This window comes from Nocardia citri (assembly GCF_054065835.1).
The window spans coordinates 57672-114759 of record NZ_JBSUQM010000002.1 but is presented as its reverse complement, the minus strand read 5'-3'; the positions used below and the strand labels follow the sequence as shown (position 1 = coordinate 114759).

The window sequence follows — 57088 nt, the reverse complement described above, 5'->3', positions numbered from 1 at the left end:
GACGTTGTTGTCCACCTCCCACGTACCGCCATCAAGTTCGAAAGATCCTGCGGTGACGACCCGATCGATGCGCAGGGCCCCACTCACAACACCACCACCGAGCGCAAAACATTGCCGGAATGCATAGTGTGGAAAGCCTTTTCGACATCGTCCAGGGCAATACGCTCGGTGACGAACTTGTCCAGCGGCAGTCGGCCCTGCACGTGCAAGTCGACAAGCGTGGGGAAGTCGCGCGAAGGCAGACAGTCGCCGTACCACGACGACTTGAGGGCACCACCGCGGGAGAAGAAGTCGATCAAGGGCATCTCCAGCACCATATCGGGGGTCGGCACGCCGACCAGAACCACGGTGCCGGCCAGATCGCGGGCGTAGAACGCCTGCTTCCATGTCTCGGGCCGCCCGACGGCATCGATGACGACGTCGGCACCGAAACCTCCGGTTATTTCCTGCACGGCCGCAACGGGGTCGGCGTCGGTCGCATTGACGGTGTGCGTCGCGCCGAGGTCGCGCGCCCACTGCAGCTTCCGTTCGTCGCGGTCGATGCCGATGATCGTGCGGGCGCCGGCCAGCCGCGCACCGACGATCGCGGCATCTCCGACACCACCGCAGCCGATGACCGCGACGGTATCGTCACGGCCGACGTTGCCGGTGTTCACCGCCGCACCCAGGCCCGCCATAACGCCGCAACCGAGCAGGCCGGCCACCGCCGGATCTACCGAAGGATCAACGAGTGTGCACTGACCTTCGTGCACCAGCGTCTTGTCGGCGAAGGCACCGATTCCCAGTGCGGGGGTCAGCTCGGTGCCATCCTCGAGCGTCATCCGCTGGGAGGCATTGTAAGTATCGAAGCAGTACTGTGGTCGTCCCCTGCGGCAGGCTCGGCAGCTACCGCATACCGCCCGCCAATTGAGCACGACAAAATCACCGACCGCGACAGAGTCGACACCCGGGCCGACACTCTCGACGATCCCAGCGGCCTCATGTCCGAGCAGGAACGGGAACTCGTCGTTGATCCCGCCCTCGCGATAGGTGAGGTCGGTATGGCACACCCCGCACGCCGCCACATCGACCACTACCTCACCGGGCCCGGGATCAGGAATCACGATCGTTGTGACCTCGACTGGCGCGTGCTGTGCCCGTGCGACAACACCCCGTACCTTCTGTGGCATACCCACACTTCCTTTGTGAACCGATCGCGATAGCGCAGGCCAAATGCCTGCACCGTGCGACGGTACTGACCGCCACCCCAGGACGGGATCTATCCTTTGGAACAGAGCTACCTACCCGAACGGGTAGGTAGCAGGGTGAGCGTGCCACTGATCCTCGATCAACTGACATGCACGCCACCTACGGCGGAACGAGGTATGGAGTGTAGCTATGGCAGATACCAGCATTCAGACACTCGAGGCCGCTCGCGCGGTAATGACCGGACCACTGCCGGACATCGCGCGGCGACTCTCCCGCACCGTTATCGACTGGTGTCCGCACATCGCGTTGATCATCTACACCCGGGAATGCACCGGCCGCCCTCGGAAAGTGGCGGGCCGTGCGGAAATCATCGAACGCGCCACCCTGAACGAGCTGGACGAGATCAAGAACGCAGTCGAGCTCGGAGATCGTTTCACTGGCACCGTCACCCTTGCTGGCACCGAGCGCCGAGTGTGGGCAGTTCGCGACACCAGCGACACCCTCCTGCTCCTCGTCATGGGCGACGGAATGATCGACGGCGAACGAGCCGATCGCCTGTCCGCACTCTTCGGGATTGTCGCGACGTCGATACGGCAGCAAGTAGCCCAAGCCAGCCCCGACTACCTGGCCGAATCCCGTGCGGCATCGATGGAACGAGCCCGTACGCTGGCCGAATTGACCGCGACCCACGAAGCTACATTGCACGCCATCCTCGGTGCGCTGCGCTCCAAACACCTCGACGATGCCCGCGCGCGCGCCACCGCAGCCGAAACGGCCTCTTCGGCGCTCGTCGGTCTGCGTGCGGTCGGCGAGAGCTATCGTGCACTGGCCGAGGAGGATATGTCGGCAGCATTCACCAGGCTGCGCGAGGAGATCGGACCGATGCTGCGCGATCGGGATGTCGAGCTGCTATATGTCGGGCCGCTAACGAACAGATCACCATTACCAGGTGAGATCGCCCACGCGGCCCGCGCGATTGTGCGGACCATCGTGCTCGCGTTCGCTGCCCAACCGGCGCTGAAACGTCTACGGGTCGCCTGGAATCGCGACCCGAGCGGTCTGTTGATAGATGTGCGTGATCAGGAATCGGCGCCATTGGACCGCGATGCCCTCTCCCGCCGACTCGCCGGCCGAATCGGCGCCCTGCACGGCTCTTTGCTTATCGAAGGGCTGTCCGGCTGGGGCAACCGTGTCGCGGTGACCCTTCCGCTCGATCCGCCGGCGGCACGCCCCACCGAGAATCCCGTGGCTCGATTGAACCGACGAGAACTCGAAGTGCTGCAACATCTGTCGGCCGGCAAACGGAACAAGACCATCGCCGACGAACTAGGAGTTACCGAGAACACAGTGAAATTCCATGTGACCAAGGTGCTCAAGAAACTCGACGCCGCAACCCGAGGCGAGGCAGCCGCGATCGGTCGCCGCGCCGGAATCGGCGCCGGCACTCAATAGCCTCTGGCACAACGGAACTCGGCAGCCAGTGCATCTCGCTTCTCATGCGCCGAGAAGCCGGCGTCGGGCCACGAACCCCCGCCGATAACGGCGCCGTTCGCGTCCTAGACGCGCAGCAGGATGTACGCTGCGGCTCCCGAGCCGATGACGGCGCCGCCGTAGCAGGCCAGGATGATCAACGCACTGAACTGCTGGAGCCGCAAGCCATGCTGCAGTGTGTACCGGAAGCGGTGTGCCCAATGGAACAGCGCCACCACACAGAGTCCGAAAAGGACCAGCCGGGTGACAGGATGACGCAATACCGAGACCAGGTATGCGTAGTCCGGCGCGGGAATCCAGTCCAACGGGAAGGCCAGGCCGAACAGGAACAGCAGCACCGGTATCAGCAGCGCAGCGGCCATCCCGCCGATGCCGAACAGCAACCACGCGAACGGTTCCAGGGACCTCTTGTTCGTCGTCATCACAGCACCACCAACAACACGATCGCCGTCAGCAGACCCCACAGCAGGTAGTGCAGCCCGACGATCACGACCGGTGCGACGCGCCGGTTCCGTACCCGCACCACCATCGCCTTGGGCGCGAGGCTGAACCAGGTGACCGTGTGCAGCAGCACGAACAGCAGGGCGATCGTGTTCAGAGCGACCACCCATCCACTTGCACTCCAGCTCAGAAACCGCTGGTACTCCTCGTTCCCGGAACTGACCGCATGGACCAGAAGCAGAAGAAATACCACGAACCAGGCGACGAACACGCTGCTGAGTTCGCGCAGGACGAAGAGCAGGTACGAGCGACGTCGCGCCCACCAGAACGTGGAGACCGGCCTGCGGTACAACCGGGGTGTCGTGGTCATCGTGCCCGCCAAGGCATGAGGAACTCGCGCAGCGATCGCGTGGCTGCGGTCAACTTGTAGCGTTGGATCGCGCCCGCCGGGTCGACCCCCTTGGGGCAGGCGGTGGTGCACTCGCCGACGAAGGTACAGGACCAAACGCCCTCGGCGGAGGCAAGAACGTCACGCCGGTCGGCAGCTCCCTGATCGCGCGAGTCGAGGTTGTAGCGTTGGGCCAGCGCGATCGCCGCCGGACCGATGAACTCGGGCTCGAGCGCGAAGACGGGACAGGCCGAGTAGCAGAGCATGCAGTTTATACACATGCTGTATTTCTTGTACTCGTCCATTTCGGACGTCGTTTGCAGGTACTCGCCGTCATCGAGCGGCCGCTGTTCCGCCCTGATCAGCCATGGCTTGACCGCGGTCAGCTTGTCCATGAAGTCGCTGATCTCTACGACGAGATCCCGGACTACCGGGAAGTTGCGCAATGGCTCGACCCGTACCGGCCCCGGCGCGTAGTCGGTCAGGAATGTGGCGCAGCTCAATTGTGGCTCGCCGTTGACGGTCATGCCACAGCTACCGCAGATGCCCATCCGGCATGACCAGCGGTACGAAACGGTTCCATCGAGGTAGTCCTTGATGTAATTGAGGCCGTCGAGCACCGTCCATTCCTTGTGCAGCGGAACCTCGTACAACTGCAGCACCGGTTCGTCGTGTAGATCCGGTCGGTAGCGCGCGACCTGCAGGGCTATCCGATCCACCATTCGCCATCACCTCCCGTATACGCGTTCGCCCGGAGGCCAGCGAGTAATCGTCACCGGGAGGTACGAGACGCGGCCCGAACCGTCCGGCTGTCGATGGACCACCGAGTGGGCCAGGAATCGCTGGTCGTTCCTGGCAGGGAAATCGGTCCGTTGGTGTGCACCCCGGGACTCCTCCCGTGCCAGCGCACAGGCGACGACGCATTCGGCCACATCGAGCATGCAGGACAGTTCCAGCATCGCCACCAGTTCGGTATTGAATGCCCGGCTGCGGTCATCGAGGCGAGCGCGGCCGAACCGATCGCGAAGCTCGCGCACCTTGTCGGCCCCCTCGGCAAGGGATCCGCCGTCCCGGTAGATCCCGGCACTGGTCTCCAGCGTCTCTTGCATCTCGGTACGGATGTGGGCGATGCGCTCGGATCCCTCGGCATGTCGGGTGAGGCCTCGTTCCAGCCGGTCCTGTTCGGCGCGGCCGCGTGCCAGGGCCGCCGATGTCGGGCGGGACGTGGTCGAACTCGCGTACTCGGCGGCCGCACGACCGGCTCGCGCACCGAAGACCAGCAGCTCGGGCAGGGAGTTCGAACCGAGCCGGTTGGCTCCGTTGATACTGACGCAGGCGACCTCTCCGACGGCGTACAGGCCTTCCAACGGGGTCGCGCCGTGGACGTCGGTATGGATGCCGCCCATCATGTAGTGGACGACGGGGCGTACCGGGATCAGTTCCCGGACCGGGTCGATGTTCTGGTACTTCGAGCACAGCTCGCGCACGAACGGCAGTTTCGTGTCGATGAGATTCGCACCGAGGTGGCGTAGGTCGAGGTGGACGACATGTCCGTACGGTGTACCGACGGTCCGGCCTCTACGGAGTTCGTGCACGAAGGCCTGCGACAGCCGGTCGCGTGGCCCGAGTTCCATGCTCCGCATCACCGGCACCGGTGACGGCGTGCCGAGATCGTAATCCTGCAGGTAGCGGTAACCGTCCTTGTTGAGCAGCCAGCCGCCCTCCGCGCGCGCTGCCTCGGTGATCAAGATGCCCGTGAACGGAAGGCCGGTCGGGTGGTATTGGACGAACTCCATATCTTTCAGCGGCGCGCCTGCCCGGTAGGCCAAGGCCATGCCGTCACCGGTGTTGATATTGGCGTTGGTGGTGAACGGATACACCCGGCCGCAGCCACCGGTGCACACGATGACAGCGCTGGCGAGAATGGTTTCGACGCGTCCGGTGGCCAGTTCGATGGCTACGATGCCGCACACCTTGCCGTCCTCGACGAGCAATGTGGTGGCGAACCACTCGTCGTATCTGACGATGTCGCGATACGACAGTGCGGTCTGGAACAGTGTGTGCAGCATATGGAAACCGGTCTTGTCGGCTGCGAACCAGGTGCGGTTGTTCGTCATGCCGCCGAATGCCCGTACCGCGATGTGCCCGTCCGATCGGCGGCTCCATGGACAGCCCCAATGTTCCAGCTGGAGCAGCTCCCGCGGCGCTTCCTCGACGAAGGCCTCGACGGCATCTTGGTCGCAGAGCCAATCGCTGCCGGAGACAGTGTCGTATGCGTGCTCGTCGAGACTGTCGCCGGAACCGGCGACAGCGGCGGCGCCACCCTCGGCGGAGACGGTGTGGCTGCGCATCGGATAGACCTTGGAAACGATCGCGATACTCAACCGCGGGTTGTGTTCGGCTATGGCGATGCCCGCACGCAGACCTGCGCCGCCCCCGCCGACGATCACGACATCGTGAGATGCGGTCATGATGGCACCACCGTTGTGCGTCAGGCCTCGAAGTCGGCGCTGTGCTCGTTCATCAGGACCTTGCCGTTGTGGCGAACCGTTTCGATTCGAACACTGCCATCGTGATATTCGTGCCGAATCTTGCGGCAGCCACAGTCATAACGCAGATCATCGATAACCAGGCCCGCTTCGTCGTCTTCGCGATGACGGGCCCCGCCCCTCAGTTTCCCGCATGGGGCGCGTTCTATGCTGAACTGCTCAGTGATGCTGAGCATGTCCACCTCCCGGCGAACCGGTGGCACACCTTACTTATCGGTGTAAAAACACAAGCATACATCCTCTACACCCCGATGAATCTGCCGATCGCGGTGTCGAGGATGCGCTCGTTTTTCCACGATGTGCCCGGAGAAATTCTCGAGGCCGGGAGCCTCGACGGGGCCGGCCTGCGGCAGCGGGGTCCATTGCGAGGAGGTTCTGCCGCTGATCTTCCCGGAATCGTCGCGACGACGCTGATCTGTCTGATCTGACTCTGTTCGCCAGATCCGGGACATCGAGCGACCGGATGGGCGTGCTCATAGGTGGCTCTTATTATCGTGAGTGGGGATTGGGCGTGAGATTGCCAGGGCCCGAATAACTTTCGGTCGGAGCTTGCGCCTGCCGCATCGCCTGGCCGATGCGACCACACCCCGGGCGGGCAGGACGACGTCGCCGATGACCGGGTTCGTGTCCAGGCTACGCGGTTCAGCACCGCACGTGATCGCCACACTCGCCGCCTGCCGACCGGGATCGCGCTGGCCACCGCCACAGCCAGCGGACGGCTGACCCCGCTGGGTGTTCTCGATGCCGACCCGATGCTGGGCGCGCGGTCGGCTAGCTGCTTCTGATCGCTTGTCCGAAAAGGGCATCCGGCTGGACCGCAAAGCCCCACCTGCCGATGAGCGTGATCGGCGCGGCGATTACCGCGGAATCCCTCTTGACAGGTCCTCTTGCCATTCCACTGTTTGGTGATAGTTTTTCTGCATGGTCGGCTAGATTTAATACTCCCTGTCGTATCGAGGAGATATCGTGTCAAGGGCCGGAAATGTCACCGCCGCAAGGGTTTGCGGGGGAATTCTTGGTACTCTCGCGTGTCTGGTCGGGGTGAGCACCGCGTACGCCGATGATGGATCCGGCCCACTGCTGGTCGGCGATACCGCGTATTTCGCTATGGGCAGTTGGAACTGCTCGATCGGTCCGGACGGCACAGTGGGCTGCGACCTCGCAGTCCCGGCTCCGGCCATGAATGTGCTGTATGCCGGAATGCAGGTGTCGGTGCCGAATGTGCCGGCCATCATCATCGACTCGACCATGTGGCCGGCACATCCTCAATGGAACTCCAACAGCAGTCACACTGTGCCAGGCGGAAATCCGCCGCTGCCTCGCATCGCACCCGCGAGTTACCGCGACCCACAGTATTCGATCACATATGCCGGAACGAATTGCCAAATCACCTATCGAGGTGCGGCAGTGTGCACATCGATGGGGCACGGGTTCAGCCAATGGGGACCGGTGCCGCAAGGCTACTGATCCCCACGAATCACTGGCTACCGATACCAGATACCGGAATCCCAATCACCGTAGTCCCACACGTTGAAATCGTAGCGACCATGCGCACCCCCGAACAGATAACCCCACCATCCGGCCGAGGTGTCGCAGATCTGGTCGTCGTGGTTGCACACCGTCAGCACCGGGAAGTCGCCGAACCAGTCGTCGACACCGGCCAGTGGATAACCGACGATCCCACTCCCGGGAGATGATGACAGGCCACCCCAACCAGGCCCGGGGGCTCGCTTGGGATCCGACAGGAGAATAGCGTTGGCATTTCCGACATCCTGGTGGGCGGTGACCCAAGCATGGACGATGCCCGCGCCCTCGCTGTGCCCGATCAATCTGATGTGGTCGTCCGGACATTCGCTGCGATGCAGCCAGAACAAGCGGTCGAGTTCGTTCAGTCCCGACATCGGGTCGAGCGAATTATAGCCGACAGGTTGATCCACATAGGGGATGAACGCCGACGAGGTGTTATCGCCGAGACCGCCCATACCGATGGCCCAGTCGCCAATGCAGTTGTCGGCGTGAGCCTTCGGCCCCATCTGGCTTGCGGAGGAAAGGAGGATGGCCAACAGTAATGCGGCGAAGAGCGCCGTTGCTCTACGCATGGTCGTACTTCTTCATTTATTGTGCCTCCGGGTCCAGCCCGGCTTGTGTCGGGAGTACCCAGAAGTTGCTCGCGTTCTTGCTTTCTGGCGAAATAGTTACACAGGCCATCGATATTTTGGCCGTAACGCAATGTCGGAGGCCATAATACGCAAGAGGATCGGCCTGCCCGACCAATACACTTCCCGTTACCCGAGCTTCCGTGGTCGAACGTTGCGGAGCATGGCTGCGGGGAATGGTTGTCGCGGTGGAGTTTTGGGACGATGTATAGGCCAGGCGACCGACCGCCCGACGGTTGCCCTACTCTTCCCGGTGCCTCGGCTGCCTAGGGCAGGGTCGCGGCGGTCATAAAGCCCCACAGGCGATCCCGCAGGTCCTGCCCGATGGCTCCGGTCGGCCACACATGGGTTTGGCCGTTCTCGATCCGATTCTGCACGACTGTGCCGTTGCGGCAGGGCCGGAAGTCGTTGGAGGTGCCGTAGGAATCGCTCGAAACAGCCGGGGCGGCGGGGCAGCCGTCGCGGTACACCCAGGCGGCCGAGTTCGCCTGATCGACTACCGGATCGGAGATCGGATCGATCTGGCCTCCGAAGATGCCGACCGAGATCGGCCGAGCCGGATTGCAGGGCGACCCGGTGCTCGGATATCGCAGGGTGGGGTTGGGGAGGGTGGGATCGGCGCCTTCCCAGGAGGTGACGTCGGCGAAGACATCCGAGGCATCACATGCCAGCCGCTGCGACATGAGGCCGCCATCGGACCAGCCACTGCTGTATACGCGAGTGGTGTCGATGCACCAGGTCGCTTCGATGTCGGCGACGACCTGGCGCAGGAACGTGACGTCGATCGAATCCTGCTGGAACTCCCAATCGTTGCCGACCAGACCGTTACCGGGGTTCAGCACCTGGTTGTTGGCGTTCCCCTGCGGGTAGGCGACGATGAACCCGTGCGTGGCCGCGTACGGAGTCCATCCGGATACCTGCTCGAAATCCTTTGCGTTGCTGGCATTTCCATGCTCGGCGACCAAGAGCGGCACCGAGGTTCCGGTCAATCCGACAGGAACGTTGAGCCGATAGATCCTGGTGCCGATGGCGCGGACGATGGTGCCGTTGGTCGGTGACAACGTGCACTGCGCGGAGACCGGCCGCACGGCCATCCGACCGTGGTGTCCACCAACCGAATCCCTGATCGAATCGGCTGCGGTGAGGACGGCGATCGCGGCGATGGCCGCGACGAGACAAATTGTCAAAGCACGCATAGCTTTTTCCGACAACAGAGGAAACAGCAGGTCACCGTGACGTATTGCGTCCTGTGCCGATATCGGCGAACGCTTATCGCGGGGTTCACTGGTGGCCTTGCGGAATCGACTGTCGGTGTTTTCCTTGTCTGTGATGTGCGGTTTCGCCGGCCGTGGAGGCTCCACGCGGTGACGGGTTCAGGGTGGTGCGCCACGGCCGCGGCGCCGTTCGGGATCAGGGCGTCTAGGTGACCGAGTCGAGCGAGGAGAACACGACCACATTGGATAGGTAACTCCTGGCGGTCTGGTCGAACTCGCCGCCGCAAGTGACGACCTGCAAGGTCGCTCCGCCGCGGGCACCGAATACGGTCTGATCGGGGAACTGGGTTTTCAGGTACATCCGTACGTCGGTGACCTTGAAATGCGCGGTCTTCCCGTCGGCGCGGGTCACGTCGATCATGTCGCCCGGCTTGACTTTCTTCAGATCGAAGAACACCCCGGCACCCTTGTAGGAGTCGACGTGGCCGAGGATGACCGCCGAGCCCTGCTCACCCGGCGCAGGCCCCTGCTGATACCAGCCGGCCTGCTGGAAATCCGCCGGCACCTGCACCGAGCCGTCGGAATTGAGGCCCACCGCGATCAGCGACCCCGAGGCGTTGATCGAAGCGATCTTGAACGACACCGGAGTCGACCGGCCCATCGGCGCCGCGGTCTTCACACCCGTGGTCGGCGCGGCCGCAACGCTCGCACTCACGGTCGAGCGGGTGCCAGCAGACGATCCGCAGCCCGCGACCAGCGCCGCGGTGACCGCCACTACGGCGACGAAAACGCCGAGCATCCTCCGGCGGGAGGTCAGCATGGGCACAGCCTGTATGCCTGAGGTGGTCACTGCCTGCTCACTCCGGCCATGCCACCGGCACCGGTTTCGGGCGCGCCTTTGGGAATCACGTATCCGCCGGGCGGGACCAGGTCGGTGACTGCCGGGCCACCTGGGATTCCAGTGGTCGCGCCCACGGGAATGGCCATGCCGTACACCGTGTCCGGGCCGGCCGCACCCGCTCCAGCAGAGGCCAAGTCGACACCACCCAGCCCGCCAGCTTGTACACCGGCACCGGTGTTCCCGTTGCCACCGGCTTGCCCGCCCGCGCCGAGATTACCGTTCCCGCCGGCCTGCACACCGCCTCCGGCGTTCGCACCGACCTGTACCCCGCTATCGAGGTTTCCATTGCCGCCGACCTGGGCATCGCCACCGGCGTTCGTGCCAGCCTGCACACCGCCTCCGGCGTTGCCGTTCCCCCCCGCTTGCCCGCCCGCGCCGAGGTTCCCCGTGCCGCCGGTTTGTACGTCACCGCCGCTGGTGCCGCCGACCTGGACGCCGCCACCGGAATTCCCGCTGCCACCGGCCTGTGCGTCACCACCAACGTTCCCACCGACTTGCGCGCCGCCTCCGGCGTTGCCGGTGCCACCGGCTTGCACACCGCCACCGAGGTTCCCGTTGCCCCCGGCCTGTGCGTCACCGCCGCCGTTGCCGCCGACCTGCACGCCGCCACCGGAGTTCCCGCTGCCACCGACCTGCAGGCCACCTCCGGCATTGCCTCCCGGTGTTGTGCTGGCGCTCGGCGCAACAGATCCACCGACGTTGCCGCCGAGCCCGCCCCCGCCCTGCACATCGGCACCCGTCCCGGCACCCCCACCAACACCGACTCCCCCACCGACACCGACTCCCCCACCCACACCGAGATTTCCGGTGCCCCCGCCCCCGCCGCCCGCGCCGACGGTCGCCGAGGCGCCACCCCCGCCGCCGATCTGTCCGCCGGCGTCGGCTCCGAGATCGATGCCCGGGGCGGGAGTCGTTGTCGTCGTGGGGTCCGCAGCGGCCGACGATGCGCACACAGCGACCGCGGCTGCGACGACCACCGCGACCGAGAAAGTCCTTGCCGACATTGTTCAGTTCTCTTCCAGCAGTTGTTATTCGACAACCAATGCGTCGGATGTATCGAGCCTTGTGTTACGGAAAATTACCCAAAGACCTAGAAGCGGTCGCCAATTCTGTCACAACCTGCGCTCAAGCCACATGCCGAGCCGCCAACTGAATCGTAACCAGGAGTGTTTGAGACCGAACGTTTGAACAAGACCCTAAACCGATTAGGGGCTTTCGCGAAATCCACCAGCTCCGCTGATAGCGGAAAATCGGCGGTAAGGACGTCAGTGAAATTGCTCACGCCTTCAACGGATTTCGAAGCACGCCACATGTCCGCTTTGTACTGACCGGACTCTCGGGACCCTGACGGTGCGCGACATCGATCGCCTCCCGATAAGCGTCGATCTCGTCCCGGGGCCCAGGATCGCCGCCGCCTGATACTGCGTGGTGGCACGGGCCCCCCTTCCGCGAATGCACCATGAGCGCGCCGGATTCGACTCAGCTCTGCGAAAGGCCGTAGCCGACACGGGGTCATCACCGCATCGGCCACGGCACCTGCGGAATTCCGGCGGTATCTGTGCGCGCAGAAATGCGCGGGCACACCGATATCGAGTGCGATGCGCGAAATCTGTCAGTGGTAGCGGAGGTCCCGGTAGACATCGAGGATGCCGCGGATGGACGGCGTCACGAGTAGGTCGCCGTCCAGCGGCGCCCATACGTAACCGGCGTGGGCGGACAGGACAACTGGACCGGTGGTTTCGACTTCCACGGCGAAATGCAAGCGCCGCACCGGCTTTCCAGCCGGCGACAGGTAGTCGAAGTCGCCGATATGACGGCCGATATCGATCACGGTCAGCCCGGTCTCTTCGCGGACCCCGCGAATCAGGGCGGCGGCAACCGATTCGCCCGGTTCCACGGTTGCGCCCGGAAGCTTGCGGGTCAGCGGGAGCGGCCCGGTGCTGTGGGCTTCCAACAGCAATACTTCCCCACCCCAGTCGATGATCGCACCGACTCGCAGACCGACTCCGTCGCGCTCACCGCGCGGAAGCACCTCATCGAAGATCGATACCGACATCGGCGTACTCACCAACCTTCGGCCGGGCGGACACGCCGCATTCGTAGGAAAGCCATCCCAATATTAGCGTGACAGGCCTGCCGCACGGCAGTAGGTACCAGAGGTGCGTTCGCGCAATTGTTTTCGCACGGTTGTCCTGCCGAGAAAGCGAACCGTCGCCGCCACTGTTCGACGCGCCGGTCTCGCGCATTGAGCGCGTCGGTTTCGTCCTGAATTTGCATGCAGCTGACCAGCATCGACGTGATCAGCGGTGGCGGGCTACCGCCCGGATTCGACATCGGATGGTCGCCGGAGGATCTCCGGGCGGCGGGGACGTTCTCGTCGACCCGATGCTCGCGGTGCCCGGATCCGATGCGCGCCTCGAGTGGGCGCGGCACACCTGCCGCTTGTCAGTAGCTCGATATTGTCTGCTTCTGTATCGTCTTGTCTGCACTGGCCGCCGGGTGGCGGATATTTTCGACGCGAACGGCGGTGCGACGGATAGTGCCGGGAGGGTTCGGATCGGTCGTTTGGGTCCACGAAGTGTTGTCGCGCAACGGTAGCTCGGAATGAACGACGGAGAGGGGCGTAGGTGGCAACAGCTGCGCAATTGCGAGCAGTGCTGGCGGTATTGCAGGCCGACGCGCAGGACACCGCTTCCGGCCGGTCGGCCGAGCCGCCCGTCGAGCGCGCCGAGCTAGCAGGTCGGCTACACGGTTTGATCAGTAGTGAGCTGCGGGACCTGGTCGTCCAGGCCCCGCAGGGGCAGACCATGGGGCACTGGTCGATGGCCGCGACCGCGGAGCAGGACGCCGTAGGCGATATGTCGGCGCAGGCGCAGTTCGACGCGCGGTGGCTGCGTCACCACATCGCCACCCTCGCCTCTCGCCATGCCCCCACTCCGGTGCCCGCGCTGTTGGCTGCGGCAGTTCAGGCCGTCGACGCCGCCACTACTTTGCTCGCGCTGGCCCGCGATCCCCGCGGCGAGGGCAGTCAGGCCGCATGGCAGGCGGTAATCAATGATCTCGCGATCGCATTCCATCTGGTCAACGACGAACACGACGCCGTCACCCAACCGATCCGCTGAACGGGGCCGATCTCGTGACTGTCACCGGTTCCGGTCGCCGCCATCGACGGTCCGGAACCGGTGAAGACGTCAGTCGCCTTCCGAGGTATCGGTGTATCGCTGCAGATACAGTTGCTCGCCGAGCTTCTCGATCAGGTCGAGTTCGGTCTCGAGGTAGTCGACGTGCTCTTCCTCATCCTCGAGAATCGACTCGAAGATGCGTGCGGAGCTGACATCACCGCGCGAGCGCATCAACTCGATGCCACCGCGCAACCGGTCCACCGCCTCCATCTCGATCTTCAGATCGGCCCGCAATTGTTCGGGGACGGTCTGACCGATGCGCAGCGGGTTGAGCTTCTGATAGTTGGGCAGCCCCTCCAGGAAGAGGATGCGATCGGTGAGTACTTCCGCATGCTTCATCTCATCGAAGGACTCGTGGCGGGTGTGTTCGGCAAGCTTGGTGAAACCCCAGTTCTCCTGCATTTTGGCGTGCAGGAAGTACTGATTGATGGCCGTGAGTTCGGCTGTCAGCTGCTCGTTCAGCAGCGAGATGATCTCCTTGTCGCCTTCCATGGCTGCGATCGTGTCACAGCTCACAATCGGCGAACCGGTAAGGACGACCTATCGTGTCGGGTTACGCCGCGGGCGTCGCGACCTGCTCAACGGGTGCCGCGCAGGCTCGGCCGACCTCCTCGGAAAGGCGGCGGGTGCAGCTGCCGCAGCCAGGCTTCCAACCGCACGCCTTTTTGACCTGCGCGGTCGAGCTGGCGCCTGCGGCGACACAGCTATGCACGTCCGATTCGGAGACGGCGTTGCAGATACAGACGTACACGGATGCCTCATTGTGCGAGCGGGATACTTCACGAGGTTAGCCTCATCTAAAGAGGTAAGCCTCCCCTAATGTATAGCACCCTCATGCCGATACCTGTCAATAGCCAGTCGGGTATTCGCGAATCGGGGCCATCGGGTCACCGCCAACCTGATGAGTCGGATTCGATCAAAGGGATCCCAGCGTTCGATGCACCCCGCCCTCGACGGTTCCGGCGCCGCACGCGGCTGAGTACGTCGGTTACCTCCGGTTCGGCAACTGGTTCACCCACCGCACGCGGGCAGGTATCCGCGGTCGAGCCGCACGGTTGTGGTCGAGGTATCGCGGACCAGAGGTCGCGGACCCGCCGTCATCGACGCCGTTATCGACGTGCCCGTCAAGGTGTGCGATCGCTACGGTGAAAGCTTGTCCGCGCTAAAGGTTTTCGCGACATGTCGGCTCGAGGCGTTTTGCCGCGTTGTTCGATCCGGTTCATCCTCAGTTGGTTGTTGTAGCCGGGCGCCGGTGTCAGGCTGACTGATGTGTCTACGTCCGAGCGGACGAGCCGGGCCGGGTATGCCGAGTTGACTCCGCACTACCGACTCCTCGACATCGTGCACAGCACGGCGCTTGCCCGCGCCGAGCGACGGCTGTGCCGCGAGTTCACGATCTTGTTCGATGCCAATACGATTCACCGTTATCTCCACAATTCCTATGCGCAGATCGGGCGGCAGGCGCCGGTCAAGCTGTATCTGCCACTGCTGGCCGAGCGCTTCGCCCGACAGCAACTGCACGCTCGCGCCAAGGTGGAGGGCCGCATCGAGCACGCCGTCCCGGTGGTGCTGTTCCTGTGCTCGTTCAACGCCGGGCGTTCGCAGATGGCACTGGGCTTCTTCGAGCACTACGCACAGGGTCGGGCGCTGGCCTGGTCCGGCGGATCGGAGCCGAGCGCAGCGCTGAATGCGGCGGCCGTCACAGCCATGGCCGAGGTGGGCATCGATATCTCCCACGAATTCCCCAAATCCTGGACCGACGAGATCCTGCTGGCCGCCGACATCATCATCACCATGGGATGTGGCGACGAGTGCCCGCTGGTACCCGGCGTTCGAAACGAAGAATGGATCGTGGACGACCCGGCCGGACTCCCACTCGCCGAGGTCCGTCCGATCCGCGACGACCTCCACCGCCGCGTACTCGACCTACTCGCCAGCCTCGACCTCGCCACCACCACCTGATCCTCGGCGCACCCGACCGCCACCCGCAGACCAAACCCGTCGAGCCGTAACCCAATACGGTACTGGTGGCAGCGGTCTCGATGGACGGCCTATGCGGTGTCTACCGAACCGGATACACCAGGCCACCGGCCACGATGGTCGCCGCGACGAGCTCGGCATCGATCTTGGTGGGTCCCAGTGTGAAACGTGCGGTGATGACACCCCCTGGGCGCGCACGTCCATACGACCGGAACCGAATACCTCCGCCTCACGAATCAACATGGCGCACAACTCGTTTCGCGCACAATCAGGCCACGCCACCGAGTAGCGGTAGCTGCGGAGGCAGCACCCGTTTCGAACGACCGTAATGCGGGCACTCGACGACCGAAACCGCACCATCGGCGACCACTCGATGCGGTCCATGCGGCAGTGTGGGGGCGGCGGCGAAGGCGGCGGAGGTGGCCCGCATGGACAGATCGATCAGCTGTCCCCACCGTTATGTGCATCCGTATGCGCCGCCGCGTCCGCGGCGTCGTCTGTGACACCCTGAACGCCGAGATCGGGGTTGCTGACCTCGGCGAGGTCCGGGTCTTGGGACCCGAGACCCGCCGCGCGGGTCGCCGCCGCGCCTGCCAGCAACGACAGCGCTACCACGTAGAGCAACCGAACGCCCAGAACAAATGGTTGAAATGCCAAGGGCATCAAGGGAATCAATGACAAGGAAATCACCGCGACCAGTCCGGCCGCCAGCCAGAATCGCCTCGGCGCGCGTTGGACGGCCCGCGGCGCACCATGCCAGGTGCGGAGCAGTCCTCGACGGCCGATGAGGTAGAACAAGCCGACCGCGAGAGCCCCTCCGCACAGGGTCGACGTCTGCTGCAACAGGTACCACCAGGGCCTGCCGAACAGACCCGGCTGCAGCAGCGTGGGAAATCTAGCCACGCCCCAGCCGTGCCCGCCGGCCGGATCGTGGGTGAACCCGTCCCAGAAGATATGAGTGAACGCACCGATCAGAATCGAGTACACCGTGACATGCCATCGATGCCGCACGGCACCGAGCACGCCATAGGCGGGCAGATCGAACGCCCCCAGCCGCGGCAAGTGCGCGGCAACCTGCGCGGCGCCGCGGCGGATCGCCACTGTTCCCACGATCCCCATGGGAAGACACCACCACATCAGCGCCGAGAGCGCGTGCGTTTCCGGCATCGAAAACAAACCCGCCACCGGATAGCCGGCATCCGGGACCGCCGAGCCGACCACCAATGCGACGCCATCCAGGTAACGAGGCCATCGGATTTTCAGCGGGAGCACGGCCAACGCATGCGACGGAAAGGTGAGCGGCACAGCCAAGAGTATCCACGACGTCGTTTCTGGGCTCGTTCAGCGATACGTCGGCGATTCCCATCGAGCGCCCCGTTGTACCCCGTGGCCGAAACGGTCATTCCCGCACAGGTTCTCGGCGAGAGGTTACGCCGGTCCGCGCAATGGCCGAGAACCGGTGAGCGGACGGGAAGGTTGGACAACACCAGATTCCGTCCGTCCCCGTCGTCGCTGATCCTGGCGTCGACCGCAGTGACGGCGGCGCGGGCCGTTATTTCCGGTTGCAATCATGTTCGGCGCAGTCTCGTGAGCCGTCGACCGGGTAGTGAACAAGCCCCACAGCGCACCTGCGATTCGGCACCCGATGGCCCCCGCCGCGGGGACTTTCGCCCCTGCTGAGGTCCGGGGCACGAGGTGTCCCATGGACGGGTAGGAGGTAAGACGATGGGTTCGCGCGAATCCCACATGACCCAAACTGATCTGTTCACGTGGAGCATGGAACAGGACCCGACCCTGCGCTCGACGATCATCTCGGTGCTGGTCCTGGACCGCGAGCCGGAGTGGAATCACTTCTGGCACATGATAGATCGAGGAACTCGGGTAGTGCCGAAGTTCCGGCACCGACTGGTCCCCGTGCCCCTCGGCCTGGCACCGCCCCGGTGGACACCCGATGACGATTTCGATCTGGCCTGGCATGTGCACCGGATCCGCGCTCCGGCGCCGGCAGACCTGTCTACGGTGCTGGAATTCGCACGCACCGAAGCGATGACCGCCTTGGACCCGGCACGACCACTGTGGCGCGTCACCGTTATGGGCGGACTCGACGGTGATAAGGGCGCTTTGATCTTCACCGTGCACCACAGTCTGACCGACGGCATCGGTGGCATCCAGATCGCCGGTGAGATCCTCGATTTCGTGCGCGAAGCCGCGCCCCGCCCGCCGCCCGGCGACATGACGCCCACGGTCCGCCGCGGATTCGGCGACATCGCGGCATGGAACTGGTCCGTCGGCGCCGAACTCGTACGCGCCGGGATCTCGACGGCGTGGCCCGCCGCCCGGCGAACCGTGACCAGCCCGATCCGCACTGTCCGCGACGGCATCGCGATGGCGAACTCACTGGTCCGGTTCGTCCGGCCGATCACGAGCACATTGTCGCCGGTGATGACCGAACGCAGCCTCGGCCGCCAATTGTCGGTGCTCGAGGTACCGGCAGACGCACTTCACCATGCCGCGCACACCGTCGGTTGCACGATGAACGACGCCTTCCTGGCCGCGATGCTGATCGGACTCCGCGGTTATCACGACAAGCACGGCGCAAAGGTCGAGTACTTGCGGGTGACCGTGCCCATCAGCCTGCGCACCGACCACGATGCCATCGGCGGCAACCGCATCACGTTGGCGCGATTCGCGCTGCCGCTCGATATCGCGGACACCGCGAACCTCCTGCGAACACTCGACGCGCTGGTCACGAGTTGGCGGCGCGAACCAGCGATAGCGCTGTCCAGTGCCGTCGCCGCCGCCTTCAACCGCCTACCCGTCGGCCTGCTCACTCCCATGCTCAAACATGTCGACTTCATCGCCTCCGATGTCCCCGGCTCCCCGATTCCTCTCTACGTCTCCGGCGCCGAAGTCGAACGCATCTACGCCTTCGGCCCCACCACCGGCACCGCCCTGAACGCCACCCTGATCTCCCACGTCGGAACGTGCTACCTCGGCATCAACGCCGACACCGCCGCCATCCCCGACCTGCCCCTCCTGACCGATTGCCTCCGAACAGGTTTTGACACCGTTCTTAACCTCACCGCGAATCCACCGAGCTGAGGTCGCCGCGGTTCGGCCCATGGCCGCGCCGCGACCATCCGGTGCTGCCCACCGGCGAGTCCGGGCTCGGTCAGGTGCCCTTCGACTGCAATTCTCGAAGCCATCCGGATGCTGATTGGCTGGGCGGTAGCCGGGTATACGCTGAACGGTGGCCATTCGCAATATGGCCTATCCCACTCATCGGAGTGTCGTCGCTCGACCGACCCGGAGCCGTATCGGTGCAGCGGCAGTCGAGCAAGCAAGGAGTAAGCCATGAAAGGTGGCACAAGAATTGCAATAGGGGTGGGCATCGGTTACCTGCTGGGACGCACGCGCAAGATGCGCTTCGCGTTGTCGCTGGCGGGTGCGGCGATGGCGAAGCGGAACACCGGAATGCCCGCCGAACTGCTGGAGCGCGGGACTTCGTTGCTCAAATCGTCGCCGGAGCTGACACAGCTCACCGACACCGTGCGCGGCGAGTTGCTGGGTGCGGTCCGGTCGGCCGCGGTGACCGCCACGAGCAACCGTCTCGATGCGCTCAACGACCGGCTGCAGCAGGGCTCGACGCTCGTCGCCGACAGGGACGAGCGTGAAACGGATTCGTTCGAAGACGAAGACGAAGACGAAACCCGCCGGGACGCCGAGGAAGCGTCCACCGACGAGGACGAGGATCTCGCGGGCGAAGACGATTCCGGAACAGACCGCGCCGACGAGCACAGGAAGCGGCCCGCCGCGCGTGCGCGTGCCGGCAGCCCGAGAGCCACGCGCACGCGGAAGACGAGCTCCCGGACCTCGGAGCGTAGGGCCGGGTCCGCCGATCGTAAGTCGGCCTCAACCGTCCGACGCCGTACCCGCGCCGATGCCGACGAAGCGCCCGTGCGCCGCACGAGGAGATGAGGTCGATGTCGAAGACCAACGGAGTCGCCGCCCACACCATCGGCCGGGTCACCGAAACCGCGAGCCGTGCCGGGGAGGCCGCACGGAAAACAGCCAAAACACCTACCCCGACGGGCTTACTGCAGCAGTCCGTGCAGAACCTCGCCGGGACCCTGACCGAACGCGCGGTAGCCGGGCTGTCGAACCGGGTATCGAAAACCGCTGATCGGTTGAACGAGTACGCCGACGGTGGCGGCGGGAATCTGCTGGCGGCGGTGACCGGTGTGGAGAAGCTGGCCGGCGGAGCCTCGCCGTTCAAAGCGGTCTTCAGCGGAGGTATGAGCAAGCTCGGGAACACGGTCCGGGAAAATTTGCAGACGGTCAAGGAGTCACTGACCGGCGGAAAGGGCAAAGGTGGCGCAAAGAAGCTGAAGCTGACCAATATCGTCGAGCACATCGATGTGGGTGTGCCGATCGATTTGGCCTATGACCAGTGGACCCAGTTCGCGGACTTTCCGAAATTCACGAAGAAGCTCGAGCAGGTCGAGCAGGTCTCCGACGAGAAGCTCAGCTGGACCGGCAAAGTGTTCTGGTCGAGACGTACCTGGGAGTCCACGATCATCGAGCAGGTGCCGTTCGAGAGGATCGTGTGGCGCTCCAAAGGCGCCAAGGGCTATATCGACGGTGCCGTCACCTTCCACGAGATCACACCGGACCTCACCCGCATCCTTGTGGTGCTCGCATACCACCCGCAAGGAGTGTTCGAAAAGACCGCCAATCTATGGCGCGCGGCAGGTCGCCGGTGCCGGCTGGAACTCAAGCACTTCCAGCGCCATGTCATGACGGAGTCGGTGCTGCACAGCGACGACATCGTGGGCTGGCACGGCGAGATCCACGACAGCGAGGTCGTCGAAGACGACGAGACCGCACGGCGCGAGGAACAAGCGCACACCGAAGACGAACGCGCCGATGAAGAAGAGGAAGAGGAAGAAACAGACGAGGCCGAGGAAGGCGAGGGCGAGACGGACGAGGAGGAGGAAGAAGAACCAGAACCGCCGCGCCGCCCAACGGCCGCCCGCAAGAGCTCAGTGACCCGCCGGTCACGGGTGAGCCAAGGAGCAAGCAGATGACAATCGAACCCGCAGGAGGCACAGGCGGTGGCGCAACCGGCACGCTGGCTCGGCCGAACTCGTCCAGCCTGGCTGATGTCGTAGACACCATTCTCGATAAAGGCCTGGTCATCGACGCGTTCGCCCGAGTGTCGCTGGTCGGCATCGAACTGGTGACCATCGACGCGCGCGTCGTGGTGGCCAGTGTCGACACATATCTACGTTTCGCCGAAGCGGTCAACCGGCTCGAAATCTCGAGCAGCGAACCGAAGGGCCTGACCGATATCGTCGGCGACGTCACCGAGGGCGCGGCGAAGCACAAGACGAAGGGCGCACTGGAGGCGGCTGGCGAGAAGGTCACCGACTTCCTCGGCGATGTGCAGGAGAAGCGTCAGAAAGTGCACCGGCCATCCAGGCGCGAGGAGCAGTGATGGCTCCCGAATCAACAGCCGTGTATGTCTACGGCATTGTGCCCGCCGACGTCGAGCCCCAGTCACACGCCACCGGTGTCGGCGATCCACCAGGTGAAGTCGCGGTGGTCCGGCACGGCGAGATCGCCGCGCTGGTCAGCCCGCTCGAGTCCGACCGGCCATTGGGCACGCCCGAGGACCTCACCGCCCATGAGAAACTGCTCGACGGGTCGGCCACCGTCAGTCCGGTGTTGCCGCTGCGGTTCGGAGCGGTCATGACCGACGCGGATGCGGTGGAGAACGAACTACTCGAGGCGAACGAGGAGGAATTCCGCGCGGCCCTGGTGGCACTCGAGGGCCGGGTCCAGTTCGTGATCCGAGGGCGCTACGTCGAAGACGCGATTTTGCGGGAACTGCTCGACGAGAATGCCGAAGCCGCCCGACTGAGAGACGAGATCCGGGGCAAATCGGAGGACGCCACCCGCAATGCGCGAATCGCGCTGGGCGAGATGATCAATCAAGCCATCGAGGCGAAGCGAGCCGAGGACACCAGCAAGGTGGTTTCCGAACTCGAGAAACTCGAAGCAATGGTCAACCAGCGCGAACCCAGCCATGAAGAGGACGCGGTACACCTCGCTGTGCTGGTCGAATCGGCCCGGCAAAAGGAGCTGGAGGAATTGTTGCGCGAGCTCATGGCGGACTGGGACGGCCGGGTCGAGCTGTACCTGCTCGGACCGATGGCGGCCTACGACTTCGTCACGAAGCGGGCCCCCGAGGAGTGAGATATGGGTCTGCTTTCATCGATATTTTCGTTCCCCATCGCGCCGGTTCGCGGCGTGATCTGGGTGGGCGAACTGATCCAAGACCAGGTCGAACAGCAGCTACGCGATCCCGCGAGACTGCGGCGCGAACTCGAGGAGATCGACCGCGCCGCAGCGACCGGTGACTTGTCCGCAGAACAGGCCCAGCAAGCGCAGCAAGCAATCCTGGATCGCATGACCGGTCCGAGGTAGGCCCAATCGACCGGAAGGAGTGACCCACGTGGCCCGCGACACCATTTCCGACGATTCCGACAACGCTCATTCGGCCTCGAATGCACAACCGGCCCTGACCGCAGCCCAAGCCGCCGCGGTGGCGGTCGAACGCCTCGCGGAACTGACTTCGAACGAGGTTCAGGGCGTCACGAGCGTGGAACCGACGGAGGATGGTTGGCTCGTGGAGATCGAGGTGCTCGAGGATCGCCGTATCCCCTCATCGGCGGACATCCTGGCGCTCTACGAGGTGGAGATCGATCTCGACGAGAATCTGCTGGCCTACCGCAGAATCAAACGCTACAACCGTGGCACTATCGACATCGGATCGAGGAATCAGCGATGACGGTGGTGGGAGGCGAGTCGTACGCGCCGCAGCCCTACGGGGGCGGGCACCATTCCACCAACCTCGCCGACATTCTGGAGCGAGTCCTCGACAAGGGTTTGGTGATCGCGGGCGACATCCAAGTGAATCTCCTCGACATCGAACTGCTCACCATCAAACTGCGGTTGGTGATCGCATCCTTGGAGACGGCCAAAGCAGTGGGCATCGACTGGTGGGAGACCGACCCCTGGCTCAACAGCAAGGCCCACGCACTGGAGCGGCAGGATTCGGACCTCGAACTCGAGAACCGGGAACTGCGAGACCGCATCGCCCAACTGGAGGCGGCAAACGAACGCCGTCAACCCATCGAACGCGGCCGTGAGCGGAAACAAGAAAGATCGTGACCGGTGGTCTCGCAGTTTGGCTGTACGTCGTGGCGCCTCGCCACGACGGCGAGGCGGAACTGACCGAGCTGACCGGAGTCGCGGGCGAGCCGGTGCGGACGGTCGTCTCGGGTGACCTGACGGCGGTCGTCGGCTCGGTGCCGCTGGATGTTTTCGGGGAGCAACCGCTGCACCGGAATTTCGAGGATCTGGACTGGCTGGAGGCGACGGCGCGGGCACACGACGCGGTCGTGTCGTCCATGGTGCGCAGAGGTCCGGCCGTCCCGCTCCGGCTGGCCACCGTCTTCCACGATGACGACCGGGTACGTGCGCTGCTCGATGAGCGGCGCGCGGACTTCGACGCGGCGCTGGAGCTGGTGGCCGGGCGTACCGAGTGGGGTGTACGAGCCTATGGCGATCGCGCCGCGCTGACCGCCGCCGTGGCCGAGGCCAGAGCCGCTGACAAGGGCAGCATGTCACCAGGGGCCGAGTACCTGGCCCGGCGTCGCGCGCAACTGTCGGCGCAGGAGACCGTAGAACGCGACGCGGCAGAGTGCGCCGAGAAGATTCACGCGTGTCTGGTGCACCATGCCGCGGCGGGACGACGTCAGCCACTGACCGACCCGGCGGTCAGCGGCCGCCGGGACTGGATGGTGCTGAACGGGACATACCTCGTGGACGACGACCGCACCGACGACTTCACCGCGACCGTCACGACGCTCGGCGCCGATTTTCCGGGCATCCGGCTCGAACTCACCGGCCCCTGGCCGCCGTATTCGTTCGCGGGTGTCCAACGAGGGCCGACATGATTCGGGCCGACCACACCGTCGACACTGATCGCCGCGTCGCGCTGGTCGACCTACTGGACCGGGTGCTGGCCGGTGGCGTGGTCATTTCCGGAGATATCAAACTCGCCATCGCCGATGTCGACCTGGTTCAGATCTCGTTACGAGCCCTCATCTCCTCGATCAGCACCCTGTACGCGCCGGTCGAGTCCGCGATGTCCGATGTGCTGGAACCAGCCGATGACTGAATTCGGCGGCATTCCACCGCGAATCGACACCGATCCGGAATCCGTCGAGCGCGGGCTGGTCACCCTCGTCCTCACCTTGGTGGAGTTACTGCGGCAACTGATGGAGCGACAAGCGCTACGCCGCGTAGACGCGGGCGACCTCTCCGACGCCCAGGTCGAACGCATCGGCACCACCCTGATGCTGCTCGAACAACGCATGGAAGAACTACGCGACCACTTCGGACTGACTCCGGAAGACCTCAATATCGATCTCGGCCCCCTCGGCCCGCTCCTCCCGCCGACTGATCGCACACTCGAGTGACCCGCAGTAGCGTGAACCAGCGCCATGCGCGTTCTCACTACTGCAGGCGGCTGGCTCCGGCGTGGACGGCGATCGAGCCGGTGGTGGCGGCGCGGTCGGCGAAGGCGTGGTCGAGTGGTTCTCGGGTGACCAGGAATCGGTAGTAGATCGGTGCGGTGACCGGTCCCATAAGTTCACGAACGTCGTTATCGGACGGTAATTCCGAGTGATCGACTACGGCCTCCACGCGGATTCGCTGAGATCGGCTCGCTCGGTGTGCTGCACCCGCGCCAGTGTGTGCTGAACGCGTGCGCCGGGTTCGTGGTGAAAACAGCTGTGGCGATCTCGGGCCCGAGTTCACGTTCGATGTATCCCGATAACATCAGCGGCGGCGCACTCGACGGTCCGTCACCGCGCTGTCGTCGGTTCGGACACATGGTTGCGATGAATTGGCCACAGCGCTGAACGCGGCAGCCACACCGCCAGATAGTCACCGGAATCCGCAGCGACAATGAGATTCCCGCGCCAGGGCGATCGGCGATGCGCCGAATCCCCTGTGAAGCAAAGCATTTCGAACCACGTGGTGTGAAGTACGATGACTCGGGCGGCTCCCGGTAGCACGCGGCCGCTTCGAAACTTGTACCAGATCAACCGAGGTGGCGGATATGGGTCTGAGTGGTAAGCGGTTCCTGGATGTGGCCGGAAGCAGGGACACGGCGGTGACGGTGCTGGCATCGATCACCGCGTTGTACTACCTGATCGTCGCGGTCACCAACTGCATCGACACCGATACCAACCGGCGCGGTGTGCAAGCAGTGCTCTCGATGCAAGCCACGATCCACCACTCCGGTACCGACTGGCGGGCCATCACCAACAGTACGGTCATCCTTATCGCCTACATCCTCATCGTGACCTGGGAATATCTGACCGGCTTCGTGCTGCTCGCCGGAGCAACAACCGGCTGGTGGGCACTGATCGGCCGCAACTCCGCCAGAACCGCGGTGGCCGCGAAATTGTCCAGTCTCGGCTGGACCATGGCCGTGCTGCTGTTCGCGGGCGGCTTCCTCACCATCGGCGGCGAATGGTTCCGTATGTGGGCGAACAAACAAGTGAACGCCTCATCAGCGGCGCTACAGAACTTCCTCCTCGCCGCGGTCGGCCTCATCCTGGTACACATGTCCGGCCGCTCCGAAACCCGAGAGCAGTCATAGCAGAAGACGTTTCGTTCCGGTCCAGTTCGGACAGCGGCACGGTTCAGCCGACTGTCCAGGGCTGCGTTGCGACGCAGTGCTCACAGCTGGCATAGCCTTCAGATCATGTCCATATGTTCGGATGAATGAGCCGCTGATCCGACTCGACAAATCGGCCGTTTCGTCAGGTCAGCGACTCAGCACCGTGGCATCGAAGAAATGCCGCGATGCCCGGTACAGATGCCTGCCCATTTCGATCGGACGCCCGGAATCATCGAAGGCGACCCGCTGCATGGTGAGCAACGGCGCGTTGGTGCGCTCGTGCAGCAGTTGCGCCTCGGCCCGGGTGGCACCGCGCGCACCGATCCGTTGCCGTGCCAGCGCGATGTGAATTCCCTTGGCCCGCAGGCATTCATAGAATCCGTACAGTTCGAGCTGATCGGGTGCGGGCGCGAACTCGGCGGGCACATAATTGGTCATGAGGGCCACCGGCTCACTCCCGGCCCGGCGCAACCTGCGGAAGGTCACGAAGCGGGCATCGTCGGATACGCCGAATTCCTTGGCGATATCGGGATCCGGAGCACCGAGCTGATAGTCGAGCAATTCGGTGGTCGGTTTTTGACCCGCGGTGAGCAGATCGTCGCACAGACTGATCAATTCGACCGGGCGATGCACCTGATTCTGGACAACCTGGGTGCCCACCCCGCGCCTGCGCAGCAACAGCCCCTTGTCGACCAGCGCTTGGATGGCCTGCCGTGTGGTCGGCCGCGACAGATTGAGCCGTTTAGCCAGGTCGAGCTCGTTCTCGAGGCGATCCCCCGGCGCAAGCCGACCTTCCAGGATCGCGTTCTCGATGCCTTGCGCCAGTTGGAAATACAGCGGGACCGGGCTCGTGCGGTCGATCGCGACATCCAGTGGCGCTGGCATCGTAGGCTCCTCGGGGCGAGCTGGCGCAGGTGAGCACCGTTTCGTCCACTGTAAATCACTTCTAACAACCAATATATTCTTACGTCATTATGTCCTTACAAATTCTTGACAAGCGGCTATGCCGGGGCGCACAGTCTGGATACGCGGCAATGCTCGTCCCCCAGGACGCATCTGGAGTCAGCCTGTGAATGCTCAATTCGAGGTTGTGTCGACCGGTCGGGTCGGCGTCGACATCTACCCGCTCCAATCCGGAGTGGGGCTGGAAGATGTCGACACCTTCGGCAAGTTCCTCGGCGGCAGCGCGGCCAATGTCGCCGTCGCGGCTGCGCGACTGGGCCGGCGCACCGCACTGTGGTCCGGCGTCGGCGCCGACCCCTTCGGCCGGTACGTGCGGCGCGAACTGGTCCGGCTCGGCGTATCGGATGCCCTTGTCCAGACCAGTGATCGGCTGCCGACACCGGTCACCTTTTGCGAGATCTTCCCGCCGGACGATTTCCCGCTGTACTTCTACCGCCAACCCAGCGCACCGGACCTGCAGATAACCGGCGGCCAAGTGGATCCCGACACGATCCGCGGCGCGGGTGTCTACTGGTCGACGGTCACCGGCTTATCCCGAGAACCTTCTCGCGCAGCGCATTTCGATGCCTGGTCGATCCGGGAACGGCGACCGCTGACGGTTTTGGATCTGGACTACCGGCCGATGTTCTGGGCCGATGAGCGCCAGGCCCGCGCACAGGTACGCGAGGCACTGCGCCAGGTGACGGTGGCGGTCGGCAATCGCGAGGAGTGCCGCATCGCAGTCGATGAGACCGATCCGCAGCGCGCCGCCGATGCGCTGTTGGATCTGGGTGTCGAACTGGCCATCGTCAAACGGGGGCCGCAGGGCGTGCTCGGCAAGACCCGCCACGAATCGGTCGTGGTGCCACCGGCCATCGTCGATGTGGTCAACGGCCTCGGCGCGGGTGATGCCTTCGGGGGCAGCCTGTGTCATGGCTTGCTGGCCGGATGGGATCTGGAGACCATCCTGTGCCGCGCCAATGCCGCCGGGGCCATTGTGGCCGGGCGGCTCGAATGCTCCACCGCCATGCCGACCAGCGACGAAATCGACGATCTTGTCGCGCTGTCTCTGACCGGAAAGGACCTGAAATGAAGGTAGCGTCGCGCGGCGATTCGTTGACCGGCGGGCCCGAAGCCACACTGGCACCGCCGACCGTCGGGGTGCGTTCCTATGCACTGTGGGCTAAAGCCCTTGCGCTGCCCGGTATTCAGGGCTTGGTCGTGCGTCGTGCGCTGCGGTATCCGCCGGATGACAATGTCGCGGACGCGGTCGATACCGCCGTATCGCTGGTGCGGTGATCGCGATGCACAGCAAGCATTACCTGCCCGCCGGTCGCACCTACCGCGCGCCGTACACGGTGGCACTCACCCAGGAGGCGGCCGGATGGGATCACACCAGCCTGCACGTCGTCGATCTCGCGCCGGGACAGTCGCATCGCATGCACAGCCGATCCGATGAGATCGTGGTGGTGCCGCTATCCGGTGCGTGCACCGTGGCCAGTGCTGGCGAGTCCTACGAATTGGTCGGGCGTAACAGCGTTTTCGACGGTCCGACCGATTTCGCCTACGTCGGACGGGACAGCTCCTACACCGTAACCAGTACCGGCGGTGGTCGATTCGCGCTCGGTGGCGCCGTCGCCCAGCGGCAGTTGCCGTTCCGGTATGTGTCCGCCGCCGACGTGGCGGTCGAGTTGCGCGGTGCGGGCAACTGCAGCCGCCAGGTGCACAATTTCGCGACTGCGGATACCTTCGAGGCCGATTCGATCATCGCCTGCGAGGTGATCACGCCCGGCGGCAACTGGTCGTCGTATCCGGCGCACAAACACGATGAGCTCTCCGATACCGAGACCCCGCTCGAGGAGATCTACTACTTCGAATTCGCCCGTGGCGCCGACGATTCGCCGGGCTTCGGCTACCACCGTGTGTACGGAACCCCCGAGCGCCCGATCGATGTGCTCGAGGAGGTCCGCCACGGCGACCTGGTGCTGGTGCCGCACGGCTACCACGGACCGTCCATCGCCGCGCCCGGCCATCACATGTACTACCTGAACATCATGGCCGGTCCGGGACCGGAGCGGGCCTGGCGGATCACTGACGATCCGGCCCACACGTCGCTGCGCGCCACCTGGGCGGATATGCCGATCGATCCGCGACTTCCCATGAACGCGAGGCAAACTCGGCGGTGAGTCCGATCGACCACACCACCAATGGTCGCACCCCGAATACCGAAAAGACGGCGCGGCTCGAGGTATCTCAGGCCGTGGCGCGGTTCCTCGCGAACCAGTACATCGAACGCGACGGCATGACAACATGATCGGGCGTCCAACCCCTCGCCGCGCGAATCGGTCCGATCGATAGCAAATCGTCGGCGGTCACCCTGCAAATCTGCCTCGACGGTCCAGTAATTCGTCACGTCACCATGACGGCCACCGAACTCGACGCCGCCCTCGCACGACTCGAGAAGCACGGCACCTGGCCGAAGTCGTGCTGACAGCGGTATACCAGTGCTGGTGAGCGACGAATTGGTGACCGGTGAGTTGGCCGTTGACGGACTCGTGCGCAGTTTGGCCGTGCGTCCGCCGCTCGAACGGAATGCGCCGTTGGTATTGGTACTGCACGGGAATCACTCGGGCAGCACCAGGACCTACACCCGTCCGATCATGTACGACTGGACCAGTTTCGCCGCCCATGCCGACGAATGGGGCATTGCCCTCGCCTATCCCAATGGCCACAGTGGTTGCTGGGCCGATGGGCGCGGTGTCACAACCGCCGACGAGGCCGGGGTGGACGATGTGTCGTTTCTGCACGCGGTGATCGATTGGTGCGCCGACTGGTTCGGCACGGCAACGGATCGGACCCTCGTCGTCGGTATGTCCAATGGCGCGTTCATGTCTCACCGATTCGCACTGGCAGCCGCCGACCGAGTACCGGTATTCGCTGCGGTCGCGGGCGGCTTGCCCGCGCCGTTGCTCGATATCCGCCCCACTCATGCGGTCTCGGCAATGCTCATCAATGGCGACGCGGACCCGATCCAGCCGATCACCGGCGGCCACTCCCGCCACCACGACCCCAACGGCGAACCTCGCGGCCGCACATTGGGATTGGACGAAACCGCTCGGCACTGGCGGACACTCAACCGCTGCACCGACGACGGAGGCACGATCACCACCGAGCAGTCGAGCCGCCACACCATGACCGGCGGCGTCGGTGGCACCCAGGTCACCGCATGGACAGCATTCGGCGGCGGCCATACCTGGCCGGGCACACCGATCCCCGCGGAATGGGCCGACTCCCCCGCCACGGCCGTAACCATGGAATTCGATGCCGCGGAACAGATCTACCACTTCGCCCACCCCCTCCTCACCCCCGCACAAGCCCGCAAGCTCTGAATCCCCGGCGCCACGCTTCGCCGCCGGCGGGCCCGAACGCGACCACACCACACAGAGGTGAAGTTGCAGGTGAAGACCCGCTCGCCCCAGCCCTCGAGCTACCCGGCGGCGCGACGGCGCTGCAGGGCCATCGGCGTACCGGGGGCCGGGCACGCACCGAGGTTATTCGATGCGTTCGTGTTCTGGGTGTGGGGTGACGGGGGTGACGAGGTAGCGGCGGCCGAGGATTGTCTGGGGCCGGTACCGGATGGCGGGGTCGGAGATGACGAGGCGGTCGCGTGGGCTGGCGATGAGGGTGATGGGGCTTGATTTCGGGGTCTGCATGTGCCTCTCCGAGGTCGGGGTTATTCGCCGAGATGGGTGATGGGGCCGAATTGGCTTTCGTAGTTGCTCATGCTGTCGTTGAGGGTTTGCATGAGCCGGAAGATCAGCGCGGGTGGGAACTTCACTCGGGAGGTGACCTGCACTGGTTGTCGCATCATCGGTTGGCCGGTCTCGGTGACCGCACCGGGTTCGGTGGGCAGGTAGACCAGGCAATCGAGGGTGAAGTCGGTGCGGTTGTACCAGCAGGTGAACCCGTTGGCGTACACGCCGGCGCTGACCGCGTCCGGCACGACGACCTCGACATGGACATCGGATTCGTCCGCGGGCGGAACGTGGTCGCTCACAACGAACCTCCGGTGTTTCGGGGCCAGCGGACCGGCCACACCGGAAACCCGGTGTGACCGACCGCTGCTGTGTTCATTGTGTCAATCTCGCGTGGTCAGCGGCCCTGTTGGAAGCGGGCTTGCTGACGGATCTGGTGCAGTTGCATCTCCCACTGACCGGTGTGGTCCTGTGCCCGGTTGGCTTGGTCCTCGGCTTGCTGGGCCAGTTGGGTGGCCTGGTCGGCCTGGTCCTGGGCACTGCTGGCCCGTTGCTGGGACTGGTTGGCCTCGCCTTGGGCCTGCTGGGCCTGGCTTTGGGCTCGGTCGGCCTCGCTGTGGGCTTGCTGGGCCTGGCTGGTGGCCAGGATGGCCTGCTGGCGGGCCTGTTGTGCCTGCTGGTTGGCCTGGTTGGCGTCCTGCTGTGCCTGCTGGGCCTGATGCTGTACCTGCCGCGCCTGCGCCTGGGCCTGGCGTGCCAGACCGGATGCCTGCATCGCGTATTGGCGGGCGTTCTGCGCCTCCTGACGGGCCTCGTCCAGACGCATCCGCAGTAACTCCACCTCCGACTGCACGTCGATGTCCTCGCGTCGGGATTCCGACCGCGTACCGCTGACGTCCTGTGCTGCCATGTTTCGAGCTCCCTTCCAACGATGTGTGGATCGAAGACATTGAGGGTGTTGCTGGAAGAACTCGCGTGACCGATGCCATTCTCCACGAAGCACCACCGGCCGTCAGCAACTTTGCCGCAATCAATCGGAAATGTTGGCGAAACACACCGTAGGCGGGGATCGAGCGGGCCTTCCATGGCGCGCTCATGCCGGGACAGAGCAGCAGGGCAACAGACCGCAATTTCCCGGTTAGCTGCGGTGCACGCACCGGCTTTGGTGCGTGAAGGGCAGGCAACGCGCAATATGACAGAAATCTAGCGAGCGTCACATTCATGTAATACCGTGACGTCGAGGGTCACTGGAGAAAGGGGGCCGCCGATGAACGCCCATCGCGACGCGCTCGAACGCGATATCGTCACCGATTTCAGCTCTCGGATGAGCTACGGCGCGTACCTGGACCTCGATACCTTGCTGAGCGCGCAGCATCCGGTCAGCCGACCGGAGCAGCACGATGAGCTGCTGTTCATCATTCAGCACCAGACCACGGAGCTGTGGCTGAAGCTGGTACTGCACGAATTACACGCCGCGCGTACAGCTTTCGATGCCGACGACGCCGGCATCGCACTCAAATGCATTGCGCGGGTGAAACACATCCAGAAGACGCTGACCGAGCAGTGGTCCGTGCTCGCGACGCTGACGCCCACCGAATACGCGCAGTTCCGTGATTTTCTGGGGAACTCGTCCGGGTTCCAGTCCTATCAGTACCGTGCCATCGAATTCATCCTCGGCAATAAGAACGCGGCCGTACTTCGAGTGTTCGAATCCGATCCCACGGCGCACGAACTGCTGGCCACGCTCATGCGGAAGCCGACCCTTTATGACGCATTCTGGCATCACCTTGCCCGCACCGGGCTCGCCGTGCCGCGCTCGACGCTGGCACGGGATGTCACCGAGGCCCACACGCTCGACCCCGAATTGCTCGCCCTGGTGCAGTCGATTTACGAAGCGCCGGAAGAACATTGGTCGGTATACGAGACATTCGAGGAGTTGGTCGACCTGGAAGAGAATTTCCAGCTGTGGCGGTTCCGGCATCTGCGCACGGTGCTGCGCGTCATCGGGAGACGAAGCGGGACAGGCGGATCCAGCGGTGCCGGCTTCCTGCAACGCGCACTCGAGCACACCTACTTCCCAGAGCTGTTCGCCGCCCGCACCTGGACCGGACACTGACGCCGAATTGCGATCGGAGCCGAACGCCTGCTCGACGCGCAACCCCAACGACGATCCGACTCATCTACAGGAATGCCCGTCACGCGATGACCACTGACCAGCAGCCCGCGCTCACAGGTGCAGTGCTCGGCGGCTTCGATGCGCCCCCCGGCAGCGCGACCGCCCTCGCCCACACGAACCTCGACCTCGACCTCGACCTCGACCTCGACCTCGACCTCGACCTCGAAGGGCTACCCGATACGCGGTGACCACTGACCAACAGCCGCTCGCAGCCGCGGTGCTCGATGACTTCGATGCCCGGCCCGGCAGCGCGACCTCGCTTACCCGTACGGTGCTCGGCGCGTACATCCGCGACGTCGGCGGGTGGATCGCGGTTGCCGATTTCACCGCACTGCTCGCTGTGCTCGGCATTGCGGCACCGAGCACGCGCACCGCGATCACGCGACTGAAGAGCAAAGGCGTCCTGTACGCCGAAAGTCGTGGCGGCCGCGCGGGTTACACACTGACCGCCGCCGCCTGCACCATGTTCGCCCGTGGCGACCCGCGAATCTTCGGATTCCGCCAGATGGCCTCGGGTGATGCGTGGCGGCTGCTGTCGTACGGCATCCCCGAGTCCGAACGCGCCGCGCGACACCAACTCCGGCGACGACTGTCCGCCATCGGCTGCGGCACCGTCGCGGCGGGTCTGTGGATCTATCCGGAGTACCTCGCGGCCGAAGTCGCCGCCATCGTCACGGCCCTGGACCTCGACAACTATGTCACCTCGTTTCGCGCCACCGACCTCACCGTCCCCGGCACCCTCCGCCAGGCCGCCGCGCAATGGTGGGACCTCGCCGACCTTGCGGCCGAACACCGAACCTTTCACGAAAAGCACCGCGGAATCCTCGACCTCGACAGCGGCGACCGAAATGCTTTCGCACACTTCACCCTGATGCTCGATGACTGGCGGATCATCCCCTACATAGATCCTGGACTGCCCGACGACATGCTGCCCGCCGACTGGCCCGGCCCCGCCAGCGTGCACCTTTTCGCTGAGGCCCGACAGCGGTATCTACAACCGAGTCGCCAGTGGGTGCGAACCTTTATCGATGCCCGCAGGGTTGAGTAGAACATCTGGTCGGCACCCGAATCCGAGCGCTGACCGCCGCCACAAACCACTACATCAACTCGGTCGGATCGACAGCCTTCGCTCGCTGCGGCAGGAACAGCACGACGCGATGACACCGCCGCAATCGCCGTGCAGACCCACAGCATCGCGCCGATACTGTCCACCCTTCGACTTCGTCCAGCAGGACATGTACGGCCTCATCGCCCGCTGGCGCGAACACCGGCGAAAGGCACAACCACACTGGGGCTAGGCTGCTTGCGGTAGGTGACAACACCGAACGGAGAGGGCTGATATATGGCGTCCGCAACAGCATCCGCACAGATCGGGGTTACCGGCCTGGCGGTCATGGGTAGCAATATCGCCCGGAACTTCGCCAAGCACGGCTACACGGTGGCACTGCACAACCGCAGCATCGCCAAGACCGACGCGCTGCTCGCCGAACACGGTGGCGACGGCAACTTCGTGCGCACCGAGACGATCGAGGAGTTCGTCGCGGCGCTGGAGAAGCCACGCCGGGTGTTGATCATGGTCAAGGCGGGTGATCCGACCGACGCCGTCATCGCCGAACTCGCCGACGCGATGGAACCCGGCGACATCATCATCGACGGCGGCAACGCGCTCTACACCGACACCATCCGCCGCGAGGCCGCCATGAAGGCGCGCGGGCTGAACTTCGTCGGCGCGGGCATCTCCGGTGGTGAGGAGGGCGCGCTCAACGGTCCGGCGATCATGCCGGGCGGCCCCAAGCAGTCCTACGAATCCCTCGGCCCGCTGCTGGAATCCATTGCCGCGCAGGTCGACGGCACACCGTGCTGTACCCATATCGGCCCCGACGGCTCCGGGCACTTCGTCAAGATGGTGCACAACGGCATCGAATACGCCGATATGCAGCTGATCGGCGAGGCCTATCACTTGTTCCGCGATGCGCTGGGCCTGGACGCCAAGCAGATCGCCGATGTGTTCACGCAGTGGAACTCCGGCGATCTGGAGAGCTACCTGGTCGAGATCACCGCCGAGGTGCTCAACCAGGTCGACGCCAAGACGGGGCAGCCGCTGGTGGATGTCATCGTCGACGCGGCCGAGCAGAAGGGCACCGGTCGCTGGACCGTGAAGTCCGCACTCGATCTGGGTATCCCGGTCACCGGTATCGCCGAGGCCGTCTTCGCGAGGGCGCTGTCGGGTTCGCGCGCGCAGCGCAAGGCCGCGGTCGGTCTCGCCGCCGGCAAGCTCGGCGACAAGCCCACCGACATCGCACAATTCACCGAGGACATCCGCCAGGCGCTCTACGCGTCGAAGATCGTCGCCTACGCCCAGGGCTTCGACCAGATCGCCGCGGGCAGTGCCGAATACAACTGGAACCTGCGTCCCGGCGACCTCGCCACCATCTGGCGCGGCGGTTGCATCATCCGGGCCAGGTTCCTGAACCGGATCAAAGAGGCCTACGACCAGAACCCCGAACTGCCGAGCCTGATCCTCGCGCCGTACTTCCGTGAGGCGATCGAGACGGCCATCGACAGTTGGCGTCGGGTGGTCGCCACCGCCACCCTGCTCGGCATCCCGGTGCCCGCCTTCGCATCCTCGCTCTCGTATTACGACGCCCTGCGCGCCGAGCGGCTTCCTGCCGCCCTCACCCAGGGCCAGCGTGATTTCTTCGGCGCACATACCTACGAGCGCATCGACGCACCGGGCAAGTACCACACGCTGTGGAGTGGCGATCGCAGCGAGGTTTCGGCGGACTGATTCGAGCTCCTTCCCAGCGCTGGGAAGGATCGACAATGGGGCACCGGGCTCGCCGGTGCCCCATTGCTCGTATAAGGAGGACTGTTTGGCGGACCAACCACGCGAACCAGCCGCCGAGCAGCAGCTCGCCGATGCGCTGAAAGCGCTCGGACCGACGGGCTGGCAGCGAGCGGACGCGGTATTCGCGGTCACGGTGGTGGGGGAAGTCGGGCAGCTCGCGTACTCCGTCGGCGACCAGGTGGTTCCGCTATCGCCCCCGGAGTCGGTCCTGACGCTGGTCCGGGAAATGCGCGCACTCGCGGCCCGATCCAACGGCGGACCGTGGTGGCGGATGCTGGTCGTACTGGCCGAATCCGGCGCGATCGATATCGATTACGACTACGGCGTGCAGCCGTTCCCGCCCGGTCAGCTGTTCGCGCCGGAGGTGTATCGCGCCGACCTCGCGGCATACCCGCGTGCCGAGGTACCGGTGTGGTTGGGCGCCTATATCGGGCACGGCGACCGCCAAAGGCGCACACCGCAACAGGCCGCCGCCCAGGCGCGCGCCGATCGCTCCGGTCAGGTGTGGGCGACGCTGGCGGAATACGAATTCCCACCGTTCCCACAGATGTGGGCGCGCTGGGCGACGATCGCCGCGGCATTCGTGGCCGCCCGATCCGAGCACGGTCCACGGATGGAGCCGTGGACCGGCGTGTTCGAGGGCTCGGCATTGCACGGGTCGACGCTGCACGCGCTCCCGGCCGGACGGGCCGTGCTTTCGGGCGGGGTGTGGAATGCCCCCACGCTGGACGCGGTCTACAACGGCGGTGAGCCGATGCCGAATCTCTATGCGGGCGCACCGGATTGGGTAGCCGATCCGGTGCTCGACCCGCGCGCCGCATCGGGTCTGCTGTCGTTCTGCTATTGGTGGGAAGCCGGGCGCTGGTATCGCGGGGCGTCGCCGTCGGCGGAGGATTGTGCCGTGGCGGTGCCCGGTGTGTGGACCCGCGAAACCGTGCTGGGTATCGTCGCCGAACTGCTCGGTTCAGAGCCGAATCCTGGTGCACGGGAAGCTATTCCCGCACTGCTGGCGGCGGCCGAGAGCGGCCGGGTCACGCGCCGCGAGCTCGTGACTGTATTCGGCGAAGACGGCCGGTTCGATATCGACGGTGCTCTCTACCAGTACTCGCTGGCCGGATTGGCGCCGCCGACGCCTGAGCCCATGCACGCCGCGGAGGCGATCTCTCGGGTACGCGATTACATCACCGGGCGCGTCCTGGACACCACGGGATATCCGCTGGAGCAGTTGGTCGCCGATCGATTCAGCGTGGGTTGGATGGTGCATGTACCGGTGCCCGCCGGGATGGTCGCGACCGATCGGGCCATCTTCTATCTCGGCGACGACGGCGTGTTGGAGCAATCGTCGTCGTCCATCGATCCGCCGGTCTACACCGCGGACTTCGAACGGCGATATACCGAGCGCCACGGCTGACACCCGAAGGATGAGGTAAGTCATGGACCGTTGGGAACGAGAAGGGCTGCGCTCGGCCAACTTCGGGATACGCAATCAGGTCGACCACATCCTCGATGCGCTGGCCGAGCAGCGCGCGCAGCTGGCCGAGGTTCGGCGGCAGCTCGACGCCGCACGGTATTCCGCCACCTCACCCGACGGTCTGGTGGAAGTGACGGTCGACACCGCTGGCATACTTGCCGACGTGCGGTTCACGGCGGCCGCCATGCGCAGTACCACCGAACAGCTCGGCCGGTCCGTTACCGAGGCCGGGCGTGCGGCGGCTCGGCGCGCGCAAGAGCAGACCAGGCAGATGCTGGCCCCGGTCGCCGCAGCCGCCGACGCGATACCCGACCTGCCAGATCTGATACCGGGCGCACCGAGCCTGCGCGAAGCCGAGCGGCACGACGGATAACCCGCCCCTATTCCCAGATATGGGAAGAAGATTCGGTGGAAGTAGGATACTTCGCCAGGCAATAGCCTTCTCGGTTTCGCTGGTGAGGGTTGAAGGGTTACCGGGCATGGGCCAATCGCTGCATATCGATCCGGATCGCGTGCATGCCCTGATCACCCGGCTTGCCGATGTCGCCGAATCCGCACAGCGAGATCTCACCGAACTGAAAAGCACCCTCGCCCGCGAGGGCAAGCCCTGGGGTGACGACGAGCCAGGGAAAATGGTCGGCGATTCCTATGAGCCACAGGCGAAAAAGGGGCTGGAGGGATACCACAACCTGGTCGAGAATCTACGTGGGTTGAGTAAGGGCATCGCCGATGCCGCCGATGCGTTCCGCGACCAGGACCAGCAGGGCGGCCAGCAGATCCGCACCATCGGTGATACCCCGATCGACTCGAACCGGCCGGTGTACTCCGGGACGAACCCGGTGTGGCCGAGCGCTCAGACGCAGCCGACCGACAGCAGGTCGGACACCGACAATCAAACCGGAACACAAAACCCATCGGATGGCACCGCTCCCAGCTCACCGGCCGAGTCGAACGACATACCGAGTACCTATCCCCAACCGGAGTCCGCTGGCTATAACCCGGTCGGCGGCCCGGCAGTCACTCAGCCCTCGTACCCGGATTCGGATACACCACAGGTGCGGCAGGACGCACCGCAACAGCCCGAAGCGGATACCCCGACCGAAAACGGCGCGAATACCGCGCCACCGTCGGCCGCCAGCAACTCGGTCCCGACCGCCGCAGGTTCGACGCCGCCCGCTGCCACTGCACCACCCAGTACCGGCGATTCCGCGTCCGCTGGGAAAGCCGCGGGCACACCGTGGTCGAGAATGCCGTCCTTGTCCGGCACCCCATGGTCCGGCGCCCGCTCCGGCAGTCGCCCACCGGGACAGATCTTTCCACCACAGTCCCGCCGCGGGCGTGCGGCGAACCCCACCCCGTCGAAACGAGAGGATAAGTCCCGCAAGAAGAAGCGCGAATCGCTGAAAGCCCAGCACATCCAACCGCCGACCGATGCGGCGGCATTGGCCGCGATACGGGAACTCGCCGATCGACACGGCCTGCAGCTCGTCGGCTTCGATACCTCGGGGATCGGACGAGAGATGGCCGCGCAGCTGATCGCGGCCGTCGACGACATCCTCGGCAAATATCCGATCATCGAGCTCGGCGGGATCGAGATCACCGAACTCGGCGACAGTCGGATATCGCGGGTGGCCCGGGACAGCGCGAATGGCGGGCCGGAAGCGGCGACCACCGGGCAGTGGATCCTGCTGGACCGCACCCTCGTCACGAACCCGGCGCGACTGCGCGAAAAGGTTTATGCCGCAGTAAAATCCGGGGATTCAGTGACTGGATCCGAAGAGCGGCCGATGTATTCGACAATCGTCGGTGATCTCGGCCGGATCATGGAGGGTCACGTGGACCAGCGCACCAGGAAGCTGGCGCAGCGTTGCCTGATCACCGAATATGAGCGAATCAACGGCCCATGGGACTCCGATGACACCCTGGCCCGGATCATCGGGGGCTACCGGCGGTGGCGAGACCAGTTGGGCGGCAGCAGTGTCATCGAGGGTCGGTTCCAGCCGCGCGCGGCTTTGGTCGCGGCATTCGCCGAGGTGGAGTTGCGTGGCGATGACGCGTGTGGTCCCGCGCGGGTGTTGTATCGGCTGCTGGTCGAGGGCACCAGAGAGCGATCGACACCCCGGTGAGTGTGCCGATCCCAGCCCATTTCCCGGACTGGCTGACCCGCTGGGTGATCGGCCACTTCCCGGTCGGTGATCCCGACCACATCCGTGCCGTGGCCGACGCCTGGGCACGCTCAGCCGAACATCTCACCGTGACACTGCGCGAGCTCGAAGAACTCTTGCCGGAGGTAGCCGCGGCGATCCAGGGCGAGACCGGCGAGGCGATCCATAAGCAGCTGAAGATCGAGATCACCAACACCGGCAATCAACGAGACTTCGCCAACGCGGTAGCCACCCTGCTCTACGACTCCGCCAACGCGATCGAGCTCGAGCAGTACATCGTCATCGGTATCGCAGCGGTCCTGCTCGCCAACCTGCTCATCGATATCGCCGCACCTGCCAAAGCCATCGGCGACCGCATCGCCGCCGACGCCGCCGCCACCACCGCCCGCCGCGAAACCCTCACCTTCCTGTTCCAACGCATCGCCGCCTTCCTGGAACGATTCCCCGGCGCGGGACTCGCCATCCGCGCGGCCATCATGGGCGCGGTCTCCATGGGAGGTGTCGTCAGCGGCGCCCAATACGCCCAAATCCTCCAAGGCCACGGCAAACCCGGACGCCGCACCGACATGGACTGGGGCCAGGTCTGGGTGGCAGCGGCCGCCGGGTTCGCCGGCGGCCTGGCGGGGTCGATGGCTACCCGCGCGGTACTGCCCGCACTGACCCGCATCGGAGCCAACGCCACAGCACCAGCCGCACGCGCAACCGGACGCGCCGTGGCCATCATGCTCGCCAGCGCCACCGGCGGAGCCGCCGGCGGCGCCGCCGGCGCAGCCACCATGTCCGCGCTCACCCACAGCAAACTCGACCTCGCCCAAATGATCCTGATGGGCGCCGGCAGCGGCGTTGTCGCTGGATTCGGCGCGGCGATACGCGCCACCCGAGCCATAGGCGCCGCCCGGCCACCCGAACAAACCGTGCCCGACATCAACCTGTCCAGCAACATTCACAACGATGGACTCACGGTCCGACCAGCACCTGAGGCCACGCCACACGTAAGCGCCGACACACCCCGGCCACATCAGGAGACCATCCCCGAGACGAGCGGATTCCACGACGGACTCCCGAACCAACCAACATCAGCAGCGGCCCACCAGCCCACACCCCCCTCCACCACATCGGGCACACCCACACCACCAGCCCCGCCCTCGGGCGCGTCGTCAGGCAAGCCGTCACCACCAGCCCCGACCTCGGGAACACCGTCGTCACCGACCACCACCCACACCGCCGGTGAAGGTCAGGCATTTCGACCGCATGAAAAACTAATTGCCGAGATCAACGAGATCGGCGACGGCGTCTTACGCGATCTCGGCCGAGGCGAAGACGGCGGTACCCCGCCGTCTTCGCCTCCCCCCGAAGCGCCACCGGGCACACCCAAGTCCTCGCCGGGGTCCCCCGGAAAGTCGTCCGAAGCCAGCCACGGCTGGCGCTCCTGGGACGACGCGCTGCGACAACTCACCGAGCAGGGATCCGGATCCTTCGGGCCCGCACCGCACGAGACCATAGCCACACCGGGAACCTCCTCAGCGACCAATCACCCCGGCACTGCCCAATACCACCGCGGTCGACCCGATCCGACACAGATGAACCTCGGCGGGACCATCACCGCCGCCGAAGGCCAACCCAGCGCCACCACACCCGGCTCGGTGCTGACGATGAGCCCCAAACCCCATACCGAGCACAACAACACCCACGTCGGCACCGTAAAAGAGTTGGGCGAACCCGGCAATGGGGCCGCAGGCACAGCGGGACCACCTGTCACACACGGGGATTCGCCGTCCGGCGGCGGACCGGGTTCGCAGTCCAGGCCGACCGCGCACGGGCCCGGCGAGCTACCGCCCGAACCCGACGACAGCAGCATTGTCCACCTGGACTTCTTCGACTACGAGCGGGTTACCGGTGAACCCGCCACACCGACCAATAGCTCCCCTGCGGCGACGCCGCACGAGGCCAGCGCCACACCGGTCGAACCGATGCCGAGCAACGAGCCCGCTTCGACGCCGCCACTCTCGACGGAGACGAACAGCCCTACCGCCCAGGTGGGTGCAACGCCTGACACCGGCGGCGCACCGGCACCCGCACCGGCCGCCAGCCCACAGGCAAACGCACCCCTCCTCCCCGCCACCCCAGCACAACAGCCCCACGCCAGCCCACAGGCTGCGCAAGCCAACCCACCGCAACCCCACGCCACACCACAAGCCAACCCACCGCAACCTCTGGCCAACCAGCAAGGGGCACAAGCGAACTCGCCGCAACCGCCACACGCTGCGACGCCGCTTTCGGGCGCTGCTGCGAACAACCTTGCAGCCCATGCGATCACGCCGGGAGTACTGGCTGGCGCAGCGGCACTCAGCGGACATGAGCCGTCGAATCACAATGCCACCGACGAACTCTCGGCACCCGTGCCTGCCATGTCCGGCGGACAGCCCACGGGCAACGACCAGACTTCTAGCGATCCCAAGGAATTTCCGGACCAGGACGAGATCGGGACCGTCGTAAAACCCCCGATGCCCAGCTACGTCCCGGCACTCCCGCAGGTCGACGAATACCCGAACAACGCACCGGACGAATACACCAAACCATCCGGAACCACTTACAACATCCCCGGCCAACCGGACGTACCAGATGGCCCACCCCCCAACGCGATTCCGATCGTCCCGCACCCGACCACACCAGCGATTCCCGATACCGGATCTGCCATACCACTCACCGACCGACCACAGGTCCCGATCCCGGACACGGCTATCCCTGGCGCGCCCGCCGAAGAAAATCGGGACGGGCAGAAGCCGCTGGTACACGATTCCGAACCACCCCTGCCCCGCCACTCCAACAACCCGGCACCACACCTGCCCGCCCAACCAGCCGACCGCCCCACCGAACTCACCCCACCCGCCCACTACGCCACCACACCCGACCCCGGAACTCCCGGCGCCCCAACTGATCCCACCGCCGCACCGCAACTCGACCGCCACGGCACCAACTACATCCCACCCCTCACCACCGAACCCACCCGCGGCGGCGTCCCCTCAACCACCCCCGCAGGGCCCCTTCCGCAACCGGTAGCTCCGGCACGCCCGGTCCCGATGATGGCCCACGCAACGAGGGGCGAGGACCCCGACAAGAAACCCAAAAAACGCAAACCACGTCCCGAGGAGCAACCCCCACCCCCACCCCCAGTGCCACAACCCGCGGCAGACCCACCACCAGCACCCCTACCCGCACCGGTTCGGGTGCCGCGGGTGTCGGCGCAAAAGCGCACCCAACCAGCCACACCACTGTCCGTGGCACGAGCACGCGCGACGATTCGCGAATCGCTCACTGCCGAAGCCGAAATCGTCGCCGCCGAGGCGATGCTCGACGCTCTGATTCGGACTGCGGAGGGTCCGGTCAATGTTCAGGTGCGGCCGCACGGGCCCGAACGTGTTCGGGTCGAGGTGGTCGACCAGAGCCGGACTCTGCCGGTACGTGATGAGCCGCACAAGACCACCGGGGAGGTGGTGGCGACCGAGGCGGGACAGGTCACCGAACTGTTGGACCGGTCGGGACGGTGGGGCTTCCGATTGCACACCAACGGGTCGCGCGCACGGTGGTTCACCGCCGGGCCTGACGATTCGGCGGCCGCCGCGTCGGAACCCGCACTACGAATGACGTTCGAACGCGGCCAGGTTCGTCGGGGCGTGTCGAGGGCGCGCAGGGAGGTCCGCGAGTTCCTGTCGCAGAACACACGCCTGCCCGAGCCGACGATCGATGCGGCAGTGCTCGCCTTGTCGGAATTGCTCGGCAACGCGGCCTTGTATGCCGAGCAAGGAGGTGCGCAGCTCACCATCGATGCGGACGATTCCCGCATACGGATCAACATCACCGACACCTCGATCCGACTGCCGAAATGGCAAACCGAGAGCAACGTCGAAGCGGTCGACGAGGTCGCACCGTCTCCCACCGTCAACTCCGCCGACGTGGACGCATTGCTGGCGGGATTCGCATCGGCGGCGGCACTGGAATCCGGCCGGACCGACCCGGACGAACTGGGGGACCGCGCGGATGGTGAGCACGGGCGCGGCGCACGGATCGTGACCGATAGCGCTCAGGCCGTCGGCACCGATGTGACTCGGCACGGCAAGACGGTCTGGGTCGAATACCGGACCCCAAGGTCGGACAACGTAGGCGACGCCGCCGCTGCCGAGTCATGTCCAACTCCGACTGAAGCCCCAGACCAGCAGCCACCGTCGCAGCCCGCCACACTGGCCGGCGGATCCGATGGAAGTGCCAGGCGGGGCGGAGGTCCCGCACGTCAGCGCCCGGAATCGCTTCGGCTGGACGACGAACGACGTACGCACATCCTGGACGGCGATGCGACCGGCGGTGGACACCGGCACGGCACCGGTAAACCGGGCAAAACCGAATTCCCGGCGGACTGGGACGACGACAAGATCATCGAGGTCACCTGGGCCGTCGCCGAAGCCTGGAGCAACCCGCAGCTGCGCGAGTCGCTGGACGGTAGGACCGGAGCCACGCACTTCTGGCAGCTCGAGGATGTCCATGAGGGTGTTCACGTGGTCGTACGAGTCGGCGTGGACGGACGGATCCTCACGGCCTGGCCGGCGTGGGGCCCCGGGGTGATCAGGAACCCGGCACCGCAGCCACCACCACCGCAGCCACCGACCCGGGTTTCGATCAACCGTCGGACCGTTCGCAAAGTGCTGGTCAGTCGCGGCCCGAACAGTAAGGCACCGGGATTCGCCAAGTTTCCGGCCGATTGGGTCGAAGACGAGGAAGCTTTCATGGCCATCGTCGCGACGGCGGCCGAGCATGCCATTCACAACGACGCCTTCGCCGAGCACCCCGACCGACCGAATCGTCAATGGCTGCTGAACTGCGAATACGACGGCGTCACCTTCGTCCTCGATGTCGATGCCGAAGGTCGAGTGACATATCTGTGGCCGGAAGCCGGTCCCGGAGTTACCTACAACCCGCCCACCACGCAACACACCAGACAGACCGATACGACCTCCGCGCAGACTTCGAGCACCGCGAAGACGCACGAAAGCGACTCCAGCACAACGAGTTCCGACTCATCAGCCGTCAACCATGAAACCAATCGCACAACACCGCCCGGCCGCGGAACCGGTGCGAGCGGAACCATCGGCGGGCCCCCCAGCCCGGAGACTCGGTTCTACAACGACGTCGATCCAGCCGCCGATCACGGATTCATCAATCGGCGCAGGGGTGACGCACCTTGGGTACTCAATAACTTCGGCCCGGTCAATCCCGGCCCTCAGAAGCCGAGCAACCCACCGACTTCGGGCACAACACCCGAGACCGCACCCAGCGAACAGGAAGACCCGGCATACAGAGCCGACCCATCTCCCGCAGCATCGACGCAACCGCAATCGGCCGATGCCACGCAGACGACCCCAACGGCCGACGAGGACACCGTTTCGGGCACGATCGTCTGGGACGAGCCCGAAATACCCGAGAATATCCGCAATTCCGATCCGACTTCGATCGCCGGATTGGTGGTGGGCGCGCAGGTCCAGCAGAACTTCCTGGTATTGAAGGCGGTCGAGGCTCGCGGACCGGAACACCCCGCGTTACGCAAACACCTCAGGGCTCCGTACACGGTCGGTATCGAAATCGACGGCCGCACGGTGGATTGCCTCGTCAATTACCGCATTTACGACGACGGCCGCCAGCACGTACTGGTCGTATTCGGGAACATGGAGGCCGACGATCCGCTCGCCGACACTCTGCGCGAAATGATCATCGCCGCATTATTCGATCGACTCCCGGCCGGAGTGATAGAGCTCCGCGAGCATTTTCCGACAGGTGCCGATGTACGGAATCTCGAGGCACGGGCTTATCGAGTAGCAACGCTTCGCGATGAGGCAGAACCACAAGAATCGCCAGAGCATGCCCCAGGCGAGACCACCGATGCGGACGAGGGCCTGAGCATCGATCGATTGCGGACCCTGCGCGCAGCGGTCGAGGCTGAACGTGACGACGCGGCATCCGATCCAGACACCGCGGAACTCGCTAGGCGGCTGGACCAGACGCTCGCGCTGATCAATGAGTTGCTCGCGGCGCACGAAGAGTCGAACGCGCCCATCCCCGCCGCCCGGCGACGGTTGCTGGAACAGTTCGCGGCCGCGGTGGCAGTGTGGTTGGACCGGGCGGACGAGGCGTATGACGCTACGACACAGGACCAGGAGGCTCGCCGCGAGGCCACGCCTGCGGCCGCGCGAGCATCGCAGGCGAGAGCGCAGCAGAACCGTTTGCAGGACGCACGTCGAACGCTCGCCGAGGTCTGGGCAAGGCTCAGCGCGACGCCGACAGATGCGCTGACGAGAGCCGCCGATACCGGTCTGCTGCACGGGCTCGATATCGAACGCTTGAGACTGGTGTCCGAACTGCTCTTCGCGGAAATGGTACAGGCGGGCCAGGCTGCCGATGCGTCGGATGCGGTGGACGAAGCCGCAGCGACACAACGTTACCGGGCGCTTCAGGATACGTTCGCATTGCTGGAGGAATTGCTGGCCGTCGCGGAGCAACCGAATACCGTAATCGGCCAGTGGCGACTTGCGTTGCTGATCGAGCACTACAACGCGACCGCAGAGCTATTGATGGCGGCCATGGATGCCGCCCACTCCGAAACGAGCGCAGCCGCAGCCACCGAAAGCGAGCGGGCGGTAGCCGAGGTTATCGCCGCCTACCAGGCCGCCGATCGGAAGGTTCGCAACCTTCGCGCCGACCTCGACAACCCCCCGGAAGAACCGCCGATCTTCGCCGACGAACCAGACGACGGAGGCGACAGTGGTGGCGGCACCACAACGCGCCGGCCCGATACCGAACCCGACGTGGTTGTGTCCGATGGCACTCACACGGCTGCGTCCCAAGTCCCAGCCCCGTCCGGCTCGATCGCTTACCGAGATATCGGCCGGGTATTCGGCGCCAACACCGCATCGATGGCCGGAACGGTGACCCGCGTCAGCAGTGACGGTTCGAATTCCCTTGTGCTGCAAGCGATCGAGGGTCGCGGTCCGAGCCACAACGAACTTCGAGAAGAAGTCGAAGTTCCCTTCTTGATCGCGGTCGAATACAAATCGATGACGGTGAATTGCAATATTCGGTACCGCAATCATGACGACGGGAGACTGCACGCCTGGGCCTGCTATCACAATCCGGATCTCGACAACCCGGATTTCGTTGCCTTCCAGGCCATCGTCGATGACGCCCTGCTGAATCGGTTCCCGGGCAGAGTGATAGAGATCGAGGACTGGCACCACTTCGGCGAGAGCTGGCTGAAACCCGACACCGTGCGTTCTGACCAGCGACAACTCGGCCCGCGGGCCGCAACATCGAGCGCGGGACGAGCCGCCGCGACACCGACACCGACACCGACACCGACAGCAGTCACCGACACCCGCTCTGGAGTGACCTACCCCGATGACACTGCAGCGGACCGTACTCCCCCGAACACCCTCGCACCAGATCCGTCACGCGAGAGCCTCGAACGCACAATCCGGCAAGTCTGGGACGGACAGGATTCCATCAAGTCCGAATCCGACGTCTACTACCTGCATCTGATCGCACCGACCGAACCGAGTTCGGTCACCGATCCCGAATCTCACCTCAGACAAGTCGTGGGCATCCTCGCCAGTCGGCCGCCAGGTCAGCAGACCGCCTTTGTCCAGTCGAGAATGCTCGGTCTCTCGGAGATCCATCCCGATGACGTCGATGTAATCTCCGGTAACCCGGGCAGCGTCGGCTTCATCCAATTCCGGCGACACGATGCCGATACGCAGAGCAAATTCGTCGTCTATTGCCATCCCGTACCCGACACATCACCTACGGTGATGAACGAAATTGTGCACGAGGTTTTCGACCGGCCGGATGAATTTCCAGGTGTCGTCTGGGCAAAGATCGCTGGTCCGAACACGTCGAGAAACGACTGGATTACCATCCGGGTTGCCGAGTTCGAACAGGCCGAGTCCCTCGCCGCTTGGCTGGCGAACTATCAACAGCAACACCCGGGCCTGTTCCTGCGGTCCGTACCGGCCCTGTCTTACCCTGTCGCGGATGGTGTGAGTATCGGTTTCAACCCGCCCGGCAGAGATAGTCGCGGTGCCCTTGCACGACGCGTCATATTCGACGCGCTGCAGGCGACGCGGGCAGTCGGCGGCGGTTTCGCCGTATTCCGCGAAGGCGTGCTCAACGGTCTACGAGCCGCCGGTGTAGACCCGGAACACCCTTGGCTGCCGGTCGATTCGGCGTACCGCGGCCTGCGCCCGACCGCGGCCCGGCCGCAGGCGGAGCGGTCGGGCGTTCGGACTTCCAGCGGCACTGCGGGCCCCGCACGTCGCCGACCGGCCGGACCGCGTAACACTTCGCTGCTGATGAAACACTTGAATTCGACGTCGGGTGACCAGCTCGACGGACGCTCTCCCACCGACGCTTCCGCCCGAGAACCGGTGGCGCCGACGCCATGGAGCAGTCCGAAGACTCCCTGGTCCGAAAAGGGCGAGCCGCAGCCCGCGGCAGCTGGCCCGACCTCGTCTCCCGACGCCGACTCCACAGTGCCGAGAGCAACGGATCCGACCGCGCCCACAGATTCAGCCGAAACCAGCGAAACCGATTCGACAACTCCGAGTTCCCACCACGAATCGACAGCTCCTGAGAACGAGCCCGCATCGTCTCCGACGAACCTGCCCGCACAGCTCGGCACAGCGGATGGCAACCAATCACATCGGCCACTCGATGCGGCGGCCACATCCGAAGGACCGTATGACCGCAGAACCACCAGTCCGTGGTCTGGGCGCAGCGCCGAGTCGCCCACATCGTCACAGCGTCGTGCACAGGCGAAACCTGCCGGAGGCAGTGACCGAAGTGGAGCCGTTACACCCGCGAATTCCCTCGTACCCGAGACCGAAGGCGACAAACCATCGCCATCTCACCCCGCCGACGGCCCAACACCGAATCAACCCCCCGCCCCACAACCACGGCACCACCCCCGCATCGGCTGGGGCGACGGAGTCCCCGACCCCGACGCCCCCTGGGACGGAGGAGAATTCGAATTCACGCCCGCACGCAAGCAGGCACCTCGACTCGGCGAAGTACGCATGGATGGTGGCGGCGCGCAGCGCGGAAACCCCGTACCCGATCGGCCGGATGCGATCGCCGCCGAGCCCGGCAACACAGCGGCGGATACACCGAGCCCGCAATCGCAACCGGCCGGGGCGCGACCGGTTTCGAATACGCCTTACGGTCCGGATGAAGTGCGGTCGCTCACCGCTTTCGCCGCCCAACTCCCCCTACCCTTCGATATAAATACGGCATGCACGAAGAAGGCGGAAGCCATTCTCTCCGAATTTCTGAGAATCGGAGTGGATCGGAATTCCTTAGGGATAGCACGATCATTCGCACCGAATCTTTCGGCCGATGGATTGGAGTGGGCATATCGCACCGGTGCAGTGATGAAGAAGGATGCACATACCACGGCGTCCTTTTCGGACCGCATCAGAGCAGGAATTGGAGTTGTAGACCTCGATAAGCGTGTGGTCGAATTCGATGGAGCGCGTTTTGCCGGAATGAACATCGGCCCGGTCGAACTGATCGTCGTCAGTGCGACCCCCACCGACGAGCAGATGGCCACCGACGAGTCGTTGAGTTACAGCGAACAGTGGCTACTTCCGGCGCCGGGCGAGTATCACAACCCTTTTTACGATTCTTTCTGCAACCACGTGGCCGCCACAATCGAGATGCTCGGCGCCGACGGCGAGCTGACCACGATGGTCATCGACCCTTCATTCGAACCCACCCGGCCGATGACACTGACCGAGTGGAAAGACCGTCAGAACTACTCCGAAGCGATTTTATTCACGAACAGCATGACCGACCCCGCATGGGCGCCTTTTCAGATACGCACCGAACTGATGTCGGACCATCAGCTCGGCCGATACGAAGCGATACGCGAACAATACGCAGATCTTCCCGAAAACGAAATATTGTGGCTGTTCTTCAACATGCAGCCCGATGATCCGAGGCGCAATAGCAGTCCAATGGCCTGGCCGGAATACGATCGTTACGCCGGTTATCTCGATCAGTACTCGTACTCGTTACACCTGCGGTCGACAATTCTTACCGGAAACAGCCTGGGGATAATTACGGCCGGCGATTCGCCCGGCTACGCGTTTAAATGGCTCGCGCCGGTATGGAGCTATCAGAAGTGGCTCGAGGCGACCGCACATCCAGAGAGCGCAGCCGATACGCAAACCGCGATCGAGCCGACCAGCGAGGCTCCCGCACGTCGTAGACGATCAGGGCGGCGGCTTGCACACCGGTGGCGATGGTGAGGCAGTAGCCGATCGGGTCGGTGTCCGGATACTCCGGTGGCCGGACGGTGTAGAGGTAGCAGTACCCAATTGCTCTGCGTGGCGGCGGATCTCGGCTGCATACCGCGGCGCGGCCAGGCCGGACACGCCGGTCCGGACCAGGCCGACGGCCTTGGGTTTTCGGTCCGAGTGCCCGAGCGAGGTCAGCGTTGGACTCTTGCTATATCAATCGCAGCTCGATGACAGCGTGCTGCTTTTCGCCGAGTTCGGCGAGGCAGCCAGCGAAGGCATCGGGATCGTCGTCCCGCGCTTCCTGGACCACCGCCAACGGTTCGTTGCTTCGCCATGACTGACGGCGGCCTCGGCTGCCACGTCGTCGGGAATACTGATCGTAATCCGCTTCATACCGCAATCACACATAGAGCACGACGAGGCTCATGCCAATCCGGCACCATCGGATAGCTGAACCGCCGTCCGATCTGCCGTTGGACCGGGTCCACCTGAGCCAGAGCGAGTTCGACGTGGTAAGCGTGCGTTCGGCGTGGCCGTTTGCCCTCGGGTGCCGGGCTGCTCGCTCGCGCTCGGGACGCGCCGCTTGGTCCGTGCGAGCTGCTCGAATGCCCGGCACCACACAGAGCGCATAAGGTCTGTCGATGCTGCCTCGACCGCTACCATTGCGGCATGTCCCGTCCGCGTACCGAGCGTCCGGATCTTCCCGAGTACATGACCTGGGAGGAGCTGGAGCGTCTCCCCGAGGAGATTGCCCAGCAGATCGAGCTGTGGAATGGACGCGTGGTGTGGGTGCGGCGCGGCCCTGCGGAGCATCAGACCTTCTCGAACCGTCTCTGGAGCACAATCGAGCGCTGCGCGCGAAAGACCATGTCGGGGCATCCTGAGCACTGTTGGCGGGTAACCACGGAGACAAACGTCTTCCTCGGGCGCAACGGCAAGGCCGATTTCTTGACACCCGACTTTCTCGTACACCGATGCCTCGGATCCCCGTACCAAGATCTTCGAAGCGCCGACGTCGTGCTGGTCGGGGAGGTGCTGTCCCCTTCCAACACGCAGACCGATATCGAGGCGAAGAAAGGCCGCTACGCAGGGGCCGGCATTCCGTGGTATTGGGAAGTGACCTTGGACCGTGAATCCAGCGCCATCGCAGTGGTCCGCGCCTACGTTCTCGAGATCGGGCACGCCCAGTTGCCGCCTGGCGTCCATCCGCTGCGCTCGGCTAACTACATCCTCGCCGGCGAATGGACCCACGAGAATCTGGACGGCATCGCCATCGACTTCCCATTCCCCATCGCCATCCGCTGGACCGAACTCGAATACTGACCAAGATCACCATGGCGCTGACGGCGGCAAACGCCGAAGGTCATGACGTGGCAGCCGTACGGAGCTCCGTCGGCGAACACTTCCCAGAAGCCGACTATGCTCATGCACGCCGATAGTTCGACCGAGGTTCGATCCGATGCGGATATTCCCGCCCGAAGTGGCGGATGATCCAGCTCCCCGGCTGGCCTAATGCCCCCAATGCGACCGCCTGGTCCATGCGAAATCTGCCGGGGCACAGTGCATTCGAGCGCAGAGGGATCGAGTATGCGGGTGATCGTGGTCGATAACAACGACAATGCGGCCGACGCACTGCACAAGTTGCGCCGGCATGGACACCGTGCCAATCGCAAACGTCGGAGCTCGGACCTGCTGATCAGCCATCATCGCTATCATGCGGTCATCCTCGACCACGAGCTCCCTCCGCTATCCCTTTCGATCGTCCGTTGCGGATCCGGCGAACGACTATGTGTTCTCGAGTACCGCAGCCGGTTGGTCGGAGGCGGTTGGTTGTGTGCGGGTTCTACTGTGGCCGTAGATGATTCCGGCGATGAGGACGGTGAGTAGGGCGGCGGTGGTGCCCCAGGTGCCGAAGCCGAGGCCGCCGTTGGCGTGCGGTTTGGACAGTAGGTCGCCGACGGTGGCGCCGAGAGGGCGGGTGAGAATGAACGCCAGCCAGAACAGCAGCACCCCGGAGATGCGGGTCAGATAGTGGGCGGTGAGGATCGCGGCCATGATCGCGGCGATGAGAGTGGCGCTGCCCCAGTAGCCGAGCCCGGAGCTGTCGGATAGGTAGTCGCCCAGTGAGGTGCCGAGGGTGTTGGACAGCAGAATCGCCGTCCAGTACAGGATTTCGGCGCGCAGGTTGGTGATGTTGGTGACGTCATAGGTTTGGCCGCTGAGTCGCCAGATCGCGAACACGATCGCCAGACCGGTGATGAGGATGGCGGCTCCGATGCCATAGCCGAGTCCGGCGTCGGTGGAGGTGTCCGAGCCGGGGCCACGGTTGAGGAAGTCGGAGATGGTGGTACCCGCGGTGCTGGTGGCGGCGATGACGGTCCAGTACAGCGCGGGGTGGAAGCGACGGGCTTTGAGCTGGGCGAGCAGGCTGACGAGGAAGATCGCCACGAACAGCAGCGAGGCGGCGGCGTAGCCGAGACGCAGGGTTTGCGCGAGCAGGTCGCCACCGGTTTCACCGAGAGTGGTGGCGGCGATCTTGAGCACCCAGAACAGGGCGGTGACCTGGGGCAGCTTGTAGTCGGTGCGGGCGGGCGGCGATTGCATGCCGGTGTATGCCTTTCTCGGTGGAGGCGATCGGAGCGGGTCGCCGCGAAGTCTGCCAGTCGGTGGCTGAGAACCGGCTGAGATCATTTCCCGTGTCTCGAGACGATGGCCGATGATGGCGGGCGCATCGGCTCGCGCGGCTGGGCCCGGTTCGCTGGGGGTTGCGAGTGCGCGCGGCGTTGGAGTCCCACGCCAATGGTCCGGATACCGGCCCGCACCCCGTCAGCCGGAAAATACGGGAAAACTTAGCGAGAATGCTGAAATTTTCCCAACGGTTCACTATTGATTGCGCCGTCAAACAGCGGCACAATAGATCTCAGACAACCTGCATTCCCGGCACACCCACTTACCGACCAAGTCCGGGCTCGGCGGGACAAAGGAGATATCGGTAACCATGAACCTCGAGTCGAAGAAGGTCGTCATAGCCGGCGCGATCGCCGGTGCACTTGTGATCACACCGGCCGCGATGGCGATTCAGTCGACCATCGCGGCGCCCGGCAACCACAGCAACAGCAACAGCAATGGCGGCGGCGCACGAGGCGGCGGGTACAGCAACAGCAACTCGGGCAACCGCCGCGTCGCCGATCAGGATCACCCCGCCTCCGGCGACAACAGCTTCAGCCGGGGCTCGTACGAAAACGGCGGCGACGGCGGACGCTGGGTCTGGGTGCCCGCCGAGGGCGGCCGCTGAACCACCCCCTTTGCGGCTCTTTATATTACGAATGCGATCGCCGCTCCAGAAGGAGCGGCGATCGCATTCGTATGCGCTCTGCACCCGATGCGTCGTACCACCTACCCCTCGAAAGGCAGACTTGCATCGGGCAGCCAATTGCCCTCCACCAGTGACCAATTGACCGTCAACACGGACCGATGCCCTTCCGGGTGGTATGCGCGGTAGGCACGCCCGGCCGAAAGGGCACCAACGGTAGGAAGATTCGTGTCTATCGAATCAGGTCAGGTTGCCGTCGACGCACAGGCTCGACGACCGCCACGACGGTCCCGGCCGGTTCGCACTCATATCGAAGGTCCAGTTCGAAATCGGACCGGCCGCACGCCAATACAGCCCGCCGCGACCGTCCGCAACGGCCTCATAGATGTCCTCGCGCCCCTCGATCAGCTGACTGCCGACGCAGTAGTCCATGTAGTCGGTACCCGGCTGCTGCGCCCCCGGACTGAACTTACCGGCGGGATTGCCGTTGGTACCAGGGTTGTACACGCTGCTGCGACCGGGAGCGTAGCCCTCGCGGGACCAGCGCGCGAAACCGAAGAAATCGGATTTGCACCGGTACATCCAGCCACCCGCGGCGATCGCCACACCCTGCGGAACGGTTTCACCGGCCCACAGGCAGCGCACGCCGATATCGGCGTTCGCCGCGGGCGTCTCGGCGCCGAAGCCGAATCCGCCGAGTCCCACCGCAATTGCCGCAAATATGGACAGTGCTCGGATCTTGTTGCGACCCTGGCCATTACGTGCCGAGTCAGGACATTCGGTGGGTCTGGGTGCGCCGCACAGTTCACTGACGTTGGTCATCGACGTCTCCTTAATCATTGTCTCGCCCGCCGGCCGACGTCGATACGGGCCGAACGGGAAGTGCTGTTCCCGCTATCTAATGTATCGCTATCTAACGGCACATTAAGCTAAGTGTCGCCACATATGGGAAGAGCAAATAAGGAAGGACCTGGTCAGCGACGCACGGCAACGAAAGATCAGCCGCAGGCCGGGCAAGAATTGCGCGTTTCCGCGCGAGCCGATCGCTTCAGGCGTCGGGCAGCGCCTCGTTGAGTTCGCTGTCCTGTTCGAGATACTTCGCGACAAAGCGGTTCACCAACTCGGCGGTCGCCTGCCCCGGGCGAATCCGGGCCTCCGCCACCCGGTCGGCGAGCACGGCCTTATCCGCGGGTGTGCGCCCGGAGCTCTGATACGGCTCCCATGCCGATCGGTGGAACAGATCAATGAAGCGGCGGGCGATCCGGTCGCAGTCCGCGCGTAGCCGCTCCAATTCGCCGAGTAGTGCGTCCACCGGCATGCCCGCGCCCTCCAACTGATCGAAGATGCGGATCAACTGCGGATCGGCAATGCGATAGGTCGTGGCGTCCACCGGCTCGTACAGACCGGCCGAGACCACGCGGGCCAAGCCGTGGGGCACATCGCGATAGCGCTGCTCGAGTTCGGTCGCCGCGATAGTGTCGCCAGCGGACGGCGCGGTGGACTGCGTCGCACCAGGCTCCGCGACGCCGAGGATGTCGCCGAGATCGTCACCGCGATCCCATGCCTCCAGCAGTTCCCTGATGCCGTTGAGCTTGATCCCCCGGTCCAGCAAACGGCTGATCGTCTGCACTCGATTGAGATGATCCGGTCCGTAGAAACCGGTGCGACCCTTCACCTGTGGTGGAGGCAGGATGCCGCGCTCGGCGTAAACCCGCAGGCTACGCACGGTCGTACCGGCCTCGCGCGCCAGCTCATCGATCGTGTACTCCACGTTCCCTGCCATATGTCTAGGAAACCACACAGAAATATTACTTGTAGGTAAGCATACGTCAGCGATGTCGGACACCTATGGCCCGCGAGCTGTCGTCGCCCCCCGTGACGGCCCGTAACTATTCCCGCCGTTGGCAATTCGTTCGATCGAACGGAGGCGGCGGGGCCTATCCTTCCGATATGACCGAGGCGCACGCTTCTCGAATTACCGTGACGGAACGGGAACGGGCGCTCGAGCAACTATCGCAGCACCTCGGTGCCGGGCGATTGAGCCTGACCGAGTTCGACGAACGCAGTGCCATTGCCGCGGCGGCGACCACCAAAGGACAATTGGCGGAATTATTCGCGGACCTGCCCGGCGTCATCCCGCCCGCGCCGCCCACACCCACCGGTAACGCGTTGCAGCGACTGCGGACAATCAGCGCGGCGATCTCGATCGGCGCGGTTGCGCTCGCGGTCGCCACCGGCAACTGGCTGTGGCTGCTGCTGGCGGGCGGAACCATCGTCGCCTTCGCGGTGCAACAGCTGCGCTGAGCCAACCCACCCCGTCGGCTTCGCCAACTGCCATCCCCTGAGCCAACCCACCCCGTCGGCTTCGCCGACTGCCATCCCCGGAACTCACCAACGGGTGCGCGGCCGAACGGAATTCGCCAAATCGACCAGCCGGTAGCGGTGCCAGCGATCCGGCGCGGTTCTGGCCAGGGCGCGCAGGCTGGTTTCGAGTCCCTGCCGCAGCCCCGCCGAGGTGACCGGAAACCCGAGGATCATCCGATCCGGATTGCGCGGCCGCCCGCCGACCCGCAGCCACTCCAAGGCCGCCCCGACCACGATGACCTGCAATTGCAGCGTTCGCGAATCGTCGGACAGTGCCTCCAACCGCCCGGCCGCCGTACAGATATCCGCCTCGGTGATATCGGCGATCGGCCGCGAGACCAGCAGCAGACAGCCCGTCGTATGCGCCACGCCGTGATGGCGCGATGCGGCGGGTACCTGGTCGAGCACCGCTACGGCCTCGAGCAATTCGCCGTCCGCGGCGAGTCGGCGAGCCAAGCCGAAGGCCGCGCTCACCACGCCGTGGTTGGTCCGCCATACCGCACGATAGTGCTCGGCCGCGGCCCGGTGCCAGCGATCCGATTCGGCCGGATCGTCGAGATGTTGCAGCACCAATTCCGCGGTGGCGGCCAGGGCGAGTTCCGGTCCGATCTCTCCGGGCAGCATCCCGTGCACGGTCTCGAAATGCAGCCAGGCGCGGTCGTAATGGCCGTCGAGAAGGGCGGCGACGCCGACATACCACTCGATGCGCCAGTCCGCGCCGTAGTCGGGGCGCAGATCGGCGAGCAACTGACAGGCCGGAACTGTCTCCCCCAGGTCCAGATACGCGCGGACCGCGGTCAGCGGCCCCTCCAGGTCGAAGGATTCCGGAGCGACGATCGTGCCGGCTCGGATGCGTTCGTGTGCCCGGCGCAGCGCGTCCAGCGCGTGCCGCGGTTCGCCGTGCAACAGGGACGACAGCAGTTCGGCACTGGGATCCTCGCTGTCGATCAAGGGCGTCGGCAGCGCCGCGACGACATCGTGCGCCTCGAGCACCGGCATGCGGGCCATACCGTCGACGATGCCGTCGGTCTGGCCGATGAGCGTATCGGTGCCGAAATCGTCTCGCATGGAGCTCAATTCGACCGACGGCTGGGGATGTTCCAGGCCGGTATCGATCGCGAGCACCATCCGCAGCGCACCGGCGAGCTGACAGTACATCGAATACGCGGACGGGAAGCGGCGTTCCGGCTCCGGATCGGTGGCGCGCAGCAGCAGGCGGTACAGGCATGGATAGCGCGCCAGCAGTGGCTCCTCATCCGGTTCGGGTATGCCGCCGAGAAAGTGTCCGTCGCGGTCCCGGGGCAGATCCAGGGCAAGGGCCGCCAGGGTGCGGCCGACGGTATAGATATCCGAAACCACGGTCGGTCCGGTCTCGGTGATCTCCGGCGCCTGATAGCCGGGCGTGCCGTAGATGCTGCCGTAGGAGTCCATGGCGGCGACCGCACCCAAATCGATCAGTTTGACCTCGTGCTCGCTGACCATGATGTTGTCGGGCTTCAGATCGTTGTACGCCAATCCGAAGGAATGCAGATAGTCCAGCGCCGGCAGGATTTCCATGATGTAGGCGATGGCCTCGACGACCGGAATGCGTTCCTTGCCGCGCAGATCGAGCATATTCTTCAGCGATTGTCCGCCGACGTATTCCATGACGATGTAGCCGTCCGGAATATCGCGGCGGGAGCGATGTTTGACGAAGTTGTGAATCTTGACGACACCGGGGTGGGCTACCTCGGATAGGAATTGCCGTTCGGCGAGCGCGACCACGTGCGCCTCGAAGTCGAGCGGGTTCTGCAAACCCTTCAGCACGACCCAGCGGTCGCTCACATTGCGATCGACCGCGAGATAAATCCAACCGAGTCCGCCGTGTGCCAGCGATCCCTGCACCTCGTATTGATCGGCGACGAGTTCGCCGCGCTGCAGGGTGGGACGGAAGTTGAACGGCGAGCCGCAGCGGCCGCATTCGCCGCTCACCGCACCCGGCTCGGTGGCGGTGCGCCGGCCGACCGGCTCCTGACATTTCCAGCAGAACCGTTTGAGCTCAGGCACTTCCGGGTCATCGAGAATGGCGGTGCGCGGATCGACCGGCGCCACCCGCGGCATGGGTACGAGACCGGCACCGAGGCGCCGCACGCTCGGCCGGGAACGGCCGCTTCGGCCGGAGTCCGGCTCGTCGAGTTCGAGAGTGCGATCGGCACCGGTCGCTGGATCGCTCACCGGCATCGTGTCGCCGGGCACCGGAGGCGGGGAGAACCTGTGCGCTGGAGTACGTTCCACGGTGCTCGGTCCGGACCATGGATGCTGACGACGTTGCGACGGATCGAGTTTCGACATGCCGCGAGTGGCCCAGGGATGAGGCGTCCGTCGCGGTACCTCGGTACCGCGCATCCGCCGATTCGCCCATGGGTGCGGCAGCGGATTCTCGGAGGCGCTGGGTTGTTCCGGCATGGGAACCTTTCGAGCCCGGTGA

Annotated in this window: 56 protein-coding genes and 1 pseudogene (1 of these 57 running past the window's edge); 33 read left to right on the top strand and 24 right to left on the bottom strand. The window is 64.8% G+C overall.

Going from position 1 to position 57088, the window contains the following annotated elements; genetic code table 11:
* Positions 1-87: the beginning of an MBL fold metallo-hydrolase gene (locus tag ACW2Q0_RS04220; RefSeq protein WP_457186324.1), read on the bottom strand. 546 nt of this gene lie to the left of the window's left edge; only the first 87 of its 633 coding nucleotides appear in the window; its start codon is at positions 85-87; the stop codon falls past the left edge of the window.
* A complete protein-coding gene (locus ACW2Q0_RS04215) occupies positions 84-1169 on the bottom strand; it encodes an S-(hydroxymethyl)mycothiol dehydrogenase (protein WP_457186322.1) in 1086 nt (361 codons plus the stop codon). The genes ACW2Q0_RS04220 and ACW2Q0_RS04215 overlap by 4 nt, the downstream gene beginning before the upstream one ends.
* A 208-nt stretch (positions 1170-1377) precedes the next feature.
* Between ACW2Q0_RS04215 and ACW2Q0_RS04210 the strand changes: the two genes are divergently transcribed.
* A complete protein-coding gene (locus tag ACW2Q0_RS04210; protein WP_457186320.1) occupies positions 1378-2640 on the top strand; it encodes a response regulator transcription factor in 1263 nt (420 codons plus the stop codon).
* Between the two features lie 104 nt (positions 2641-2744).
* Here the strand turns inward: ACW2Q0_RS04210 and frdD are convergent, their stop codons facing one another.
* The 4 genes from frdD to frdA are packed head-to-tail and all read right to left on the bottom strand — an operon-like array spanning position 2745 to position 5979.
* On the bottom strand, positions 2745-3101 hold the full coding sequence (gene frdD / locus ACW2Q0_RS04205; protein ID WP_457186318.1) for a fumarate reductase subunit FrdD: 357 nt from the start codon (positions 3099-3101) through the stop codon (positions 2745-2747).
* A complete protein-coding gene (locus ACW2Q0_RS04200) occupies positions 3101-3490 on the bottom strand; it encodes a fumarate reductase subunit C (RefSeq protein ID WP_457186316.1) in 390 nt (129 codons plus the stop codon). The genes frdD and ACW2Q0_RS04200 overlap by 1 nt, the downstream gene beginning before the upstream one ends.
* Positions 3487-4230, bottom strand: a complete 744-nt coding sequence (locus tag ACW2Q0_RS04195; protein ID WP_457186314.1) for a succinate dehydrogenase/fumarate reductase iron-sulfur subunit — start codon at positions 4228-4230, stop codon at positions 3487-3489. Before ACW2Q0_RS04195 ends, ACW2Q0_RS04200 begins: the two co-directional genes overlap by 4 nt.
* Before the next feature lie 6 nt (positions 4231-4236).
* Complete coding sequence (frdA, locus tag ACW2Q0_RS04190; protein WP_457186312.1) at positions 4237-5979, bottom strand: fumarate reductase (quinol) flavoprotein subunit; 1743 nt, start codon at positions 5977-5979, stop codon at positions 4237-4239.
* Between the two features lie 314 nt (positions 5980-6293).
* Here frdA and ACW2Q0_RS04185 point away from each other — a divergent pair.
* Both ACW2Q0_RS04185 and ACW2Q0_RS04180 read left to right on the top strand, forming a co-directional pair.
* Positions 6294-6482 (top strand): annotated as a pseudogene (locus ACW2Q0_RS04185) (carbohydrate ABC transporter permease); the annotation flags it as partial.
* Between the two features lie 541 nt (positions 6483-7023).
* Positions 7024-7524: a hypothetical protein gene (locus tag ACW2Q0_RS04180; protein ID WP_457186310.1), complete on the top strand. Its 501-nt coding sequence runs from the start codon at positions 7024-7026 to the stop codon at positions 7522-7524.
* Positions 7525-7541: 17 nt separating this feature from the next.
* Here the strand turns inward: ACW2Q0_RS04180 and ACW2Q0_RS04175 are convergent, their stop codons facing one another.
* From ACW2Q0_RS04175 to ACW2Q0_RS04155, 5 genes are all read right to left on the bottom strand, one after another.
* On the bottom strand, positions 7542-8156 hold the full coding sequence (locus ACW2Q0_RS04175; RefSeq protein WP_457186308.1) for a cutinase family protein: 615 nt from the start codon (positions 8154-8156) through the stop codon (positions 7542-7544).
* A gap of 323 nt (positions 8157-8479) precedes the next feature.
* The gene (locus tag ACW2Q0_RS04170; RefSeq protein ID WP_457186306.1) at positions 8480-9409 is read right to left on the bottom strand and encodes an alpha/beta hydrolase family esterase; all 930 of its coding nucleotides are present in this window, start codon (positions 9407-9409) and stop codon (positions 8480-8482) included.
* A gap of 223 nt (positions 9410-9632) precedes the next feature.
* Positions 9633-10247, bottom strand: coding sequence for a class F sortase (locus ACW2Q0_RS04165; RefSeq protein WP_457186305.1), 615 nt, complete (start codon positions 10245-10247; stop codon positions 9633-9635).
* A 26-nt stretch (positions 10248-10273) separates the two neighbouring features.
* Positions 10274-11332, bottom strand: coding sequence for a hypothetical protein (locus ACW2Q0_RS04160; RefSeq protein ID WP_457186303.1), 1059 nt, complete (start codon positions 11330-11332; stop codon positions 10274-10276).
* 608 nt (positions 11333-11940) lie between these two features.
* Complete coding sequence (locus ACW2Q0_RS04155) at positions 11941-12384, bottom strand: NUDIX hydrolase (protein WP_457186301.1); 444 nt, start codon at positions 12382-12384, stop codon at positions 11941-11943.
* 571 nt (positions 12385-12955) lie between these two features.
* Between ACW2Q0_RS04155 and ACW2Q0_RS04150 the strand changes: the two genes are divergently transcribed.
* Complete coding sequence (locus tag ACW2Q0_RS04150) at positions 12956-13450, top strand: hypothetical protein (protein ID WP_457186299.1); 495 nt, start codon at positions 12956-12958, stop codon at positions 13448-13450.
* Between the two features lie 69 nt (positions 13451-13519).
* Here the strand turns inward: ACW2Q0_RS04150 and bfr are convergent, their stop codons facing one another.
* Together bfr and ACW2Q0_RS04140 are read right to left on the bottom strand one after the other, a co-directional pair.
* Positions 13520-14002 (bottom strand): bacterioferritin, encoded by a 483-nt coding sequence (bfr, locus tag ACW2Q0_RS04145; protein ID WP_457186297.1) that lies wholly within the window; start codon positions 14000-14002, stop codon positions 13520-13522.
* Positions 14003-14063: 61 nt separating this feature from the next.
* On the bottom strand, positions 14064-14261 hold the full coding sequence (locus ACW2Q0_RS04140) for a (2Fe-2S)-binding protein (protein ID WP_457186295.1): 198 nt from the start codon (positions 14259-14261) through the stop codon (positions 14064-14066).
* 560 nt (positions 14262-14821) lie between these two features.
* On the opposite strand from ACW2Q0_RS04140, the gene ACW2Q0_RS04135 reads away from it, so the two are divergent.
* Positions 14822-15472 carry an arsenate reductase/protein-tyrosine-phosphatase family protein gene (locus tag ACW2Q0_RS04135; protein ID WP_457186932.1) on the top strand — a complete coding sequence of 217 codons (651 nt, stop codon included), beginning with the start codon at positions 14822-14824 and terminating at the stop codon, positions 15470-15472.
* Positions 15473-15758: 286 nt separating this feature from the next.
* Here ACW2Q0_RS04135 and ACW2Q0_RS04130 read toward each other — a convergent pair whose 3' ends face one another.
* Positions 15759-15920 (bottom strand): hypothetical protein, encoded by a 162-nt coding sequence (locus ACW2Q0_RS04130; protein WP_457186292.1) that lies wholly within the window; start codon positions 15918-15920, stop codon positions 15759-15761.
* A gap of 11 nt (positions 15921-15931) precedes the next feature.
* The gene (locus ACW2Q0_RS04125) at positions 15932-16795 is read right to left on the bottom strand and encodes a DUF4184 family protein (RefSeq protein ID WP_457186930.1); all 864 of its coding nucleotides are present in this window, start codon (positions 16793-16795) and stop codon (positions 15932-15934) included.
* 441 nt (positions 16796-17236) lie between these two features.
* Between ACW2Q0_RS04125 and ACW2Q0_RS04120 the strand changes: the two genes are divergently transcribed.
* The 11 genes from ACW2Q0_RS04120 to ACW2Q0_RS04070 all read left to right on the top strand — a co-directional run bounded on the left by ACW2Q0_RS04120 (position 17237) and on the right by ACW2Q0_RS04070 (position 24039).
* Positions 17237-18592, top strand: a complete 1356-nt coding sequence (locus tag ACW2Q0_RS04120) for a wax ester/triacylglycerol synthase domain-containing protein (protein WP_457186290.1) — start codon at positions 17237-17239, stop codon at positions 18590-18592.
* A 282-nt stretch (positions 18593-18874) separates the two neighbouring features.
* Entirely contained in the window at positions 18875-19468 is a 594-nt protein-coding gene (locus ACW2Q0_RS04115) for a hypothetical protein (RefSeq protein ID WP_457186288.1), read from the top strand.
* Between the two features lie 5 nt (positions 19469-19473).
* On the top strand, positions 19474-20577 hold the full coding sequence (locus ACW2Q0_RS04110) for an SRPBCC family protein (protein ID WP_457186286.1): 1104 nt from the start codon (positions 19474-19476) through the stop codon (positions 20575-20577).
* Positions 20574-20987 carry a gas vesicle protein GvpJ gene (gene gvpJ / locus ACW2Q0_RS04105; RefSeq protein WP_457186284.1) on the top strand — a complete coding sequence of 138 codons (414 nt, stop codon included), beginning with the start codon at positions 20574-20576 and terminating at the stop codon, positions 20985-20987. Before ACW2Q0_RS04110 ends, gvpJ begins: the two co-directional genes overlap by 4 nt.
* Positions 20987-21748, top strand: coding sequence for a GvpL/GvpF family gas vesicle protein (locus ACW2Q0_RS04100; protein WP_457186283.1), 762 nt, complete (start codon positions 20987-20989; stop codon positions 21746-21748). The genes gvpJ and ACW2Q0_RS04100 overlap by 1 nt, the downstream gene beginning before the upstream one ends.
* 3 nt (positions 21749-21751) lie before the next feature.
* Positions 21752-21979, top strand: a complete 228-nt coding sequence (locus ACW2Q0_RS04095; RefSeq protein WP_457186281.1) for a gas vesicle protein GvpG — start codon at positions 21752-21754, stop codon at positions 21977-21979.
* A 28-nt stretch (positions 21980-22007) separates the two neighbouring features.
* Positions 22008-22343 carry a gas vesicle protein GvpO gene (gene gvpO / locus ACW2Q0_RS04090; protein WP_457186279.1) on the top strand — a complete coding sequence of 112 codons (336 nt, stop codon included), beginning with the start codon at positions 22008-22010 and terminating at the stop codon, positions 22341-22343.
* The gene (locus tag ACW2Q0_RS04085; RefSeq protein WP_457186277.1) at positions 22340-22726 is read left to right on the top strand and encodes a gas vesicle protein; all 387 of its coding nucleotides are present in this window, start codon (positions 22340-22342) and stop codon (positions 22724-22726) included. Before gvpO ends, ACW2Q0_RS04085 begins: the two co-directional genes overlap by 4 nt.
* A complete protein-coding gene (locus ACW2Q0_RS04080) occupies positions 22723-23514 on the top strand; it encodes a GvpL/GvpF family gas vesicle protein (RefSeq protein ID WP_457186275.1) in 792 nt (263 codons plus the stop codon). The genes ACW2Q0_RS04085 and ACW2Q0_RS04080 overlap by 4 nt, the downstream gene beginning before the upstream one ends.
* The gene (locus tag ACW2Q0_RS04075; protein ID WP_457186273.1) at positions 23511-23738 is read left to right on the top strand and encodes a gas vesicle protein; all 228 of its coding nucleotides are present in this window, start codon (positions 23511-23513) and stop codon (positions 23736-23738) included. The genes ACW2Q0_RS04080 and ACW2Q0_RS04075 overlap by 4 nt, the downstream gene beginning before the upstream one ends.
* The gene (locus ACW2Q0_RS04070; RefSeq protein WP_457186271.1) at positions 23731-24039 is read left to right on the top strand and encodes a gas vesicle protein K; all 309 of its coding nucleotides are present in this window, start codon (positions 23731-23733) and stop codon (positions 24037-24039) included. Before ACW2Q0_RS04075 ends, ACW2Q0_RS04070 begins: the two co-directional genes overlap by 8 nt.
* A gap of 37 nt (positions 24040-24076) precedes the next feature.
* On the opposite strand, the gene ACW2Q0_RS04065 is transcribed toward ACW2Q0_RS04070, so the two are convergent.
* A complete protein-coding gene (locus ACW2Q0_RS04065; RefSeq protein ID WP_457186269.1) occupies positions 24077-24379 on the bottom strand; it encodes a TetR/AcrR family transcriptional regulator C-terminal ligand-binding domain-containing protein in 303 nt (100 codons plus the stop codon).
* A gap of 304 nt (positions 24380-24683) precedes the next feature.
* On the opposite strand from ACW2Q0_RS04065, the gene ACW2Q0_RS04060 reads away from it, so the two are divergent.
* Positions 24684-25229: a DUF2165 domain-containing protein gene (locus ACW2Q0_RS04060; RefSeq protein WP_457186268.1), complete on the top strand. Its 546-nt coding sequence runs from the start codon at positions 24684-24686 to the stop codon at positions 25227-25229.
* A 168-nt stretch (positions 25230-25397) separates the two neighbouring features.
* On the opposite strand, the gene ACW2Q0_RS04055 is transcribed toward ACW2Q0_RS04060, so the two are convergent.
* Positions 25398-26135, bottom strand: a complete 738-nt coding sequence (locus ACW2Q0_RS04055; RefSeq protein ID WP_457186266.1) for a GntR family transcriptional regulator — start codon at positions 26133-26135, stop codon at positions 25398-25400.
* A gap of 118 nt (positions 26136-26253) precedes the next feature.
* On the opposite strand from ACW2Q0_RS04055, the gene iolC reads away from it, so the two are divergent.
* From iolC to ACW2Q0_RS04030, 5 genes are all read left to right on the top strand, one after another.
* Entirely contained in the window at positions 26254-27285 is a 1032-nt protein-coding gene (gene iolC / locus ACW2Q0_RS04050) for a 5-dehydro-2-deoxygluconokinase (RefSeq protein WP_457186264.1), read from the top strand.
* Positions 27282-27491, top strand: a complete 210-nt coding sequence (locus tag ACW2Q0_RS04045) for a Cgl0159 family (beta/alpha)8-fold protein (RefSeq protein ID WP_457186262.1) — start codon at positions 27282-27284, stop codon at positions 27489-27491. Before iolC ends, ACW2Q0_RS04045 begins: the two co-directional genes overlap by 4 nt.
* Positions 27492-27496: 5 nt before the next feature.
* A complete protein-coding gene (iolB, locus tag ACW2Q0_RS04040) occupies positions 27497-28378 on the top strand; it encodes a 5-deoxy-glucuronate isomerase (RefSeq protein WP_457186260.1) in 882 nt (293 codons plus the stop codon).
* Positions 28375-28506 carry a hypothetical protein gene (locus ACW2Q0_RS04035; protein ID WP_457186258.1) on the top strand — a complete coding sequence of 44 codons (132 nt, stop codon included), beginning with the start codon at positions 28375-28377 and terminating at the stop codon, positions 28504-28506. The genes iolB and ACW2Q0_RS04035 overlap by 4 nt, the downstream gene beginning before the upstream one ends.
* Positions 28507-28702: 196 nt before the next feature.
* Positions 28703-29581, top strand: coding sequence for an alpha/beta hydrolase family esterase (locus ACW2Q0_RS04030; RefSeq protein WP_457186256.1), 879 nt, complete (start codon positions 28703-28705; stop codon positions 29579-29581).
* 162 nt (positions 29582-29743) lie between these two features.
* Here ACW2Q0_RS04030 and ACW2Q0_RS04025 read toward each other — a convergent pair whose 3' ends face one another.
* The 3 genes from ACW2Q0_RS04025 to ACW2Q0_RS04015 form a co-directional block, all read right to left on the bottom strand.
* Positions 29744-29905, bottom strand: a complete 162-nt coding sequence (locus tag ACW2Q0_RS04025; protein ID WP_457186255.1) for a hypothetical protein — start codon at positions 29903-29905, stop codon at positions 29744-29746.
* 20 nt (positions 29906-29925) lie between these two features.
* Positions 29926-30249 (bottom strand): DUF3467 domain-containing protein, encoded by a 324-nt coding sequence (locus tag ACW2Q0_RS04020; protein WP_457186253.1) that lies wholly within the window; start codon positions 30247-30249, stop codon positions 29926-29928.
* Positions 30250-30344: 95 nt separating this feature from the next.
* A complete protein-coding gene (locus tag ACW2Q0_RS04015) occupies positions 30345-30857 on the bottom strand; it encodes a hypothetical protein (RefSeq protein WP_457186251.1) in 513 nt (170 codons plus the stop codon).
* Between the two features lie 357 nt (positions 30858-31214).
* Between ACW2Q0_RS04015 and ACW2Q0_RS04010 the strand changes: the two genes are divergently transcribed.
* The 9 genes from ACW2Q0_RS04010 to ACW2Q0_RS03970 all read left to right on the top strand — a co-directional run bounded on the left by ACW2Q0_RS04010 (position 31215) and on the right by ACW2Q0_RS03970 (position 50267).
* Positions 31215-32063: a tryptophan 2,3-dioxygenase gene (locus ACW2Q0_RS04010; RefSeq protein WP_457186249.1), complete on the top strand. Its 849-nt coding sequence runs from the start codon at positions 31215-31217 to the stop codon at positions 32061-32063.
* 86 nt (positions 32064-32149) lie between these two features.
* Positions 32150-32311: a hypothetical protein gene (locus tag ACW2Q0_RS04005; RefSeq protein WP_457186247.1), complete on the top strand. Its 162-nt coding sequence runs from the start codon at positions 32150-32152 to the stop codon at positions 32309-32311.
* The gene (locus ACW2Q0_RS04000) at positions 32308-33171 is read left to right on the top strand and encodes a PaaX family transcriptional regulator (RefSeq protein ID WP_457186245.1); all 864 of its coding nucleotides are present in this window, start codon (positions 32308-32310) and stop codon (positions 33169-33171) included. Before ACW2Q0_RS04005 ends, ACW2Q0_RS04000 begins: the two co-directional genes overlap by 4 nt.
* A 294-nt stretch (positions 33172-33465) precedes the next feature.
* Complete coding sequence (gene gndA, locus ACW2Q0_RS03995) at positions 33466-34911, top strand: NADP-dependent phosphogluconate dehydrogenase (RefSeq protein ID WP_457186243.1); 1446 nt, start codon at positions 33466-33468, stop codon at positions 34909-34911.
* An 85-nt stretch (positions 34912-34996) separates the two neighbouring features.
* Positions 34997-36382 carry a hypothetical protein gene (locus ACW2Q0_RS03990; RefSeq protein WP_457186241.1) on the top strand — a complete coding sequence of 462 codons (1386 nt, stop codon included), beginning with the start codon at positions 34997-34999 and terminating at the stop codon, positions 36380-36382.
* 22 nt (positions 36383-36404) lie between these two features.
* A complete protein-coding gene (locus tag ACW2Q0_RS03985; RefSeq protein ID WP_457186239.1) occupies positions 36405-36815 on the top strand; it encodes a YbaB/EbfC family nucleoid-associated protein in 411 nt (136 codons plus the stop codon).
* 106 nt (positions 36816-36921) lie between these two features.
* Entirely contained in the window at positions 36922-38568 is a 1647-nt protein-coding gene (locus tag ACW2Q0_RS03980; protein ID WP_457186237.1) for a hypothetical protein, read from the top strand.
* Entirely contained in the window at positions 38565-48953 is a 10389-nt protein-coding gene (locus ACW2Q0_RS03975; protein WP_457186235.1) for a WXG100-like domain-containing protein, read from the top strand. The genes ACW2Q0_RS03980 and ACW2Q0_RS03975 overlap by 4 nt, the downstream gene beginning before the upstream one ends.
* Before the next feature lie 660 nt (positions 48954-49613).
* On the top strand, positions 49614-50267 hold the full coding sequence (locus ACW2Q0_RS03970; RefSeq protein WP_457186233.1) for a Uma2 family endonuclease: 654 nt from the start codon (positions 49614-49616) through the stop codon (positions 50265-50267).
* 462 nt (positions 50268-50729) lie between these two features.
* On the opposite strand, the gene ACW2Q0_RS03965 is transcribed toward ACW2Q0_RS03970, so the two are convergent.
* Complete coding sequence (locus ACW2Q0_RS03965; RefSeq protein WP_457186231.1) at positions 50730-51548, bottom strand: COG4705 family protein; 819 nt, start codon at positions 51546-51548, stop codon at positions 50730-50732.
* Positions 51549-51942: 394 nt separating this feature from the next.
* Here ACW2Q0_RS03965 and ACW2Q0_RS03960 point away from each other — a divergent pair, with 394 nt between their 5' ends.
* Positions 51943-52239, top strand: a complete 297-nt coding sequence (locus tag ACW2Q0_RS03960; RefSeq protein WP_457186229.1) for a hypothetical protein — start codon at positions 51943-51945, stop codon at positions 52237-52239.
* A 258-nt stretch (positions 52240-52497) separates the two neighbouring features.
* On the opposite strand, the gene ACW2Q0_RS03955 is transcribed toward ACW2Q0_RS03960, so the two are convergent.
* Together ACW2Q0_RS03955 and ACW2Q0_RS03950 are read right to left on the bottom strand one after the other, a co-directional pair.
* Complete coding sequence (locus ACW2Q0_RS03955; RefSeq protein ID WP_457186227.1) at positions 52498-53079, bottom strand: hypothetical protein; 582 nt, start codon at positions 53077-53079, stop codon at positions 52498-52500.
* A 226-nt stretch (positions 53080-53305) separates the two neighbouring features.
* The gene (locus tag ACW2Q0_RS03950) at positions 53306-54040 is read right to left on the bottom strand and encodes a MerR family transcriptional regulator (RefSeq protein ID WP_457186225.1); all 735 of its coding nucleotides are present in this window, start codon (positions 54038-54040) and stop codon (positions 53306-53308) included.
* 167 nt (positions 54041-54207) lie between these two features.
* Between ACW2Q0_RS03950 and ACW2Q0_RS03945 the strand changes: the two genes are divergently transcribed.
* Positions 54208-54561, top strand: coding sequence for a DUF1707 domain-containing protein (locus ACW2Q0_RS03945; protein ID WP_457186223.1), 354 nt, complete (start codon positions 54208-54210; stop codon positions 54559-54561).
* Between the two features lie 84 nt (positions 54562-54645).
* On the opposite strand, the gene ACW2Q0_RS03940 is transcribed toward ACW2Q0_RS03945, so the two are convergent.
* A complete protein-coding gene (locus ACW2Q0_RS03940; protein ID WP_457186928.1) occupies positions 54646-56841 on the bottom strand; it encodes a tetratricopeptide repeat protein in 2196 nt (731 codons plus the stop codon).
* Between the last annotated feature and the right edge of the window lie 247 nt (positions 56842-57088).

Excerpts from the sequence above, each read along its gene's own strand:
- ACW2Q0_RS04170 (WP_457186306.1), bottom strand. The coding sequence starts at position 9,409 with ATGCGTGCTTTGACAATTTGTCTCGTCGCGGCCATCGCCGCGATCGCC.
- ACW2Q0_RS04165 (WP_457186305.1), bottom strand. The coding sequence starts at position 10,247 with ATGCTGACCTCCCGCCGGAGGATGCTCGGCGTTTTCGTCGCCGTAGTG.
- bfr (WP_457186297.1), bottom strand. The coding sequence starts at position 14,002 with ATGGAAGGCGACAAGGAGATCATCTCGCTGCTGAACGAGCAGCTGACA.
- ACW2Q0_RS04110 (WP_457186286.1), top strand. The coding sequence starts at position 19,474 with ATGTCGAAGACCAACGGAGTCGCCGCCCACACCATCGGCCGGGTCACC.
- ACW2Q0_RS04100 (WP_457186283.1), top strand. The coding sequence starts at position 20,987 with ATGGCTCCCGAATCAACAGCCGTGTATGTCTACGGCATTGTGCCCGCC.
- ACW2Q0_RS04200 (WP_457186316.1), bottom strand. The coding sequence starts at position 3,490 with ATGACCACGACACCCCGGTTGTACCGCAGGCCGGTCTCCACGTTCTGG.
- ACW2Q0_RS04175 (WP_457186308.1), bottom strand. The coding sequence starts at position 8,156 with ATGCGTAGAGCAACGGCGCTCTTCGCCGCATTACTGTTGGCCATCCTC.
- ACW2Q0_RS03950 (WP_457186225.1), bottom strand. The coding sequence starts at position 54,040 with ATGGCAGGGAACGTGGAGTACACGATCGATGAGCTGGCGCGCGAGGCC.
- ACW2Q0_RS04055 (WP_457186266.1), bottom strand. The coding sequence starts at position 26,135 with ATGCCAGCGCCACTGGATGTCGCGATCGACCGCACGAGCCCGGTCCCG.
- ACW2Q0_RS03955 (WP_457186227.1), bottom strand. The coding sequence starts at position 53,079 with ATGACCAACGTCAGTGAACTGTGCGGCGCACCCAGACCCACCGAATGT.
- ACW2Q0_RS04015 (WP_457186251.1), bottom strand. The coding sequence starts at position 30,857 with ATGGCAGCACAGGACGTCAGCGGTACGCGGTCGGAATCCCGACGCGAG.
- ACW2Q0_RS03985 (WP_457186239.1), top strand. The coding sequence starts at position 36,405 with ATGGACCGTTGGGAACGAGAAGGGCTGCGCTCGGCCAACTTCGGGATA.
- gvpJ (WP_457186284.1), top strand. The coding sequence starts at position 20,574 with ATGACAATCGAACCCGCAGGAGGCACAGGCGGTGGCGCAACCGGCACG.
- ACW2Q0_RS04195 (WP_457186314.1), bottom strand. The coding sequence starts at position 4,230 with ATGGTGGATCGGATAGCCCTGCAGGTCGCGCGCTACCGACCGGATCTA.
- ACW2Q0_RS04160 (WP_457186303.1), bottom strand. The coding sequence starts at position 11,332 with ATGTCGGCAAGGACTTTCTCGGTCGCGGTGGTCGTCGCAGCCGCGGTC.
- frdD (WP_457186318.1), bottom strand. The coding sequence starts at position 3,101 with ATGACGACGAACAAGAGGTCCCTGGAACCGTTCGCGTGGTTGCTGTTC.
- ACW2Q0_RS04215 (WP_457186322.1), bottom strand. The coding sequence starts at position 1,169 with ATGCCACAGAAGGTACGGGGTGTTGTCGCACGGGCACAGCACGCGCCA.
- ACW2Q0_RS04210 (WP_457186320.1), top strand. The coding sequence starts at position 1,378 with ATGGCAGATACCAGCATTCAGACACTCGAGGCCGCTCGCGCGGTAATG.
- ACW2Q0_RS04070 (WP_457186271.1), top strand. The coding sequence starts at position 23,731 with ATGACTGAATTCGGCGGCATTCCACCGCGAATCGACACCGATCCGGAA.
- ACW2Q0_RS04120 (WP_457186290.1), top strand. The coding sequence starts at position 17,237 with ATGACCCAAACTGATCTGTTCACGTGGAGCATGGAACAGGACCCGACC.
- iolB (WP_457186260.1), top strand. The coding sequence starts at position 27,497 with ATGCACAGCAAGCATTACCTGCCCGCCGGTCGCACCTACCGCGCGCCG.
- ACW2Q0_RS03940 (WP_457186928.1), bottom strand. The coding sequence starts at position 56,841 with ATGCCGGTGAGCGATCCAGCGACCGGTGCCGATCGCACTCTCGAACTC.
- ACW2Q0_RS04075 (WP_457186273.1), top strand. The coding sequence starts at position 23,511 with ATGATTCGGGCCGACCACACCGTCGACACTGATCGCCGCGTCGCGCTG.
- ACW2Q0_RS04155 (WP_457186301.1), bottom strand. The coding sequence starts at position 12,384 with ATGTCGGTATCGATCTTCGATGAGGTGCTTCCGCGCGGTGAGCGCGAC.
- ACW2Q0_RS04045 (WP_457186262.1), top strand. The coding sequence starts at position 27,282 with ATGAAGGTAGCGTCGCGCGGCGATTCGTTGACCGGCGGGCCCGAAGCC.
- ACW2Q0_RS03970 (WP_457186233.1), top strand. The coding sequence starts at position 49,614 with ATGTCCCGTCCGCGTACCGAGCGTCCGGATCTTCCCGAGTACATGACC.
- iolC (WP_457186264.1), top strand. The coding sequence starts at position 26,254 with ATGCCGGGGCGCACAGTCTGGATACGCGGCAATGCTCGTCCCCCAGGA.
- ACW2Q0_RS04060 (WP_457186268.1), top strand. The coding sequence starts at position 24,684 with ATGGGTCTGAGTGGTAAGCGGTTCCTGGATGTGGCCGGAAGCAGGGAC.
- ACW2Q0_RS04130 (WP_457186292.1), bottom strand. The coding sequence starts at position 15,920 with ATGCGGGCCACCTCCGCCGCCTTCGCCGCCGCCCCCACACTGCCGCAT.
- ACW2Q0_RS04025 (WP_457186255.1), bottom strand. The coding sequence starts at position 29,905 with ATGCAGACCCCGAAATCAAGCCCCATCACCCTCATCGCCAGCCCACGC.
- ACW2Q0_RS03980 (WP_457186237.1), top strand. The coding sequence starts at position 36,922 with ATGGGCCAATCGCTGCATATCGATCCGGATCGCGTGCATGCCCTGATC.
- ACW2Q0_RS03965 (WP_457186231.1), bottom strand. The coding sequence starts at position 51,548 with ATGCAATCGCCGCCCGCCCGCACCGACTACAAGCTGCCCCAGGTCACC.
- ACW2Q0_RS03960 (WP_457186229.1), top strand. The coding sequence starts at position 51,943 with ATGAACCTCGAGTCGAAGAAGGTCGTCATAGCCGGCGCGATCGCCGGT.
- ACW2Q0_RS04095 (WP_457186281.1), top strand. The coding sequence starts at position 21,752 with ATGGGTCTGCTTTCATCGATATTTTCGTTCCCCATCGCGCCGGTTCGC.
- ACW2Q0_RS03945 (WP_457186223.1), top strand. The coding sequence starts at position 54,208 with ATGACCGAGGCGCACGCTTCTCGAATTACCGTGACGGAACGGGAACGG.
- frdA (WP_457186312.1), bottom strand. The coding sequence starts at position 5,979 with ATGACCGCATCTCACGATGTCGTGATCGTCGGCGGGGGCGGCGCAGGT.
- ACW2Q0_RS04085 (WP_457186277.1), top strand. The coding sequence starts at position 22,340 with ATGACGGTGGTGGGAGGCGAGTCGTACGCGCCGCAGCCCTACGGGGGC.
- gndA (WP_457186243.1), top strand. The coding sequence starts at position 33,466 with ATGGCGTCCGCAACAGCATCCGCACAGATCGGGGTTACCGGCCTGGCG.
- ACW2Q0_RS04010 (WP_457186249.1), top strand. The coding sequence starts at position 31,215 with ATGAACGCCCATCGCGACGCGCTCGAACGCGATATCGTCACCGATTTC.
- ACW2Q0_RS04005 (WP_457186247.1), top strand. The coding sequence starts at position 32,150 with ATGACCACTGACCAGCAGCCCGCGCTCACAGGTGCAGTGCTCGGCGGC.